We start from the raw sequence: 55097 nt of genomic DNA, 5'->3' as shown, positions 1-55097 counted from the left end.
TGCCTCCCCGTTGCGTGGGCGTCACGAGTGTTTTCCACCGGCTCACGGACCGCCCCGCGGAACTGTCAGGCGTCGGCGGACAGCCAGACCCGGAGGGGGCCGATCTCCTCGAAGCCGGCGGCGAGCGCGGGCGTCAGGTCGTCGCCCGACTCGTAGCCGACGACCGGGCCGCCGTCGTCGTCGGCCAGGCTCAGACAGCCGGCCCAGGCCTCGGCGGGGTCGGTTCCGTCGGCGGCGAAGAGGTTGGAGACGCCGGTCACCCGGCCGTTCCCGCTGAGCACCGCTCCCCCGGAGATCCGGCCGTCGGCGCCGTACCCCGCGACGACGCGGATCGCCGGCTCGTCGAGCAGCCCGGCGCGGAAGAGCGCGGCCTCGTCGGCGTCGCCGCCGCTCCAGGCCGTCGCCCACGCGGCGAGTTCCGCCGGGGTACGGACGGCCCGCCAGCGCGTCCCGTCCGGCGCGGCGGGGGCCGGACGTCCGGCGGGCCGGTGGATCCAACTCGCCTCGAAGAGCGGCCGGAAGCCCTCGCCGGTCAGGTCGAGGCGGGCGAAGGAGTCCTTGACCGAAGCGCCGGGGGCCCGGCGGTCGATGCCGCCGAGGACGTCCCGTACGGACGCGTCGGCCGTGAGCGTCACGGCGTCCGGAAAGTACGGCGGGGTGCGGCGCCCGTTCGTCCAGGCTCGCGGCCCGAAGGCGCCCGGACGGCCGTGGGCACGGCACATCGCCTCGCACCACTCCGCGTTGTCGAGAGCCGCCTCGGTGATCATCTGCGGATCGTACGGCTTACCCCCTTCTTCCCTCATTCTTTTATCTAGCGGAATATCTTTTCCATCATGCGAATGACTCCGACCGCCACGCCCCGGCTCTCCAGACGCGTCGCCGCCGAACTCGTGGGCACCGCCGCCCTCGTCACCGTCATCGTCGGCTCCGGCATCCGCGCCGAGGCCCTCAGCCGGGACGTGGGGGTGAGCCTGCTGGCCAACTCCCTCGCCTCCGCGATCGGCCTCGGCATCCTGATCGCGCTCCTCGGCCCCCTCTCCGGCGGCCACCTCAACCCCGCCGTCACCCTCTGCGAGTGGTGGGCCCGCCGGGGCGAGGAGGACGCCCCGGGCCCCGGCGAGGTCGCCGCCTACTGCGCCGCCCAGCTCGTCGGCGCGGTCACCGGCGCCCTGCTCGCCGAGACGATGTTCGGCCGGGCACCCGGCACCTGGTCCACCCAGATCCGCTCCGACCACCACCTCCTCCTCGGCGAGACCGTCGCCACCGCGGGCCTCGTCCTGCTCGTCCTCGGGCTGCGCCGCATCGGCCGGCTCGCGCTCGCCCCGCTGGCGGTGGCCGCCTACATCGCGGCGGCGATCTGGTTCACCTCGTCCGGTTCCTTCGCCAACCCGGCGGCCACCGTCGGCCGCGCGCTCTCCGACTCCTTCACCGGCATCGCGCCCGGCTCGCTGCCCGGGTTCGTCGGGGCGCAGCTCCTCGGGACGCTGCTCGGCGTCGCCCTCGCCGCCCTTCTCTACGGCGGCGGCGAACCGAACAGGCCCGATCCGCGTCGAACAGGGTGACGGGGCAGGCAAGATCCACGGAGGTTCGTCCATGCGACGCGTACGCGTACCCGCCCGGCTGAAACGGGTAGCGCCGCTGCCGCGCCCTGGCACTCTGCTGCCGCGTGCGGCCGTCCTGTTCCCCCGCACCCGTAGGGCCCGCCGCCGTACCGTCCAGGCCGTCATGCTGGGCACCGTCCTCGCCCTCGCGCCCGCCACCTGGATGCACGCCGTCGCCGACGGCCGCCTGCGGACCACCGCCGACGTCCCCGCACAGGACGTCGCCGTCGTCTTCGGCGCCGGGCTCTGGAAGGGCCGGCCGACGCCGTACCTCGCGCACCGGCTCGACACGGCCGCGGAGCTCTACCGCGCCGGGAAGGTCAGGGTCGTCCTCGTCACCGGCGACAACAGCCGGGTCGAGTACGACGAGCCCGACGCGATGCGCGCGTACCTCACCGGGCGCGGAGTGCCCGACCGTCACATCGTCAGCGACTACGCGGGTTTCGACACCTGGGACTCCTGCGTCCGCGCCAAGGAGATCTTCGGCGTCGACCGGGCCGTCCTCGTGACGCAGGACTTCCACATCAGGCGGGCCGTCGCCCTCTGCGGGGCGGCCGGCATCGACGCGTACGGGGTCAAGGTCGTCGAACCGCACGACTCCGTCTTCTACTACGGCGGGGTCCGGGAGCTCGCCGCCGCGGGCAAGGCGGCCCTGGACGCGACGCTGCGGCCGGACCCGCACTTCCTCGGGGAGCGCGAGGAGGGCGTGACGGAGGCGCTCGCCTCGGCGGGCTGACCCTCGGCTCGCCCCGCGGCCGCCCGGCCCTCACCCCCGGCCCGGCGCACGGCGGAGGAGAGTGCCCATCGCCCGTAATGCGGGGCGTCGCCTCCCGTAACACGGCTGACGCACGCTTTCCGCATGTCCGAGGCTGCCACCACCCCCACGCACTGCCCCTACTGCGCCCTCCAGTGCGGCATGGGGCTGCGCCCCGCGGACGGCTCCGTGGAGGTGGTCGACCGCCCCGACTTCCCCGTCAACCGGGGCGCGCTGTGCGGCAAGGGCCGTACCGCCCCGGCCGTACTCTCCTCCCGGGTCAGGCTGACCGGGCCCCTGGTCCGATGCCCTGACACGGGGATCCTGAAGTCGGCCACCTGGGAGGAGGCACTCTCCGCCGTCGCCGACGGACTGCACCGGACCCGCGTCGACCACGGACCCGATGCCGTGGGGGTCTTCGGCGGCGGCGGGCTCACCAACGAGAAGGCGTACACGCTGGGCAAGTTCGCCCGGCTCGTGCTCGGCACCTCGCAGATCGACTACAACGGACGCTTCTGCATGTCGTCCGCCGCAGCCGCGCACCAGCGGGCGTTCGGGCTCGACCGCGGGCTGCCCTTCCCGCTGGAGGACGTACCGCGCACCGGCTGCGTGATCCTCGTCGGCTCCAACCTGGCCGAGACCATGCCGCCGGCGCTGCGCTACCTCACCGAGCTGAAGGCGAACGGCGGGAAGCTGATCGTCGTCGACCCGCGCCGCACCCGCACGGCCGAGCAGGCCGACCTCCACCTCGCCCCGCGCCCCGGCACCGACCTCGCGCTCGCCCTCGGACTCCTCCATCTCGTGGTCGCCGAGGGGCGGGTGGACGAGGAGTTCGTCCGCGAGCGCACGGCGGGGTGGGAGGCGGCCCGCGCCGGGGCGATGGCGCACTGGCCGGAACTGGTCGAGCGCATCACGGGCGTACCGGTGCCGCTCCTGCGGGACGCCATGCGGATGTTCAGCGACGCGGAGAGCGGGATGGTCCTCACCGCGCGCGGCCCGGAACAGCAGTCGAAGGGCACGGACACGGTCGGCGCGTGGATCAACCTCTGCCTCGCGACGGGACGGGCCGGGCGGCCGCTGAGCGGGTACGGGTGCCTCACGGGACAGGGCAACGGCCAGGGCGGCCGCGAGCACGGCCAGAAGGCGGACCAGCTCCCCGGCTACCGGAAGCTGGACGACCCGGCGGCGCGAGCGCACGTGGCGGGGGTGTGGGGGGTGGACCCCGCGTCGCTGCCCGGGCCCGGCCGCAGCGCGTACGAGCTCCTGGACGCGCTCGGGGGCGAGGTGAGGTCGCTGCTCCTGATGGGATCCAACCCCGTGGTCTCGGCGCCGCGCGCCGCCCACATCGAGGGGCGGTTGCGCTCGCTCGACTTCCTGGCCGTCGCGGACGTGGTCCTGTCGGAGACGGCCGAGCTGGCGGACGTGGTGCTGCCGGTCGCCCAATGGGCGGAGGAGACGGGGACGACGACCAACCTGGAGGGCCGGGTGCTGCTGCGGCGGCGGGCGATCACCCCGCCGGACGGCGTCCGCACGGACCTGGAGGTCCTGCACGGCCTCGCGACGCTCCTCGGCTGGGAGAAGGGCTTCCCGACCGACCCGGAGGAGGTCTTCGACGAGCTCCGCCGTGCGTCGGCGGGCGGCCCGGCGGACTACTCCGGCATCAGCTACCGCCGTATCCGCGAGGAGGACGGCGTGTTCTGGCCCTGCCCGGAGCGCGCCGAGGGGGAGCCGCCCCATCCCGGGAGCCCCCGCCTCTTCCTCGACCGGTTCGCCACGCCCGACGGGCGGGCGCGGTTCGTGCCGGTGGTGCACCGGGGTCCCGACGAGGAGACCGATGCCGCGTATCCCGTCGTGCTGACCACCGGCCGGGTCGTCGCGCAGTACCAGTCCGGGGCACAGACCCGGCGCGTCGACGAGCTGAACGCCGCCGCGCCCGGGGCGTTCGTGGAGCTGCATCCGCGGCTCGCCGAACGGATCGGCGTGGCCGAGGGCGAGCGCGTCGCCGTCGTGTCGCGGCGCGGGCGGGCCGTCGCGCCCGCCCGGATCACCACGGCCATCCGGCCGGACACGGTCTTCATGCCGTTCCACTGGCCCGGCGAGGGCCGCGCCAACACCCTCACCAATCCCGCGCTCGACCCGGTCTCCCGGATGCCCGAGTTCAAGACGTGCGCGGTCCGGGTCGAGCCCGCCAGTCCCCGCCCCTGATGAGCGGTCCCAACGGCGTGCCCGGGGCAGCGAAGTAGACCCAGGCCCGGACGGCGGCCCCGTCCCGGACCCGTACCACCTCGCGCTCGGCCCGCTCGTACCCGGCGGGGAGCTCCACCCGGTCCAGTACCGCGAGGAGTTCGCGGTACTCCCCGGGCACGGCCGTCACCAGGTCCCCCGCGACCAGACCCTCGCCCGGCACCACGTAGGGGTAGCCGGGCCCGTCGTGGAGGAGCGCTCCGGTGAGCCGGGCCGGCTCCTCCCGGGCCGTGCGGCCCAGCAGCAACCGGTCGTGGTTGTACTCGCCCGGCCGCAGCGTCCCGTAGACGAAGAAGGGCAGCTCGGTCATCCCGCGGCGGGCCCGGTCGTCTCGGCCTCCAGCCACGCCAGGTAGGCCGCCGAGGCCCCGACCACGGCGGTGGCGAGAACCTCGGGCGTCTCGTAGTCGTGCGCGGCGAGGAGGTGGGCCTCCAGCTCCTCGTAGCGCCCCGCCGTCGTCTTGAAGAGCACCTGCCACTCCTCCTCGGTCTCGATCGCCTTCCGCCAGTGGTAGACGGAGGTGACCGGCCCGGAGATCTGCGCGCAGGCGGCGAGACGGGCCTCGACCGCCCCGCGGGCGAGCTCCTGTGCCTTGGCGGCGCTGTCGGTGGTGGTGAGCACGGTCCATGCGAGGGTCATGCCCTCACCGTACTCAGGCCGCCGTGGCGAACTGGGCCGCGTAGAGCCGCGCGTACGCGCCGTCCGCCGCCAACAGTTCCTCGTGGGTGCCCTGTTCGACGATCGAGCCGTTCTCCATCACCAGGATGACGTCCGCGTCCCTGACGGTGGAGAGCCGGTGCGCGATCACGAACGACGTACGGCCTTCCCGGAGCGAGGACATGGCCCGCTGGATGAGGACCTCGGTGCGGGTGTCGACGGAGCTGGTCGCCTCGTCGAGGACGAGGATCGCCGGCTCCGAGAGGAACGCCCTGGCGATGGTGACGAGCTGCTTCTCGCCCGCGCTGAGCCCGGCGCCGTCCTCGTCGAGGACGGTGTCGTAGCCCTCGGGCAGAGTCCGGATGAAGCGGTCGGCGTGGGTGGCCATGGCCGCCTCGACGACCCGTTCGCGCGAGACCTCGCCACCGGCTCCGTAGGCGATGTTCTCGGCGATGGTCCCGCCGAACAGCCAGGTGTCCTGGAGGACCATGCCGATGCCGGACCTGAGGGCCTCGCGGGTCATGGCCGAGACGTCCACACCGTCGAGGGTGATGCGGCCGCCCGTCACCTCGTAGAACCGCATCAGCAGATTGACCAGCGTCGTCTTGCCGGCGCCGGTCGGGCCGACGATCGCGACCGTCCGGCCCGGCTCCACGGTCAGGGACAGGTCCTCGATCAGCGGCTTGTCCGGCTCGTAGCGGAACGACACCTCCTCGAACGTGACCCGGCCGGCGACCGTCGCCGGGCGCGGGGCGTGCGCGGACAGGGGCTCGGGCGCGGGGGACTCCTCTTCCGCGTCCAGCAGGTCGAAGACCCGCTCGGCGGAGGCGACCCCGGACTGCAGCAGATTCGCCATGGCCGCGACCTGGTTGACGGGGCCGTTGAACTCGTACGAGTACTGGATGAACGCCTGGACGTCACCGATCGACAGCGTGCCGCTCGCCACCCGCAGCCCGCCGACGACCGCGATCAGGACGTAGTTGAGGTTGCCGACGAAGGTGAGGGCCGGCTGGATGAAGCCGGAGACGAACTGGGCGCGGAAGCTCGCCGCGTACAGCTCCTCGCCGAGTTCGTCGAAGCGCGCCACGGCCGCGTCGCGCCGCCCGAAGACGACGACCTCCGCGTGCCCGGTGATCGTCTCCTCGACATGGCTGTTGAGGCGGCCGGTGACGGCCCACTGCCGCACGAACTGCGGCTGGGCGCGCTTGCCGATCCGGGCCGCGACCACCACGGAGAGAGGGACGGTCGCGAGGGCGACGAGGGCGAGCAGCGGCGAGATCCAGCACATCATCACCAGCACGCCGACGATCGTGAGCAGGGCCCGGACCATCTGGCTGAACGCCTGCTGAAGGGTCTGGGTGATGTTGTCGATGTCGTTGGTGGTGCGGCTGAGCACCTCGCCGCGCGGCTGCCGGTCGACGTACGAGAGCGGCAGCCGGGCCAGCTTGCCCTGGGCCTCGGCCCGCAGCCGGTGCCCGGCCCGCTGGACGACGGTCGTGGCGAGGCGCTGCTGGATCCAGTTGAGCGCGGCGGCGCCGGCGACGGCCGCGAAGGCGCCGGCGAGCGCCCGGCCGACGGCGCGGAAGTCCACCCCGGCCGGGCTCGCGGCGCCGGAGACGACGAGGTCGGTGGCGTGGCCGAGGATCAGCGGGCTGAGGACGGCGAGGGCGACGCTCGCGGACACGGCGGCGATCACCCCGAGGAGCCGGGGGCGGTCGGGGGCCATGGTGCGCAGCAGGCGCAGGCCGGAGGAGCGGAAGTCCAGGGAGCGTTCGAGGGACGGGGTGCTGAGGCCGGGGCCGCGCTGCTGGACGGCCGGTCCCCGGCGTTCGGGGGCACTCACGCTGCTTCCTCCTCGGTGAGCTGGGAGAGGACGATCTCCCGGTAGGTGGCGTTGTCCCGCATGAGTTCCTCGTGGGTGCCGCTGCCGACGGCCCGGCCCTGGTCGAGGACGACGATCCGGTCGGCGTCGCGGATCGTGGAGACGCGCTGGGCGACGATGACGACGGTCGCGTCGGCGGTCTCCGCCGCGAGGGCCCCCCTCAGCAACACGTCGGTGCGGTTGTCGAGGGCGGAGAAGGAGTCGTCGAAGAGGTACACCCGCGGGGAGGCGACGAGGACCCGGGCGATGGCCAGGCGCTGGCGCTGGCCTCCGGAGAGGTTGGTGCCGCCCTGCGCGACCGGAGCGTCGAGGCCTTCGGGGAGCGTCCGCACGAAGTCGGCGGCCTGGGCGACCTCCAGGGCGTGCCACAACTCGTCGTCGGTCGCCCTGGGTCTGCCGTACCTCAGGTTGCTCGCGACCGTACCGGAGAAGAGGTACGGCCTCTGCGGGACGAGTCCGACGGTACGGGCGAGGAGTGCGGGGTCCATGTCGCGGACGTCGACGCCGCCGACCGTGACCCGGCCGCCGGTGGCGTCGAAGAGCCGGGGGACGAGCCCGAGGAGGGTGGTCTTGCCGCTGCCGGTGGAGCCGATGACGGCCGTGGTGCGACCGGGGCGGGCGGTGAGGCTGACGGAGCGCAGGACGGGTTCCTCGGCGCCGGGGTAGCTGAAGTCGGCGTCGTGGATGTCGAGCCGGCCGGCCTCGCGCAGTTCGCGGACGGGCGCGGCGGGCGGGGTGACGGACGGTTCGGTGGCGAGGATCTCCTGGATGCGTTCGGCGCTGACCTCGGCGCGGGGCATGTGCATCAGCAGGAAGAGGACCATCATCACCGACACCATGATCTGCAGCAGATAGCCGAGGAACGCGATCAGCGAACCGGCCTGCAGGACCCCGGACTCGATCCGGTGGGCGCCCGCCCAGATGACGGCGACGGTCGCCAGCTCCCAGACGATCAGCACGATGGGGAACATCAGGGCCTGGAGCCGGCCGACCCGCACTCCGACCGACCGCAGTTCGCCGTTGGCGGCGGCGAAGCGCCGCTGCTCGTGGCGGTCGCGGACGAAGGCGCGGACGACCCTGATGCCGGTGATCTGCTCGCGCATCACCCGGTTGACCCCGTCGACGCGTTCCTGCATCCCGCGGAAGAGCGGCCGCATGCGCAGGACGACGGTGCCGACGGCGCCCGCCATGAGCGGGACGAAGAGCAGGAGCAGCAGCGCGAGCGGAACGTCCTGGTCGAGGGCCATGACGATGCCGCCGACGCAGAGCAGGGGCGCCGCCACGAGCATCGTCAGGACGAGGACGGTGAACGTCTGCACCTGCTGGACGTCATTGGTGGTGCGGGTGATGAGGGAGGCGGTGCCGAAGCGGCTCATCTCCCGGGCGGAGAAGTCCTGGACGCGGCGGAAGGCGGCCGCGCGCAGGTCGCGGGCGACACCCATGGCGATCCTGGCGCCGTGGTAGACGGCGGCGGCCGCGGCCACGGCCTGGAGGAGGGTGACGGCTGCCATCAGGGCGCCGCCGGTGAGGACACGGGTGGTGTCGCCGCGCAGCACGCCGTTGTCGATGACGTCGGCGTTGAGGGTGGGGAGGGTCAGGGAGGCGACGGACTGGGCGAGCTGGAGTAGGACGACGAGGGCCAGGGTGCGTCGGTAGGGCCGGAGCCGACCCGCCACCAGTCGGAGCAGCATGGGTACCTCTCCCCCTCAGGCGCCGTAGGGGCGGGAGGACTTGGCGTCCCGCAGGGCGTGCGCCCACCAGGCGATCCGGTCGAGCATCGTCTTGGCGGCCGCGTCCGGTCCGGTGGGGTCCTTGTGACGCCCGTCCTCCTCGAAGTCGCCGTGGGCGTTGTGGAAGGAGACGGTGTCGCGGACGGTGACGGCGTGCATCTCGGCGAAGACCTGGCGCAGTTGCTCGACGGCACGCAGGCCGCCGGAGATCCCGCCGTAGGAGACGAAGCCGACGGGCTTGGCCTGCCACTCGGTGTAGTGCCAGTCGATGAGGGACTTCAGGGGGGCGGGGAAGGAGTGGTTGTACTCGGGGGTGAGGACGACGAACGCGTCGGCGGCGGCGAGGACCGGGGAGACCTTGGCGAGCTCGGCCGAGGCGGCGGCGTCGGGGCGGTGGGTGAGGGCGGGCAGCTCGACGTCGGCGAGGTCGACGACGTCGACGGTGTAGTCGGTGCGCTCGGCGAGGCGGGCGCGGAACCAGGCGGCGACGACGGGCGCGAACCGCCCCTCGCGGTTGCTGGCGACGACGAGGGCGAGCTTGAGCGGGGTGGAGTCCGCGTGGGTGATGTCCATGCCGGGAATCCTGATACCTCAAGTTTGGTTGAGGTCAAGCGTCGGTCTTCGGGACGCGTCGGCCTACGGTGGGAGGCATGACGACATCTCTCCCGCACATCGAGATCGACGGTGCCCCGGCGGGCGATCCCGCGCTCCTCGCCACCCTGTTGAGCGGCTTCGGCCACTTCACCGCCATGCAGGTGAGGGACGGGCGGGTCCGCGGTCTCGGCCTCCACGTCGACCGCCTGGACCGCTCCACCCGCGAGCTCTTCGGGCAGGGCGTCGACGGCGAGCGCGTCCGAGGCCTCCTGGCCGGCGCGCTGCGGACGGCGGGCCTCACCGACGCGACCGCGCGGGTGTACGTCTACGAGGGCGTCCGCCTCGTGACCGTCCTCCGGGCCCCGGCGGCCGCACCGCGAACCCCGCAGCGCCTGAGGTCCGTCGACTACTGGCGCCCCGCTCCCCACATCAAGCACCTGGGCGGCTTCGGCCAGTCGTACTACGGCGAGGCGGCCCGGCGCGAGGGCTACGACGACGCCCTCCTGGTCTCCCGGGACGGCGAGATCGCGGAGGGCGCGGTCACCAACATCGCCTTCTGGGACGGCACGTCGGTGATCTGGCCCTCCGCGCCCTGCCTCACAGGAGTCACGATGGCGCTCCTGGAGCAGCGCCTGGGCTCCGTACGACGCCGGGTGACGATGGCCGATCTCCCGGACATGCGGGCGGCGTTCGTGACGAACTCCCGCGGGGTCTCACCGGTGGGCGGGATCGACGCGCTCGCGTTCGCGGTGGACGAGGGGCTCATGGGGCGGGTGCACGAGGCGTACGGGTCGGTGCCGTGGGAGCGGCTGTAGGGAGCGACCACGGAAGAGCCCCTTCGCACCCAACACGGCCTGTCTGCAAGCTTGTTCGAGGCCGGGTGCCAGGTAGCATCGACGGTACGGGTGGGTGACATGGGGGTCCGGAGATGATCGCGAGGTACGTCGTCTCGCCGCGGGGCGGCCGTCGCTCCCACCCCGACATCACCTCCGCCCTGCGCGCCGCGGCCGCCCGGGGGAGGGCCGCCCAGATCGAGATCGCGCCCGGCCACTACGACGAGACGCTGTTCGTCCGGGGCGAGGTGCGGCTGTTCGCGCGTGACGGCGCGGGTTCCGTCGTGGTGAGCCGGCCGCGCGGGCCGGTGCTGGAGACCTCCGGAGCGGTGCACGTCGAAGGGCTCGTGCTGACCGGCGGTGACGCCGAGACGGACGCCGTCGCCTGCCAGGGCGGAACGCTCACCCTCGAACGGACCGAGATCCGGGTGCGGGGCGGCGTCGCCGTGCACGCGCGGCCGCACACCGCCGTCACCCTGCGGGACAGCACGGTCCTGCACGGTCGCACCGTCTTCACCGGGTCCTCGGGACTGGTCGAGCGGTGCCGGTTCACCGACGCCGCCGACAACGCGATCGCCGTGATCGAGGGGGCCCGGGTCGGTGTCCACGGCTGCCGGATCGAGGGCAGCCGGATCCACGGGGTGCGGGTCTGCGACGCGTACGGCGTGGTCACCGGTTGCGAGCTCACCGGCACCGGGCAGGCGGCGCTCATGGCGGACACCCGCGCCGAACTCACCGTGGCCGACTGCGCGATCACCGCCGTGCACGCGGAGGGGATCATGTTCATCGAGCAGTCCCGGGGCTCCGTGGACCGCACCCGCGTCACCGAGGCACGGCACGGGATCGGCGCGGCGAGCGGCGCGGACCCGGTGGTGCGCGGCTGTGTGCTCAGCGCGTGCCGGGACACCGGCATCAACGTGCAGACCTCGGCCCGGGGCAGGTTCGAGGACTGCGAGGTCGTGGGCGCGGGGAACGTCGCGGTGTTCTCGACCAAGGGCGGCGCGCCGGAGGTCCACGGCGGCCGCGTCCGCGGCGGCAACGTCGGCATCGCGGTCACCGAAGGCGCCCGGGGCCGCTTCACCGGCATCGCGATCGAGGATCTGACGGGAACGGCGCTGCGGGTCTTCGACGACGACTCCACGGCGGTGTTCGAGCGCGTCCGGGTGGACCGCTGCCCCACTGGTCTCGAGGCCCGGGGCAACGGAGGCACCACGGCCGAGGCCGTCGACACGGTGTTCCACGACTTCGCGCTGGCGGCTGTGGCCGTCGGAGGCCAGGCACGCGTCTCGCTCAAGGGCATCACGGCGGAGCGGGGGCTGCTGGGCTTCGGCGTCGGCGAGGAGGCCTCGCTGCGCGTCGCCGACAGCCGGGTCGGGGCGGTGACGAGTGGCGGGGCCGTGGTCCTGAACAGCGCGCGGCTCTTCGCGACGGACCTGACCGTCGCACGCTCCGAGTCCCTGGGCCTGTACGGCAGGGACTCGGCCTATCTGGACGTCACACGCGGCACGTTCAGGGAGTGCGCACACGTCGGCGCGGCCTTCGACGACGAGTGCGGCGGCCGGCTGGTGAACTGCTCCGTGAGCGGGCCGGGGGAGACGGCCGTGCGGCACAACGGGCGGGTCGACCTGACCGCGCTGGACACGACGCTGCCGGTCGTCCGCGTCGAGGAGCCGGTCGAGCTGCCGCCGCAGATCATCACCATCATCACCGGACCGGTCTTCAACGGCGACGTCAGCAACAGCCAGATCCTGTGGAACAACGAGAACGTCCACATCACCCCGCGGCACACGACAGAGGACGGTACCGGCACATGAGTGATCCGCAGCACGTGAACCGCTACGACGGCCCGGTGTTCAACGGCCCCGCCACGCAGAACCAGCTCGCCTGGAACAGCGAGAACGTCACCCAGAACCAGCAGGTCAACAGCGCGGTGGCGCCGGGCTACGAGGAGCTGGCCGCGCGGGTGACCGAGCTGCTGCGACAGCTGCCCGAGGCCGGCCTCGGCGACCGGGACCGTGAGGACGCGGAGGGTGCCGCCGGGGACGTCCTGGAGGCGATCACCGAACCGGCGCCCGAGGAGGGCAGGGTACGCCGCGCGCTCGCCACGCTGAGGGGAGTCCTGGCGCCCGTCGCGACGGGCGTCGCGGCGGGCACGACGGTGGGGGCCCAGGAGTGGGCCCGGGCGGCGATCGAGGGCCTGATCGTCTGAGGCCGACGCCGGGGCGGGCAGTCGTGTCACCCGTTCGACACGGGCCGTCAGCTGACTCTCCGTAACCCCTCCTGACCTGCGCAAACACCACCTGGGCAAGGCGCCGCACCGCACCGGACGGCGTAATTCTGACCCTCCCTCAGCAGGCGCGCGGCGCGTCGCGGCTCTTATCTCGGTCCTAGGAGGTAGGTCCCGGGAAGTCCCTCCCGGGCGGCCTCCCCGGCATGACCGCTCGCGCGCCCCGGAGGACCCCATGCGCACCACTGCCCGCCTGCTCACCGGTACCGCGTTGACGGTCGCCGCCGTCGGTGCCCTCGGCGCCCCTGCCTTCGCCGGGGAATCCGAGACGCTCGAGGTCTATCCGTCCTCCGCGACCCCGGGCACCACCGTCACCGTCAACACGCTCGCCTGCGGCAAGCACGGCCACGGTGTGGGAGACGCGCAGTCCCTCGGCGCGGGCGACTTCCAGCTGAACCCGAGCACGCACAAGGAGGTCGTGGTCGGCCAGTTCAAGGTCCCGCACCACACCAAGGCCGGTACGTACTGGATCAGCGTCGCCTGCGACAACGGCAGGACCGCGCGCGGTGAGCTCCGCGTCGAGCACAAGGTCCCGACCGGCCATGTGAGTACCGGTGTCGGGGGCAGCGTCGGCCCCGACACCACCCAGATCGCGGCGGGCGCGGCGGTGCTGGCCGCGGCTGCCGTCGGCGGTACGTGGCTCCTGCGCCGCCGGGCGAGCGGCGCGCAGGACGGCTGAGACGTACCGCACGTCCTGCCCCCGCCGCGCGCCCGCATGAGGCCCGGCGGGGGCAGGGCCACACCCGGGGTTCCGGTCCCCCACCCGGGGCCCTTCCCCCCGCACCACCCGAGAGGGCAGAACGTGAGCAACAGGAGCAAGGGCTGGGGCATAGCCGTCGCCGCGTGCGTCGGCATCTGGCTCGTGCAGAACGGGTCGGAGAACGTCACCCCGCCGGTCCCGTCCGCCGCCCAGGCCTTCGCCGCCGGTCCGAACGCGCACACCACAGCGGCCGCCGACCCGCTGCCGCCCTCCGCTCCGGTCCGGCTCCGCATCCCGGAGATCGATGTGGACACGCCCCTGATGGGGCTCGGCCTGGGACCCGACGGCGCCCTCGAGGTGCCGCCGGCCGATGACGGCAACCTGGCCGGCTGGTACGAGGGCGGCACCACGCCCGGCGCCGAAGGCACCGCGATCGTCGCCGGCCATGTCGACAACAAGCGGGGCCCCGCCGTCTTCTACGCCCTCGGCGCGCTCAAGAAGGGCAACCGGATCGAGGTGGACCGCCAGGACGGCCGGACCGCCGTCTTCACGATCGACGCCGTCGAGGTCTACCCGAACAAGGCGTTCCCCGACGCGAAGGTCTACGGCCGGGCGGACCGGGCCGAGCTGCGCGTGATCACCTGCGGCGGCGGCTTCACCGAGAAGAACGGCTACCAGGGCAACGTGGTCGCCTTCGGCCACCTCATCGGCGTGCGCTGACCCCGCTCAGGACCACTGGTCGAAGGCGAGCTTGGCGACCAGCGAGAAGACGACGACGAGCAGCACGCCGCGGACGAACTCGGCCCCCTTGCTCAGCGCCATCCTCGCCCCGACCATCCCGCCGGCCAGGTTGAACACGGCCATGACCGCCGCCAGCTGCCAGAGCACGCTGCCCTGGTAGGCGAACATCGCGAGCGCGCCCGCGTTGGTGCACACGTTGACGATCTTTGCCGTGGCGGAGGCGGTCACCAGGTCGAGATGGAGCACGGCGGTGAGCGCGAGGACCAGGAACGTGCCGGTGCCCGGCCCGAACAGCCCGTCGTAGAAACCGATGCCCCCGCCGACGAGCACGATCGCGGTGACGACGCGGGCCCGGCCGACGGGCCCCCTGGCCTCCGTCCGCGTCCCGAAGGAGGGCCGCAGCATCACGAAGGCCGCCACACCGACGAGCACGACCATGATCACGGGGCGCAGGACGTCGCTGCTGATCCCGGCCGCGAAGAAGGCGCCCGCCATCGACCCGGCGAGGGCCGCGAGCCCGATCCGTACGGCCGTCTTCACCTGCACCGGCGCCTTGCGCACGTAGGTGACGGCGGCCCCGGACGTGCCGACGATCGCGACGGCCTTGTTGGTACCGAGGATCTGCGCCGCCGGGACGTGCGGGAGCCCGAGCAGCAGGGCGGGCAGCAGCAGGAGCCCTCCCCCTCCGACCACGGCGTCGATCCAGCCGGCCACGAGCGCGGCGAGGCAGAGCACGATGAGCGTGGTCAGGGATATGTCAGGCATGCCCGCGAGCCTACGGAGGAGATGGGTGTGCAGTCCATCAATCCCCGGAGAGTTGAGCGACGTCTGAGGTTGTGCCGGCCGGCGACCGGTCGGGCGCGGGCGGCGCGGCCGGTTCGACGGCGGCCGTGAGGAAGGTGGCGGCGAGGGCGCCGGCGGCGAGGAGCCCGGCGGCGACCTGTCGTCTGGCGCGGTCGGCGGCGTGGACGCGCCGGGCGCGGTGCCGCATGCGGTGCTTGGCGCGGTGCTCAGTCATGGCTGAAGTCCTCGGAGTGGATGCGGCGGGCGGGAACCCCGGCCCGGACGAGTGAGGCGGTGGCGGCCCGGGCCATCGCGGGCGGGCCGCAGAGATAGACGTCGTGGGCGGCGAGGCCCGGAACCAGGTCGCGCAGGGCCTGCGGGGCGAGGGGGTCGAAGGAGCCGTCGGACGGGCCGAGGAGGTAGTGCAGGGCGGCTTCCCGTCCGCGTGCGATCCGTTCCAGCTCCTCGCGCAGGACGAGCCCCTCGGCGTCGGAGGCGCGGTAGAGCAGCGTCACGTCGCCCGGCCCGCCGGGCAGGGTCTCGAAGAGCGCACGCATCGGGGTGATGCCCACGCCCCCGGCGAGCAGCAGCACCTTCCGGCGCGTGCGGCGGTGGGCGGTGAGCGCGCCGAACGGTCCGGTGGCGAGCACGCGGGTGCCGGGGCGCAGTCGGCGGATCCGGCGGGTGTGGTCGCCGAGGGCCTTCACGGTGATCCGCAGGGTGTCGTCCCGGACCGGCGCGGAGAGCGAGAACGGGAGCGCGGTGCGCCAGAGCCGCCGGGACAGGAACCGCCAGCGGAAGAACTGGCCGGGTTCCGCGCACAGCCGCTCCAGGCCGGTGCCACGGATGGTCACGGAGACGACGTCCGGGCTCTCGTCGCGCACCTCGGTCACGCGGAGGGTGTGGCGGAGGGCCTGCCGGACGGGGACGACGATCCGGTACCAGACGAGGACGACGGCGACGGTCGCGTGCGCCATCGACCAGCCCCAGAGCGCGAGCACGCTTCCGGTGAGGTCGGGCCCGGCGAGCTGGTGCACGAAGCCGAGGGCGGCGGCGAGGTGGCTGAGCAGATGGACCGCCCGCCAGGTCTCGTGGCGCAGGCGCCGCCGGGCGGCCCGGGCGGAGGTCACCCCGACGGCGACGAGGAGCGCGGTACCGGCGGTGGCGGCGGCGAGCGCGGGGTAGGAGAGCAGCCCTCCGGCAGCGGTGACGAGATCGGTACGGGTGTGTACGGCGTACCCGCAGAGCGCGAGGAGCGCGTGGGCGCCCACGAGCCCGAGGACGTACCGGCCGCCGAAGGCGTGCCACCGGGCGAGCCGGTCGGCCCCGACGCCGTGCTCGACGGCGGGGACGCGGGCCATCAGGAAGAGCATGACGAGCACGCCGTATCCGGCGAGCAGCCCGGTGAGGTGGGCGCCACCGGCGAAGAAGGCGTCGAGCCGCGCCGAGGGCTGCGCCTGGACACCCCAGACGAGGGCCACTCCCCCGGCGCCGCCGACGAGGCCGTCGCGCAGCCGGTCGGGGGAGACGCGCGGCGGCACGGGGGGACGGGGTGCGAGGGTGCGGGGTGCGGGGGCACGGCGCGCGGGTGGGACGCGCCGGGCCGCGGGGTCACGAGGCGCGGGCGGGACGCGCGGGTCCGCGGGCGCGGGCCGCACACGCCCCTCGCGCTGCTCCAGGTAGGCGGCGAGCGCCGGATGGGTCGGTTCCTGAACCTCGGTGGTCACAGCACCGCACACTAGGGTCCGGCGGTATACGAGAACCCCAGGTCAGCCCCTCCCCCGCGATCCTTAAGGCCCTCTTGAGGACGCCCTGACCACCGGTTAAGCCTCACACCCGCGCGCCTCACAGTGCCCTTCCCCGGGAGCTGAGATCAGCGTTCCGTGCGGGAAACAGTCGGGATGCCGACGGGTAACACCCGCCCCGCACGCTTCGGTGCATGAGTACACGGATCGTGGTGGTCGGAGGCGGAACGGCGGGCGTCCGGCTCGCCCAGCGCCTGCCCGTCACCCTCCTCGGCGAAGAGCCGCACGCACCGTACAACCGGGTGCTGCTCGCGGACGTCCTCGCCGGGCGGTACGCGCCGGAGGTGATCGCGCTGCCCGCCCCCCTGGAGCCGGTGCGGCGCGGGGTGCGGGCGGTGCGGATCGACCGGGCCGCCCGGACCGTGGCGTGCGAGGACGGGACGGAGGTCGGCTACGACCGGCTGGTCCTGGCCACCGGCTCCAACCCGGTCCTTCCGCCGCTGCGCGGACTGCGCGGCGCGCGGCTGCCGTCGGGCGTCCACCCCTTCCGTACGCTCGACGACTGCCTGGAGCTGCGGGGCGTCGTCCGCCCCGGGGTCCGCGCGGTCGTCATCGGCGGCGGACTGCTCGGAGTCTCCGCCGCCCGCGCGCTGGCCGCGCTCGGCGCGGAGGTCGTGCTGACCCAGCAGGGCGAACGGCTCATGGAACGTCAGCTCGACGCGTCGGCATCGGAGTTGCTGCGGTCGCACGTGGAGGCCCTCGGCGTCGAGGTGCACACCGAGTGCCGGGTCAGCGGGCTGCGGCAGCGGGACGGAGCGGTCACGGCGGTCGAACTGGCCGACGGTTTCGTGCTCGACGCGCAGGTCGTGGTCCTCGCGTGCGGGGTGCGGCCGCGGACGGGTCTCGCCCGGGACGCGGGGCTCGGCGTGCGGACGGGTGTCGTCGTCGACGACCAGCTGCGGACCTCCGACCCGTACATCCACGCCATCGGCGACTGCGCCGAGCACGCCGGCCGCGTCTACGGCCTGGCGGGCCCGGCGCTGGAACAGGCGGACGCGCTCGCGGACGTCCTCGGTGCGGAGACGGCCGCCGCCGACGGCTCCCCGGCCGGGCCCGGCGCGGTCCGCCCCGCCTACACCGGCACCCGTGCCCTGACCCGGCTCACGCTGGGCGGGCCCGAGGCCCTCGACCTGGCCGCCTTCGGCGAGGCGACACCGCTGCCGGGGGACGACGTCGTCCAGCTGACCGACGCCACCCGGCGCGCCTACCGCAAGGTCGTCGTCCGCGGCGACCGGCTCGTCGGCGGCGTCCTGCTCGGCGATCTCGCCGCGGTCGGAACGCTCGCCCGGGCGTGGGAGGGCGACGAGGCCCTGCCCGACGCTCCCCTGCTTCATCTGCTCACCCATGACGGAGGCTCCTGAGATGCACACCCCCACCCTCGTCCTGGTCGGCCACGGCATGGTCGGCCAGCGGTTCCTGGAGGCGCTCGCGGACCGGGGCGTCACCGAGCGCGCGCGGGTCGTGGTCCTCTGCGAGGAGCCGCGCCCCGCCTACGACCGCGTCCAGCTGACCTCGTACTTCAGCGGCCGGACCCCCGACGACCTGTCGATGGTCGAGGACGGCTTCATGGCGAAGTACGGCATCGAGCTGTACGTCGGCGACCCGGCCGAGTCGGTCGACCGCGCGGCCCGCACGGTCACGGCCCGCTCCGGGCAGGTCTTCGCGTACGACACCCTCGTGCTGGCCACCGGCTCGTACCCCTTCGTGCCCCCCGTCCCGGGCAAGGACGCGCGCGGCTGTTTCGTCTACCGGACGATCGAGGACCTGTTCGCGATCGAGGAGTACGCGAAGACGGCGACGACCGGCGCGGTCGTCGGCGGCGGGCTGCTCGGCCTGGAGGCGGCGGGCGCGCTCAAGGGGCTCGGACTCGACACGCACGTCGTGGAGTTCGCGCCCCGGCTGATGCCGGTGCAGGTCGACGAGGGCGGTGGCGCTGCGCTGCTGCGCACGATCGAGCAGATGGGTCTCACCGTCCACACCGGCACGGGCACGCAGGAGGTCGTGACCGAGGACGGCGCGGTCACCGGGATGCGGCTCTCGGACGGCTCCGAGGTCGCCACGGACATGGTCGTCTTCTCCGCGGGTGTACGGCCCCGGGACCAGCTGGCGCGCGACTGCGGCCTGACGGTGGGCGAGCGCGGCGGCATCGCGGTGGACGACCGGTGCCGGACGTCCGACCCGTCCGTCTACGCGATCGGCGAGTGCGCGCTCGCCTCGGACGGCCGGGTGTACGGCCTGGTGGCGCCCGGCTACGAGATGGCGCTGACCGCGGCGGCGACGATCGCCGACGAGGCCGAGGAACGCTCCTTCACGGGCGCCGACATGTCGACGAAGCTGAAGCTCCTCGGTGTGGACGTGGCCTCCTTCGGGGACGCGCACGGCACGGCCGAGGGCTGCCTCGACGTCGTGTACTCCGACTCCCGCTCCGGGGTCTACAAGAAGCTCGTGGTCGACCGGGAGGGTGTGCTGCTCGGCGGTGTCCTGGTCGGCGACGCCGACTCGTACGGGATGCTGCGGCCGCTCACCGGCTCGGTGCCGCCCGTCTCCCCGGAGCAGCTGGTCCTCCCGGCGGGCGCCGGCGCTCCGGTCGCGCTGGGGCCCTCGGCCCTCCCCGACGACGCGGTCATCTGCTCGTGCCACAACGTCACCAAGCACGCGATCACCCAGTGCGCGACGCTGCCGGAGGTGAAGAAGTGCACCAAGGCGGGGACCGGCTGCGGCAGTTGCGTGAAGCTCATCGGCCAGCTGCTGCCGGAACCCGCGGACAAGGGGCTGTGCGGCTGCTTCGCGTACACCCGCAGTGAGCTGTACGAGATCACCCGCACCCTGCGGCTGACCTCCTTCGCCGAACTGCTCGACTCGCACGGCCGGCCGGAGGCGCGGGGCGGCGAGGGCTGCGAGGTCTGCAAGCCGACGGTCGGCTCGATCCTGGCCAGTCTCGCGCCGACGATCGGGGCGGGCGGCTACATCCTCGACGGCGAGCAGGCCTCCCTCCAGGACACCAACGACCACTTCCTCGCCAACCTGCAGCGCAACGGCTCGTACTCGGTCGTGCCGCGCATCCCGGGTGGCGAGATCACCCCGGAGAAGCTGATCGTGATCGGTGAGGTGGCCCGCGACTTCGGGCTGTACACCAAGATCACGGGAGGTCAGCGGATCGACCTGTTCGGCGCGCGGGTCGACCAACTGCCGGCGATCTGGACCCGGCTGGTCGACGCGGGCTTCGAGTCGGGGCACGCGTACGGCAAGTCACTGCGCACGGTGAAGTCCTGCGTGGGACAGACCTGGTGCCGCTACGGCGTCCAGGACTCGGTGAAGATGGCGATCCAGCTGGAGCTGCGCTACCGGGGTCTGCGTTCGCCGCACAAGCTCAAGTCGGCGGTCTCCGGCTGCGCGCGGGAGTGCGCGGAGGCGCAGTCGAAGGACTTCGGCGTCATCGCCACGGCGAACGGCTGGAACCTGTACGTCGGCGGCAACGGCGGCGCGACCCCGCGCCACGCGGACCTCCTGGCGCAGGACCTGTCGGACGCCGAACTGGTGCGGCTGATCGACCGCTTCCTGATGTTCTACATCCGTACCGCCGACCGTCTGGAGCGCACCTCGGTGTGGCTGGAGCGCCTGGAGGGCGGGCTCGGCCATCTGCGGGACGTGGTCGTCCACGACTCACTGGGGCTCTGCGACGAACTGGAGGCGCTGATGGCGGCCCATGTCGACGACTACCAGGACGAGTGGGCCGCGACCCTGGACGACCCGGAGCGGCTGCGCCGCTTCGTCTCCTTCGTGAACGCGCCCGACGCTCCGGACCCGTCGGTGCGGTTCGTCCCGGAGCGGGACCAGATCAAGCCGGACCTGACCGTCCTCACCATCGGAACTCTGGAAGGGGTCTGAAGCCCGATGAACCTCGAACTCTCCCACGATGCCGAGACCGACGCCTGGACGACGGTCTGCGAGACCTCCCGGCTGATCCCCGGCCGGGGTGTGGCCGCGCTCCTTCCCGACGGCCGGCAGGCGGCGCTCTTCCTGGACCGGGCGGGCCGGGCGTACGCGATCGAGAACCGCGACCCGTTCACCGGCGCCCAGGTGCTGTCCCGGGGCCTCCTCGGCTCGGCGGGCGGCCGTACCTTCGTGGCCTCGCCGCTCCTGAAGCAGCGCTTCGACCTGGAGACGGGGAGGTGCCTGGACGACGAGGGGGTGTCGGTGACGGTCTTCCCGGTCCGCACGGTCCGGGTCGAACCGGCCGTCGGAACCGACCTGGTGAGCGACGGCGGCGTATCGGCCTGAGGCGGTCCGACGTAGGCTGTGCGGTCCTACTCCGGAGTAAGAACGAGGGGGTCCGCATGGCCACGCCCGGCCGCAGCACCGGCAGCACCACCGGCACAGGCGCCGGCACCGGGACCCGCGCGGGCACCCGCACCAGGACCCGGGCCTGGAGCGCCCGCGACATCCCGGACCAGCGGGGCCGCACCGCCGTGGTCACCGGCGCCAACAGCGGCATCGGTCTGGTCACCGCCCGCGAACTGGCCCGCAGCGGCGCCCGGGTGGTGCTCGCCTGCCGCAGCGAGGCCCGGGGCACGGCGGCCGTCGACCAGGTGCGGGGCGAAGTGCGGGACGCGGAGGTGGAGTTCCGCCCGCTGGACCTCGCCAGCCTCTCCTCCGTACGGCAGTTCGCGGCCTCGCTCCCGTACGAGCGGCTCGATCTGCTCGTCAACAACGCGGGGGTGATGGCGCTGCCGTACGCCCGGACCGCGGACGGCTTCGAGACGCAGTTCGGCGTCAACCACCTGGGGCACTTCGCGCTCACCGGCCTGCTGCTGCCCCGGCTGCTCGACGCGCCCGCGGCCCGTGTCGTCACCGTCTCCAGCGGCATGCACGCGATATCCAGGCTGGACATGGGCGATCTCAACAGCGAGCGGAGGTACCGGCGCTGGATCGCGTACGGCCGCTCGAAGACGGCCAATCTGCTCTTCGTCCACGAGCTGGCCAGGCGCCTGAGGGCGGCGGGCTCGGGGATCGTGGCGGCGGCCGCCCACCCCGGGTACGCGGCGACCGATCTGCAGACGGCCGGGGCGCGGATGGAGGGCCGTACCGGCGCCGAGCGGATCATCGGGCTCGGCAACCGGATCCTCGCCCAGTCGGCCGAGGCCGGGGCGCTGCCGACGCTCTACGCGGCGACCGCGGACGGGGTGGCGGCCGACTCGTTCACCGGCCCGTCGTTCCTGATGGTGCGGGGTGCGCCCGGCGCCTCCTGGCGGGCGCGGTGGACCCTCGACGACGTCGCCGGCGAGCGGCTCTGGGTTGCCTCGGAGCAGCTCACCGGCGTGACGTACGACGCTCTGAAGGGGTGACCGGCGGGTGTGCCCGCCCGGTGATCAGCCCTCGATGGCGGCCTGGTCCATCCACATGACCTCCCAGTGGTGGCCGTCCGGGTCCGTGAAGGAGCGGCCGTACATCGTCCCGTAGTCCATGGGCTCCTTCGCCGGCGTACCACCGGCGGCGAGCGCGCCGTCCGCCAGCTCGTCGACCTTCTCGCGGCTCTCGGCGCTGAGCGCCAGGAGCACCTCGCTCGTCCTGGTCGCGTCGGCGATCTCCTTCCCGGGCGCGGTGAACTCCTTGAACTTGGGCTCCGTCAGCAGCATCGCGAAGATCGTGTCGCTGATGACCATGCAGGCGGCGGTGTCGTCGCTGAACTGCGGGTTGAAGGAGTAGCCGAGCTTGCCCCAGAAGGCCTTCGAGGCCTCGAGGTCCTTGACCGGCAGGTTGACGAAGATCATCTGGTTCATGGTGTCCGCTCTCTCATGTGGCCCGGGGTGTCTCGGGTGCCTCGTGTGCGCTTTCGAGAGTTAAGACGGCGGACCCCGTGAAAACTCATCGGCGCGCGGGAAGTTTTCTCCGGACGGGTCCAGCGTCGGGGCACGAGCCCCGCGGGCAGGAAGACCCGCGAGCAGGACGGTGAACGCCCCGGCCGGCCGCTGCACGGCCGCCTTCGCCGACGAGGACCTGCGCCGGCGGTGGCTCCCGGACGGCGAGCTGGAGGTACGCACCCACCGGCCGGGGAAGTCCGTGACGGCGGAGTGGGACGGCGGCACGAGCCGGATTGAGGTCTACCTGACCCCGATGGGCGACGCGAAGACACGGATCCGCCTCGGCCACACGAAACTCCCGGACGCGGACGCGGTGGGGGCCTGCAAGGCCTTCTGGCGCGAGCGGCTCGCCGAGCTCAAGACCGTGCTGGAGTCGGAGGCGTAACCCTTCCCGCGCCACGCCGTGCGCCGGGGTGCGCGCCACCGGACCCCACTGACATTCCGACCGACGCTTCCCCTTCACCGGTTGTTGATGCACCGTCAACTCGGTACCAACTCCGTACTCCTAGGTTCCGAAAGCGCGCGACCCCGCCGCCGACCGGTGCGGCGGGTTCACACACCACCCCCTCTGGAGTGAGACGTGGAGCGACGCAGTTTCCTGCGCGGAGCGGTCATCGGCACGTCGGCGGCCGCCTTCGGCGGCACCCTGATGCGCGGGGCGGCCTACGCGGCCCCCGCCCAGCCCGGCGCCGGCCCCTACGGGGCCCTCGGTCCGGCCGACGCCAACGGCATCCTGCTGCCGAGCGGATTCAGCAGCCGGGTCATCGCCCGGTCGGGACAGACCGTCCCCGGCACCTCGTACACCTGGCACAACGCCCCCGACGGCGGCGCCTGCTTCGCCGACGGAAGCGGCTGGATCTACGTCTCCAACTCGGAGATCAACCCCGGCGGCGGCGCGAGCGCGGTGAAGTTCGGCTCCACCGGCAACGTCACGGGCGCGTACCGCATCCTCTCCAACACCCGCACCAACTGCGCGGGCGGCAAGACCCCGTGGAACACCTGGCTCTCCTGCGAGGAGGTCAGCCTCGGGTACGTCTACGAGACCGACCCGTACGGCGTGAACGCGGCCGTCCGCCGCGCCGCGATGGGGCGCTTCAAGCACGAGGCCGCCGCGGCCGACCCCGTCCGCAAGGTCGTCTACCTGACCGAGGACGAGACCAGCGGCTGCTTCTACCGGTTCATACCCACCACCTGGGGCAACCTCTCCTCCGGGACGCTCCAGGTACTGGTGGCCGGCACCGCCGCCTCCGGCTCCTTCACCTGGCAGAACGTCCCGGACCCGGACGGCTCTCCGACCGCGACGCGCAGCCAGGTCTCCGGCTCGAAGAAGTTCAACGGCGGTGAGGGCTGCCACTACGCCAACGACACCGTCTGGTTCACCACCAAGGGCGACAACCGCCTCTGGCAGCTCAACCTCACCACGAACACCTACGAGCTCGCGTACGACGACTCGCTGGTGTCCGGCGGCGGCGCCCCGCTGACGGGCGTGGACAACGTCACCGGCTCCTCCTCCGGCGATCTGTTCATCGCCGAGGACGGCGGCAACATGGAGATCTGCATCATCACGCCGGACGACGTCGTCGCCCCGTTCCTGCGGATCAGCGGCCAGTCCGGCTCCGAGATCACCGGGCCCGCCTTCTCCCCCGACGGCAGGCGGCTGTACTTCTCCAGCCAGCGCGGCACCTCCGGCAGCTCCTCCGGCGGCATCACCTACGAGGTGACCGGCCCGTTCCGCGCGTAGAGGCGCTCGGCGGGGGCCGCCGACACGGCCCCCGCCACCCTTCGCCGGGCGCCGCCCAGCAGGGCGGCGCCCAGCGGCGTCAGGGTGTGCAGGACGGCGTTGCCGTGCCGCAGGGTGGCGACCAGGCCCGCCTCGCGCAGGACGCCCGCGTGCTGGCTGGCCGAGGCGAGCGACACCCCCGCCCGGCGGGCGAGTTCGCTGGTCGTGCCGCCGTCGCCGATCGCGTGCAGGACCGCCGAGCGCGTGTTGCCGACCAGCTTGGCGAGCGAGGAGCCGCCCGGCTCGTGCACGGTCGGCGCCTCGCAGTGCGTCGTCGGGTAGACGAGCACCGGCGGCAGCGTCGGGTCGCGCAGGACGACCGGGGTGCCGCGGCAGAAGTACGAGGGCTGCAGCAGCAGGCCCCTGCCGTCGAGGTGCAGGTCGCGCGTGACGGGATAGTCGGCCTCCAGGACCGGCGAGCGCCAGCGGAACATCGGCGGCAGCGAGGCGAGGAGCTCCTCGGCGCCCCCGTCGAGCAGGGCCCGGCCGCGCAGCGCGCGGTCGGCCTCGACCCGGGCGCGGATGTGCGGCCAGTACGGCTCGATCGCCACGCGGTGGTAGCTGCGCAGGGTCCCGATGAGCCGGCTGAACGGTTCGGCACCACCCTCGGCGAGAGCCCGCAGCGAGTGCGGCACCGTACGGCCGCCGGCCCGGTCCGCGCCGAGGAGGGCCAGCTCGGCCCCGAGCCGCTCCCGGGGGGTCTCGCGGAGCGCCTGAAGGGCCTCGTCGAGGCCGTGGAGGCCCTCGGGAGGGGTCAGGAAGTCGGGGAAGTAACCGCGACTCGGCACGAGGGCGGCGAGCAGTCGCGTCTCTCCGTTGAGTCGTGGACGCGTGTCGGAACGCCATTCTCCGTAGACGACCGGCCCGCGCCGGTCCCTAAGCCGATGAAAGCTGAGAATCGTTTCCCACAGAACGTCAGGCCGGGCCGCCATCCGCACCCCCGCCACATCGCTCGCGGTGAAATGAATCCGCAGCATTGAACCCCCACCTGTGCACTCGCAACCGCCCCCGTCGACGAGTATGCACATCATCACAGCACGTTACCAGGGTGTTTCAGCCACACTTGAAAAGCATCGCGGCGACCGGGGGCAAACGGAAAAGCTGTGGGGGTCGGGCAGGAAACCTTCAGGACCGAGGTGGCGTGGCGAAGACCGTGGGGGGCTTTGCACGCCCGGCGGCGGTCGGCGAGGGTTGCGGCTCACCTGCCCGGCATGGGTAATGGGCGCGGCCACCGGGTGGGGATCCGGGGGTCGCGCCCGTCCCGTTCTTTGCGGGACCAATCGTGGAAAGTTCAATACCGAAAGTTCAACGACCAATAATTCAATCGGCCTCGATTGAACACAAACTCACATCCGGCGAACATCCCGGGGCGGCTCCGGGGTGGACGAAATACGACGGGGCGGACACCTCCGCACAAGGTGTCCGCCCCATCTCTCTTGCGACCCGGAGCCGCCGCCCATCGGTTGAGGGTCGGGGACGAGCGGCGACTCCGGTGACCTTTGCTACTGAACGTCCGGTCAGCGGCCGTCCAGCAGGGCCGAGCCCGGGGGCTCAGCGGCTGTCGGAGCCCTTCGACTCCGCAGCGGCCCGGCCGGCCTCCAGGCGCGCCACCGGGATCCGGAACGGCGAGCAGGAGACGTAGTCGAGTCCGACCTCGTGGAAGAAGTGCACCGACTCCGGGTCGCCGCCGTGCTCACCGCAGACGCCGAGCTTGATGTCCGGGCGGGTGGCCCGGCCGGCCTGGACCGCGCTGCGGACCAGGGCGCCCACACCGTCCTTGTCGATGGTCTCGAAGGGCGAGACACCGAAGATGCCCTTCTCCAGGTACGCGGTGAAGAAGCTGGCCTCCACGTCGTCCCGGGAGAAGCCCCAGACCGTCTGCGTGAGGTCGTTGGTGCCGAAGGAGAAGAACTCGGCGGCCTCGGCGATCTGACCGGCGGTCACGGCGGCGCGCGGCAGCTCGATCATGGTGCCGAGCGCGAGCTTCAGCTCCACACCCGTCTTGGCCTGGACCTCGGCGATGACCTGCTCGGCCTCGTCGCGGACGATCTCCAGCTCCTGGACGGTACCGACGAGGGGGATCATGATCTCGGCGCGCGGGTCGCCCTTGGCCTCGATGCGCTGGGCCGCGGCCTCGGCGATCGCCCGGACCTGCATGGTGAACAGACCGGGGATGACCAGGCCGAGCCGGACACCGCGCAGACCCAGCATCGGGTTCTGCTCGTGCAGCCGGTGCACGGCCTGGAGCAGGCGCAGCTCGTTCTCGTGCGGCTCCTTGCGGGCCTCGGCGAGGGCGACGCGCACCGACAGCTCGGTGATGTCGGGCAGGAACTCGTGCAGCGGCGGGTCGAGCAGCCGGACCGTGACGGGCAGCCCGTCCATGGCCTCGAAGAGCTCGACGAAGTCCTTCTTCTGCAGCGGGAGCAGGGCCTCGAGGGCCTCGGTCCGCTCCTCGTCGGTGTCGGCGAGGATCAGCTTCTCGACCATCTCGCGGCGCTCGCCGAGGAACATGTGCTCCGTACGGCAGAGGCCGATGCCCTGGGCGCCGAAGCGGCGGGCGCGCGAGGCGTCCTCGGCGTTGTCGGCGTTGGCGCGGACGCGCAGCCGGCGGACGCGGTCGGCGTAGGCCATGATCCGGTGGACGGCGGCGACCAGCTCGTCGGCGTCGTCGGCGCCGGCGTGCATCCGGCCCTCGAAGTACTCGACGACCGGGGACGGTACGACGGGTACCTCACCGAGGTACACCTTGCCGGTGGAACCGTCGATGGAGACGACGTCGCCCTCCTCGACGACCACACCGGAGGAGGTGGTCATCCGGCGGCGCTTGGTGTCGACCTCGAGCTCCTCGGCGCCGCAGACGCAGGTCTTGCCCATGCCGCGGGCCACGACGGCCGCGTGCGAGGTCTTGCCGCCGCGCGAGGTCAGGATGCCCTCGGCGGCGATCATGCCGTCCAGGTCGTCCGGGTTGGTCTCACGGCGGATGAGGATGACCTTCTCGCCGGAGCGCGACCACTTGACGGCCGTGTACGAGTCGAAGACGGCCTTGCCCACGGCCGCGCCCGGGGAGGCGGCGATACCGCGGCCGATCTGCTCGACCTTGGCGTTCTCGTCGAACTTGGGGAACATCAGCTGCGCGAGCTGGGCGCCGTTGACGCGCTGGAGCGCCTCGGCCTCGTCGATCAGGCCCTGGTCGACCAGCTGGGTCGCGATCCGGAAGGCGGCACCGGCGGTGCGCTTGCCGACGCGGGTCTGCAGCATCCACAGCTGACCGCGCTCGATCGTGAACTCGATGTCGCAGAGATCCTTGTAGTGGGTCTCCAGGGTCTCCATGATCTGCATCAGCTGGTCGTACGACGCCTTGTCGATCGACTCGAGCTCGGCCAGCGGCACGGTGTTGCGGATACCGGCGACGACGTCCTCGCCCTGCGCGTTCTGCAGGTAGTCGCCGTAGACGCCCTGGTGGCCGGAGGCGGGGTCGCGGGTGAAGGCGACGCCGGTGCCGGAGTCCGGGCCGAGGTTGCCGAAGACCATGGAGCAGATGTTGACCGCGGTGCCGAGGTCGCCGGGAATGCGCTCCTGGCGGCGGTAGAGCTTGGCGCGGTCGGTGTTCCAGGAGTTGAAGACGGCCTCGATGGCGAGGTCCATCTGCTCGCGCGGGTCCTGCGGGAAGTCGCGGCCGGCCTCGGCCTTCACGATCTTCTTGAAGTGCTTGACGATCTTCTTCAGGTCGCCCGCGTCGAGGTCGGTGTCGACCGTGATCTTCTTGGCGGCCTTGGCCTCGTCGAGGGCCTCCTCGAAGAGCTCGCCGTCGACACCGAGGACGGTCTTGCCGAACATCTGGATGAGACGGCGGTACGAGTCCCAGGCGAAGCGCGCGTCGCCGGCCTGGGCGGTCAGGCCCTCGACGGACGCGTCGGAGAGGCCGATGTTCAGGACGGTGTCCATCATGCCGGGCATGGAGAACTTGGCGCCGGAGCGCACCGAGACGAGCAGCGGGTCGTCGGCCTGGCCGAGCTTCTTGCCCATCTTCTGCTCGAGGGCGTCCAGGTGGGCGGTGACCTCGTCACGGAGCTCGACCGGCTCGGAGCCGCTGTCGAGGTAGACCTTGCACGCCTCGGTGGTGATCGTGAAGCCGGGGGGAACCGGGAGGCCGAGGTTGGTCATCTCGGCGAGGTTCGCACCCTTGCCACCGAGCAGGTCCTTCAGGTCCCTGTTGCCCTCGGTGAAGTCGTACACGAACTTCTGATCTTTGTTTTCCGACACGTGTCTCGACTCCTCGAGGACTCGGTGGCTGCCCTGACGGCGAGGAACATACCCAGATCGAAGGCCCCTGTGGAGGTATGCCTACCGGTCACATGGTCTTAACCACCCGTCCGCCAGCGCATCGAAAGTAACTGACGAGTAGCTTCCGCTTTCAGGCTCCGAAGCCCCCTTGACTCAAACCCGAGGTTACCCGCTCACATGAGCGACTTCTTGAGCATCTGCGTTCAACTCTTGAACGCAAGAGGGGTGGCACCCAGTGCCACCCCTCCATAAGTGCAACGCCTCGTAATCTGCTCATCTGAGCAGCACCCCTATCAAGGGTGGCGAGGATCACGCCGAACTTCGGCCCGATTTTCCACGATCCGGACGACCAGGGGTCACCCCCCGGACGTGTCCAGTTCGGCCTCCTCGCTGACACCCGCGCAGTCGTAAGGGTCCTTCAACCAGCCGTCGGGCAGCACCACGCGGTTGTTGCCCGACGTGCGGCCGCGCGGGCCGTCCGCGCCCGTCGGCCACGGCTGGTCCAGATCCAGCTCGCTCAACTGAGCGCTCAGCTCGTCCAGGGACGAGGTGATCGCCAGCTTCTTACGCATCTCGGAACCGACCGAGAAGCCCTTCAGGTACCAGGCCACGTGCTTGCGGAAGTCGATGACACCGCGCGACTCGTCCCCGAGCCACTCGCCGAGCAGCCGCGCGTGCCGCACCATCGCGTCCGCGACCTCGCGCAGCCCCGGCTGGGCGTAGCCCCCGGTGCCCTCGAAGCCCGCCACCAGGTCCGCGAAGAGCCACGGCCGCCCCAGGCAGCCGCGCCCCACGACCACGCCGTCGCAGCCGGTCTCGCGCATCATCCGCAGCGCGTCGTCCGCGGACCAGATGTCGCCGTTGCCGAGCACCGGGATCTCCGGCACGTGCTCCTTGAGCCGCGCGATGGCGTCCCAGTCCGCCGTACCGCCGTAGTGCTGCGCCGCCGTCCGCCCGTGCAGGGCGATCGCCGTCACGCCCTCCTCGACCGCGATCCGGCCCGCGTCCAGGAAGGTGATGTGGTCGTCGTCGATGCCCTTGCGCATCTTCATCGTGACCGGCAGGTCACCCGCGTTGGAGACGGCCTCGTTCAGGATCGCGCGCAGCAGCGGCCGCTTGTACGGCAGGGCCGAGCCGCCGCCCTTACGGGTCACCTTGGGGACCGGGCAGCCGAAGTTCAGGTCGATGTGGTCGGCCAGGTCCTCGTCCGCGATCATCCGTACGGCCTTGCCGACCGTCACGGGGTCGACGCCGTAGAGCTGGATCGACCGAGGCTGCTCGCTCGCGTCGAAGCGGATGAGCTGCATGGTCTTCTCGTTGCGCTCCACCAGCGCCCGCGTCGTGATCATCTCGCTCACGAACAGGCCCTTGCCGCCGCTGTACTCACGGCAGAGGGTGCGGAAAGGGGCGTTGGTGATGCCGGCCATCGGGGCGAGCACCACCGGCGGCTGCACGAGGTGCGGCCCGATGGAGAGGGGGGAGAACGCGGTCATTCAGCCATTGTCGCGCACTGCGGCACTCCTTAGGCAGCCGTACGATCCGCACATGCCCGAGCTCACATCCGCGCCGCCCGGCCGGGACCGGAAACGGGTCATCCTGGCGATCTGCTGCATGAGCCTGCTGATCGTCAGCCTGGACAACACCGTGCTGAACGTCGCGCTCCCCGCCATGCAGCGTGACCTGCACGCTTCCGTGGCGGGCCTGCAGTGGACCATCGACGCCTACACGCTGGTCCTGGCCTCGCTGCTGATGTTCGCCGGCTCGACCGCGGACCGGATCGGCCGCCGCAAGGTCTTCCTGACCGGTCTCGTCTTCTTCACCCTCGGCTCGCTCCTCTGCTCGCTCGCCCCCAGCCTGGAGACCCTGGTGGTGTTCCGGATGATCCAGGCGGTCGGCGGCTCGATGCTCAACCCGGTCGCCATGTCGATCATCACCAACACCTTCACCGAGCCAGCGGCGCGCGCCCGGGCCATCGGGCTGTGGGGCGGGGTGGTCGGCGTCTCCATGGCGGCGGGTCCGGTGGTCGGAGGGCTGCTCGTCGACTCGGTGGGCTGGCGCGCCGTGTTCTGGATCAACCTGCCGGTCGGCCTCGCCGCGCTGCTGCTGACCCTGCGCTACGTCCCCGAGTCCAAGGCGCCCAGGCCCCGCCGCCCCGACCCGGTCGGCCAGGTGCTGGTCGCCGCCTTCCTCGGCTCGCTCACGTACGCGATCATCGAGAGCAGCCTCCCCTTCGCCGGCGTCGCGCTGGCCTCGCTCGCCGGGCTGCTGTTCTACGAGCCCCGGCGCCGGGAGCCCCTGATCGACCTGCGGTTCTTCCGGAGTGCTCCGTTCAGCGGCGCCACGATCATCGCCGTCTGCGCCTTCGCCGCCCTCGGCGGATTCCTCTTCCTGAACACGCTCTACCTCCAGAACGTGCGCGGGCTCTCCGCCCTGGAGGCAGGCATGTACATGCTGCCGATGGCGTCCATGACCCTGGTCTTCGCCCCGCTCTCCGGGCGGCTCGTCGGGGCGCGCGGACCGCGGCTGCCCCTGCTGCTCGCGGGGACGGCGATGGCGGCGGGCTGCCTGCCCTTCGCCGCCTTCGAGGCCGAGACGCACGATCCGATGCTCTTCGCCGGGTACGTGCTCTTCGGGATCGGCTTCGGCATGGTGAACGCTCCGATCACCAACACCGCCGTCTCGGGCATGCCCCTCTCCCAGGCGGGGGTGGCGTCGGCCGTCGCCTCCACCAGCCGGCAGATCGGCCAGACGCTCGGCGTCGCCGTCGTGGGAGCCGTCCTGGCCGCCGGGGTCGGCACGCTCTCGCGTACGGACGACTTCGTGGCGGCGAGCAGGGGCGGTTACTGGATCATGACCGGCTGCGGTCTCTGTGTCCTCGTGGTCGGCGCTCTGACCAGCGGGAAGTGGGCGATGGGGACGGCGGAGCGGACGGCGCGGCGACTGGAGGCGGAGGAGGCTCAGGCGCCTGCGGGCGCGACGTCCTCCGCCTCCTGAACCGCGAGCGCCAGAAGCCGGTCGAGCCCCGCGCGGGACTCCTGGTCGACCGGTACGTACGTCACCAGGCGCGGTCCGGAGGTCGGGCCGAGCCACACGTTGGTGTGCTCCAGGTGCAGGGTCCCGACACGGGCGTTACGGATGATCTTGGTGCGGCCGCCCTGGGCCACCACCTCGTGGCGCGCCCAGATCTCCCGGAACTCCGGCGAGGCGGCCTCCAGCCGCTGCAGCAGCGCCTTCCAGGCGGGCTCGGCGAGGTGCTCGGCCATGGAGGCCCTGAACTTGCCCGCCATCGCGCGCGTGACGTCCGGCAGCTCGGCGACGGCGGACCGCCACTCGTCGTTGGTGAAGGCCAGCCAGATGCAGTTCCGGTCCTCGCGCGGCAGCTCGTCGAGGTCGCAGAGCAGCCTGCCGTACGTGCGGTTGTAGGCCAGGATGTCGTACCGGCTGTTCTGGATGCAGGCGGGCAGCGGCTCCAGCTGGTCCAGCATCGCGCGAAGGGCGGGCGTGACGGTCGGGCAGGGCGCCTCCGGGTTCGGGTCGGCCTCGCCGCCGAGGGCGAAGAGGTGGGTGCGCTCGGTCGCGTCGAGCTGAAGGGCCCGGGCGAGGGCGTCGAGGACCTGAGGCGAGACGTGGATGTCCCGGGCCTGCTCCAGCCACGTGTACCAGGTGACGCCGACGGCGGAGAGGTGCGCGACCTCCTCGCGGCGCAGTCCGGGGGTGCGCCGGCGCCGACCGCGGGGCAGGCCCACCTGCTCGGGGGTGATCCGCTCGCGGCGGCTGCGCAGGAAGGCGGCGAGTTCGTGCCGCCGGACATCGGTCCGCGCCCCGGCCTCCGGGGCAGGCGTGACCCCGGCTGCCGGGGCTCGCGTGGTCCCGGCCTCGGTGCCTCGTGTGCGCGTGGTCCCCACGGCCATGGTCGTCATGCTCCCAGGGTGCCGGGGCTCTCAGCCCGTTGCCAGGTAGTGCTAGTACCAGGATAAAGACACTCTGGTACCAGGCTGAGTCTGGGCGGATCGTCGACAGCGTGCCTACTCCAGCCTCCACCACCGCCCCCGCCCGCGGGACCGGCTCCGCCGTCGGCCGCGCGGCCCCCGTCCTCGGCCCGCTCGGACTCTTCACCGTGCTCCTCGGCGCCGCGCTGCCGCTGATCGACTTCTTCATCGTCAACGTCGCCCTCCCCACCATCGACCACGATCTGGCGGCCGGTCCGGCGATGCTGGAACTGGTCGTGGCCGGCTACGGACTCAGCTACGCCGTACTGCTCGTCCTCGGCGGGCGGCTCGGCGACCTCTTCGGCCGCCGCCGGCTCTTCCTCGCCGGCATGGCCGCCTTCGGCGTGACCTCGCTCGCCTGCGGCCTGGCCCCGGACGCCTGGACGCTCGTCGGGGCGCGTGTGGCACAGGGTGCCTCGGCCGCACTGATGCTCCCGCAGGTCCTCGCGACCATTCACTCCTCGACGACGGGGGCGCGGCACGCGAGGGCGCTGAGCCTGTACGGCGCCACCGCCGGGCTCGCGATGGTGGCCGGTCAGATCCTGGGCGGGGTGCTCGTCGCGGCCGACCTCGCGGGCAGTGGCTGGCGGGCGATCTTCCTGGTCAACGTGCCGGTGGCGGTGGCCGGACTGCTGCTCGCCGTGCGGACCGTCCCGGAGACCCGCTCGGAGCACCCGGCACCGGTCGACGTCCCCGGCACCCTCCTCCTCGGCCTGGCGCTGCTCACGCTCCTCGCCCCCCTCACGGAGGGGAGGGCGGCGGGCCGGCCGCTGTGGACCTGGGTCGCGCTCGGGATCTTCCCGTTCGCCGCCGGGGCGTTCTGGTGGGTGGAGCTGCGGGCCGACCGGCGGGGCCGTACGCCGCTGGTACCGCCGAGCCTGCTCGGTCTGGTCTCGCTGCGCCGGGGACTCGCCCTGGTGCTGCCGTTCTCGATCGGCTTCGGCGGCTTCATGTTCGTGATCGCGGTGGCGCTCCAGCAGGGCCTGCGGATGAGCGCGGTGGTCTCGGGCCTCGCGCTGGTCCCGATGGCGGTGGCCTTCTTCGGCGCCTCCCTCGCGGGCCCTCGGCTGGTACGGCGCTGGGGCACCCGGGTCGTCACGGCGGGCGCCCTCGTCCAGGCCTTCGGCATCGGTCTGCTCGCCCTCGCGGCCTGGGGCTCCTGGCCCTCCCTCTCGGCCTGGAGCCTCCTGCCGGGCATGGCCGTGGCGGGACTGGGCCAGGGTCTCCAGCTCCCGGTCCTGTTCCGGGTCGTCCTCTCCGAGGTGCCGGCGGACCGGGCGGGCGTGGGCAGCGGCGTCATGGTCACCACCCAGCAGTCCGCCCTGGCCCTCGGCGTGGCCACGCTCGGCTCCCTGTTCCTGTCGCTGTCGGCGTCCGGCTCGATGGGGACGGCGCTGACGGTGACGCTCCTGATCCAGGTGGCGGCCGTGCTCCTGACCGCCCTGATGAGCCTGCGCCTGCCGCGCGCCGTGAGCTAGCCCGCGCCTCGGCGGGCACGCACGGGCGAGCTGCGCACCGGGCGACACGCACGTGGGCCCGGGTCACCTTCCGTGACCCGGGCCCACGTCGTCGTAGCGGCTGCGGCTACTCCTGGCCGCCCGCGGTGTCCGCGGCGTCCGCGGTGGCGGTCTCGGCGCCTTCGGCACCCAGCGCGCGCTCGCGCATCTTCCTCAGCAGGTCCTGCTTCTGGTCGACGGCGGCCCTGCGGTCGGCGCTGCTGTTCTGAACGGCGCCCTGCTGGTCGCCTCGGGACAGCTTCTTGCGCTGTCCGCCGACGCCGAGGAGGTTGTTACGGCCCTTGGCCATGGGGTTCTCCCATTGGTGAGAAGTGGTGAGGGGATCGTCCGGCGGGGGCGGGCCGCCGAGGCCCGCCGCGCTCTCACTCGTAGATCTGGAAGAACGAATACATGGCGTAGACGCTACCCGTCCCGCACATGCCAGACACCCGGTTTTCCGTCGCACCGCCCACGTGAATGACAAACATTGAAATCTGTCAGTCGTCATGCCATAGTTGTCATGCATCGCTCCCCCGACGTTCCGCGCCCCTCCCGAGGAGACCCCCATGACCTCCGCCCACACCCTCCCGACCAGCCGCCTCGGCGCCACCGGCCCCGAGGTCTCCGCCCTCGGCCTCGGCTGCATGGGCATGTCCGCGCTGTACGGCGAGAGCGACCGCGCCGAATCGATCGCGACGATCCACGCCGCGCTCGACGCCGGGATCACGCTCCTCGACACCGGCGACTTCTACGGAATGGGCCACAACGAGCTGCTGATCAACGAGGCCCTGCGCACGGCCCCCGCGGCCGCCCGTGAGAAGGCCCTGACCAGCGTGAAGTTCGGCGCCCTGCGCACGGTCGAGGGCGGCTTCACCGGCTATGACGGCCGCCCCGCCGCGGTGAAGAACTTCGCGGCGTACTCCCTGCAGCGCCTGGGCACCGACCACATCGACATCTACCGGATCGCCCGCGTCGACCCCGACGTGCCGATCGAGGAGACCCTCGGCGCGATCGCCGAGCTGGTCGAGGCCGGACACGTCCGCCACATCGGGCTCTCCGAGGTCGGCGCGGACACCCTGCGCCGCGCCGCGGCCGTCGCCCCGATCGCCGACCTCCAGATCGAGTACTCCCTGATCTCCCGGGGCATCGAGGAGAAGATCCTGCCGACCGCGCGCGAGCTGGGCATCGGCATCACGGCGTACGGCGTGCTGTCGCGCGGCCTGATCAGCGGCCACTTCACCCGTGACCGCGAACTGGCCCCGGGCGACTTCCGCGGAATGTCTCCCCGCTTCCAGGGCGCCAACCTCCACCGGAACCTGGACCTGGTGGAGCAGCTGCGGGCCATCGCCGAGGCCAAGGGTGTGACGGTCGCGCAGACCGCCATCGCCTGGGTCCTGGCACAGGGCGCCTCGCACGGCGCCGACATCGTCCCGCTGGTCGGCGCCCGTCGCCGGGACCGGCTCACGGAGGCCCTCGGCTCGCTGGACGTCACCCTGGACGCCGCCGACCTGGACGCGATCGAGCGGGCCGTTCCCGCGGGCGCGGCGGCCGGCGAGCGCTACCCGGCCGCCCAGATGGCCCACCTGGACAGTGAGCACTGACCTGCGCTTCGGCTGACAGGTACTGTCATCCCATGCCCACCGAGACCCTGACCGCAGAGCGCATCCTCGAAGCCACCGAGGAGGTCCTGCGGCGGTACGGCCCGGCGAAGGCGACGGTGGTGGACGTGGCCCGGCTCCTCGGCGTCAGCCACGGCAGCGTCTACCGCCACTTCCGCACGAAGGCGGCGCTGCGGGAGGCGGTGACGGCGCGCTGGCTCTCCCGTACGGAAGCCGCGCTGGCCGACCTGACCGGTTCCGCGGGCCGGCCCGCCCCGGAGAAGCTCCGCGCCTGGTTCGCCGAACTCTTCGACGCCAAGCGCCACAAGGCGGGCGACGACCCGGAGCTGTTCGCCACCTACGAGGTCCTGCTCGACGAGAACAGCGGAGTGGTCGAGGACCACCTCGGCGTCCTGGTGGCTCAGGTGCGCGAGATCGTCGAGGAGGGCGTCCGGGGCGCCGAGTTCACCGCCGCGGACACGGACAGCACGGCGCGCGCCCTCTTCGCGGCCACGGCCCGGTTCCACGACCCGGCCTACGCTCCGGAGTGGCAACGCCCCACGATCCAGGCGGAGTTCGACGCGGTGGTGGACCTCCTGCTGCGCGGTCTGCGCCCCTAGGGCGTGTCCTCCGGCAGGCGTTCCGCTCGATACGCCGAAGCCCCCGGTTCCAGTGGAACCGGGGGCTTCGGCGTAGGCGATCAGGCTGGTCAGCAGCCGAGCAGGCGGCTGCCCAGGTAGCCCTGGATCTGGTCGAGGGAGACGCGCTCCTGCTTCATGGTGTCGCGCTCGCGCACGGTCACCGCGTTGTCGTCCAGGGTGTCGAAGTCGACGGTGACGCAGAACGGCGTACCGATCTCGTCCTGGCGGCGGTAGCGGCGGCCGATGGCGCCGGCGTCGTCGAACTCGATGTTCCAGTTCTGCCGCAGGTCGGCGGCGAGGCCCTTGGCCTTCGGCGACAGCTGCGGGTTGCGGGAGAGCGGCAGGACGGCGACCTTGACCGGCGCGATGCGCGGGTCGAGGCGCATCACGGTGCGCTTCTCCATGACGCCCTTGGCGTTCGGGGCCTCGTCCTCGTTGTACGCGTCGAGCAGGAAGGCCAGCATGGTGCGGCCGACGCCCGCGGCGGGCTCGATGACGTACGGGGTCCAGCGCTCCTGGGTCTCCTGGTCGAAGTAGAACAGGTCGTTCCCGGACGCCTTGGAGTGCGCCTTCAGGTCGTAGTCGGTGCGGTTGGCGACACCCTCGAGCTCGCCCCACTCGCTGCCGCCGAACTGGAAGCGGTACTCGATGTCGGCGGTGCGCTTCGAGTAGTGGGAGAGCTTCTCCTTCGGGTGCTCGAACCAGCGCATGTTCTCCTCACGGAGACCCAGGCCCGTGTACCAGTTCCAGCGCTGCTCCATCCAGTACTCGTGCCACTGCTCGTCCTCGCCCGGCTTGACGAAGAACTCCATCTCCATCTGCTCGAACTCGCGGGTGCGGAAGATGAAGTTGCCCGGAGTGATCTCGTTCCGGAAGGACTTGCCCATCTGCGCGATGCCGAACGGGGGCTTCTTGCGCGAGGTCTGCTGGACCTGGCCGAAGTTGGTGAAGATGCCCTGCGCGGTCTCGGGACGGAGGTAGGCGACGGAGCCGGAGTCCTGCGTCGGGCCGAGGTGCGTGGAGAGCAGACCCGAGAACTGCTTGGGCTCGGTGAAGGTGCCCTTGTTGCCGCAGTTGGGGCAGTTCAGGTCGGTGAGGCCGTTCTCGGGGAGGCGGCCGTGCTTCTCCTCGTACGCCTCCTCCAGGTGGTCGGCGCGGTAGCGCTTGTGACAGGAGGTGCACTCGGTCAGCGGGTCGGTGAAGGTGGCGACGTGACCGGAGGCCTCCCAGACCTCGGTGGCCAGGATCACCGACGAGTCGATGCCGACGACGTCCTCGCGCGCGGTGACCATGTAACGCCACCACTGGCGCTTGATGTTCTCCTTGAGTTCGACACCCAGCGGTCCGTAGTCCCAGGCGGCACGCTGGCCGCCGTAGATCTCGCTGCACGGGTAGACGAAGCCACGGCGCTTGCTCAGGCTGACGATGGTGTCGATCTTGTCGGCGGCCACGGTGCTCTCTTCATTACGACGACGAAGTGCGAATGCCTCAGGTTACCGGCGCCCGCACCCCCCGTATCAAATCGGTTCGGCCTCGCTCATCGGGAAGCACAGGGAGGCCGGAACACGGGCGTCGACGGCGGCGATCAGATCGCCTCCCGACTTGTACCAGTCTGCCTGTATACCGATGACCGTGCGCCGGGGGCGCAGTGTGCGCACGGCGGCGAGCTCGTCCACCGGAGGGTCGGCGAGGGCGCGGCAGAGCAGGTTCACGAACCCGGCGAACTTCTCGGGCTCGCCGGAACCGCCCGGGGATGTCGTCCCAGTACAGAGGGATGCCGTTGATCTCCGTGCGCCGCATGGCCGCTCGTAGTGGGACGGGACACAGGTAAGGCAATTGACAACCGTTTCCAGTTTTGTTGAAAATGAGTGTCATGAACGTACGCCGTCTGATACCCACCACCGCCGTCGCCGGAGCCGTCGCGCTCGGTCTCGTCACCCTCTCCGCCTGCTCGGGGACGTCCGGCGCCGCCGACAAGGCGAACGGCAGGCTCAGCGTGGTGGCGTCGTTCTATCCCATGCAGTACCTGGCCGAGCAGATAGGCGGCGCGCACGTCTCCGTCGAGACGCTGACCGCGCCGGGCGTCGAGCCGCACGACCTCGAGCTCAAGCCGAGGCAGATCGGCGAGCTCGGCGATGCCGACTGCATCCTCTACCTCAAGGGCGTCCAGCCCGCCGTCGACGAGGCGATCAAGCAGGCGGGCGTGGAGCACACCGTCGACGCGGCCGGCCTCACGAAGCTCGAAGCGCACGGCACCGGTGGCCACGACCACGGCGCCGAGGAGCACGGCCACGAGGAGGAGGGCCACGACCACGGCCACGAGTCCGAGGCCGGCGCCGACCCGCACATCTGGCTCGACCCGGTGAAGTACGCCGAGGTCGCCAAGGGCGTCGGCGCCTCCCTGGCGAAGGCCGACCCGGACCACGCCGCCGACTACCGGAAGAACACCGACGCCCTGGTGAAGAAGCTCGGCGACCTGGACACGGCGTTCGAGACCGGCCTGAAGAACACGACCACCAGGACCTTCATCACCACCCACTCGGCGTTCGGCTACCTCGCCGAGCGCTACGGCCTGGACCAGGAGGGCATCACCGGCATCGACCCCGAGTCCGAGCCGAGCCCCGCCCGGATGCAGGAGCTCCAGACCATCGCGGAGAAGGAGAAGGTCTCCACCGTCTTCTTCGAGACGCTCGCCAGCGACAAGACCGCGAAGACCCTGGCCGAGGACACCGGCCTCACCACCGCCGTCCTGGACCCGCTGGAGGGAATCACGGACAGGTCCCAGGGCGATGACTACGTCGAGGTCATGCAGGCCAACCTCGCCGCGCTGAAGAAGGCCCTCGGCGCGAAGTGACCCACGCACAGCAGGAGGCACCCGTGAGCGCGCCCGTCACGCCCGTCATATCCGTCCGCGGAGCCACGGCGACCCTCGGCGCGCGCCCGGTCCTGCGCGGCGTCGACCTCGCCGTGCACCCCGGCGAGGTCGTCGCGCTGCTCGGCGCCAACGGCTCCGGAAAGTCCACCGCCGTCCGCGCGATCATCGGCCAGGTGCCGCTGACCGGCGGCACGATCTCCCTCTTCGGCACCGAGCAGAAGCGGTTCCGCGCCTGGGCCCGCGTCGGTTACGTCCCTCAGCGCACCACCGCCGCCTCCGGTGTCCCCGCCACGATCCGCGAGGTCGTCTCCTCCGGCCGGCTCTCCCGCCGCACCTTCGGCCGGCTGACCAAGGCCGACCGCGCCGCCGTCGACCGGGCCATCGACCTCGTCGGCCTCGCCGACCGGGCCAAGGACTCGGTGAGCGCCCTCTCCGGCGGCCAGCACCAGCGCGTCCTGATCGCCCGCGCGCTCGCCTCGCAGCCCGAGCTGCTGATCATGGACGAGCCGATGGCCGGCGTCGACCTCGCCAGCCAGGAGATCCTCGCCGCCACGTTGCGCGAACAGGTCGCGGACGGCACCAGCGTGCTGCTCGTGCTGCACGAACTGGGCCCCCTGGAGCCGCTGATCGACCGGGCCGTGGTCCTCCGCGACGGCTGTGTCGTCCACGACGGCCCGCCGCCGCAGGCCGTCGGCCAGCATGCCCTGCCCGGCCACGACCACGTCCATCCGCACGCGGCCGGCGAGCCGCTCCGTACGGGTCTGCTGACCTGAGGAAGCTGACCTGATCATGGAATTCCTCGAACCCGCCTTCATGCAGCGAGCGCTTCTCGCGGCCGTCCTCGTCGGCATCACCGCGCCCGCCGTCGGCATCTTCCTCGTGCAGCGCCGCCAGGCGCTGATGGGCGACGGCATCGGCCATGTCGCCATGACCGGCGTCGGTCTCGGCTTCCTCCTGAACAGCAGCCCGGTGTGGATGGCCACCCTGGTCGCCGTCGTCGGCGCCGTGCTGATGGAGCTGATCCGGACGTACGGGCGCACCCGCGGCGACCTCGCGCTCGCCCTGCTCTTCTACGGCGGCATGGCGGGCGGCGTCATGCTGATCCAGGTCGGCGGCGGCTCCAACGCCAATCTGCTCTCGTACCTGTTCGGCTCCTTGTCCACGGTGTCGTCCGAGGACGTCACCGCGATCGCCGTCCTCGCCGCCTTCGTCGTCCTGGTCACCGTCGGTCTGCGCCGCCAGCTCTTCGCCGTCAGCCAGGACGAGGAGTTCGCCCGCGTCACCGGCCTGCCGGTGCGCGCCCTGAACCTGCTCGTCGCGATCACGGCGGCGGTGACCGTCACGGTCGCGATGCGGGTCGTCGGCCTGCTGCTCGTCAGCGCGCTGATGGTGGTCCCGGTGGCGGCGGCGCAGCAGCTGTCCCGTTCGTTCCGCGCGACCTTCGTCCTCGCCATCGTGATCGGCACCGGTGTCACGCTGACGGGCACCGTGACCACGTACTACCAGGACCTGCCCCCGGGCTCGCTCATCGTGCTGCTCGCGATCGGCGTCTTCATCGTCCTGACGGCGCTCTCGGCGCCCCTGGCCAGGCGACGCGCGCGGGCCGCCGAGGCCGCGGCCTCGTCCTCGGCGGAGTGCGACATGGCCGTTCCCGGAACGCGGCGGCCGACGGAGGACGCCACGCTCTAGCAGCCTGGCAGAATGGCGGGGGCGACGACATCACTAGGAGGCCCCCGTGGCGACGGCAGGACCCCCCGTACGCGGCCGCTCGACCAAGCAGCGGGCCGCGGTGGCGGCGGCGCTCGACGAGGTGGACGAGTTCCGCAGCGCTCAGGAACTGCACGACATGCTCAAGCACCGTGGCGACTCCGTGGGCCTCACGACGGTGTACCGGACGCTGCAGACCCTCGCGGACGCCGGCGAGGTCGACGCGCTGCGCACCAGCGAGGGCGAGACGGTCTACCGCCGCTGCTCGACCGGTGACCACCACCACCATCTCGTCTGCCGCGTCTGCGGCAAGGCGGTCGAGGTGGAGGGCCCGGCGGTGGAGCAGTGGGCGGAGACGATCGCCTCCGAGCACGGGTTCGTGAACGTGGCGCACACGGTCGAAATCTTCGGTACCTGCGCGGAGTGCGCGGCCAAGTAGGCCCCGGGGCAGGAACACGCAGGCCCTCGGACCGTACGGAAGGGCCCGCACCGGATCACTCCGGTGCGGGCCCTTTCCGTCCGGCCGGAAGCGGTGCCGTACGCAACCGGGCCTCGGGCGGGTGTCAGACCCGCTTCACATGGCGCTCCAGGATGGCCCGCAACCGGTCGAGATCCTCGGGGGCGGACACGCCCTGCTTGGGCAGCGCGGCGACGCCGACACCCGCCCGGTCGGCCGAGAGCAGGACGAAGAGCGTGGGCGTCTCGACGTACAGGGGCAGCATCGCCCACCGGCTCGTGGTCTCGCTGACGCGCGTCGTCCAGGTCACCCCGTCGTCGTCCACGACGGCCCGGAACTCCCCCTGCGGCTCGACGAGCCCGTACATCTGACGTCCCGTCACCAGCGGTATCAGGGGTCCCAGCGTGAGGACCAGGGCGCCGAGACCGCCGAAGAGGAACACCTTCGACAGCTCCGGGTCCCCCGGCCCCGCCAGCTCCCACACCACGACCAGAGCGGCCAGGACTCCTCCGGTGGGCAGCAGCCACCGCAGCAGGCGCCCCATGGGCGAGTGGCGCAGCCTGACCCTGACCACCTCCGTGACCTCGGCCTTCGTCGGCACGTAGACCAGCTCGACCTTGCTCGGCCCCCGCACAGTCACTCCCCCCTCGTCCTGCTCAGCCCTTGTCCAGGACGGCCATGTCCGCCGCGTCCACGCCACCGAACCGGCGGTCGCGGGAGGCGTACTCCACGCAGGCGCGCCAGAGGTCACGGCGGTCGAAGTCCGGCCACAGGACGTCCTGGAAGATCATCTCCGCGTAGCTGCTCTGCCAGATCAGGTAGTTCGAGGTGCGCTGCTCACCGCTGGGGCGCAGGAACAGGTCGACGTCCGGCATGTCCGGGTAGTACAGGTACTTCTGGAAGGTCTTCTCGTTGACCTTCGCCGGGTCCAGCCTGCCCGCCGCCACATCCTCCGCGATCTTCTTCGCGGCGTCGGCGACCTCGGCGCGACCGCCGTAGTTCACGCAGAAGTAGAGGGTCATCGCGTCGTTGCCGACGGTCTGCTCCTGGGCGACCTGGAGCTCCTGGACGACCGACTTCCACATCTTCGGCATCCGGCCGACCCAGCGGATACGGATACCGAGCTCGTCCATCTCGTCACGGCGGCGCCGGATGACGTCCCGGTTGAAGTTCATGAGGAAGCGGACCTCCTCGGGGGAGCGCTTCCAGTTCTCCGTGGAGAAGGCGTAGAGGGAGAGGTTCTTGACGCCCATCTCCAGGCAGCCCTTGAGCACGTCGAGGACCACGCCCTCGCCGACCTTGTGGCCCTCGGTGCGCGGCAGGCCGCGCTCCTTGGCCCAGCGGCCGTTGCCGTCCATCACACAGGCCACGTGGTTGGGCACCAGCTCGGCGGGGAGCTTCGGCGGACGGGCACCGGAGGGGTGCGGCTCGGGGACCTTGTACTCCCGTCGCTGCCGTCCGAGGATTCCGCGTCGTGCGATGGCCATGGCGATGGATCTCCTAGCTCTTCTCTACATACCGCAGGGAACGCAGGCCGCGCTCCAGGTGCCAGTGCAGATAGGCGGACACCAGCCCGCTCCCCTCCCTGACGTGACGCGGCTCGCACGCGTCCGCAGTCGCCCAGTCGCCGGTGAGCAGCGCGCTGAGCAGGCCGATGGCCTCCGGAGAGGGTACGACGCTGCCGGGCACCCGGCAGTCGCCGCATATGACGCCGCCCGCCGCGACCGAGAAGAACCGGTTGGGCCCGGGCAGCCCGCACTTCGCGCAGTCCTCGAAGCTCGGCGCGTAGCCGTTGACGGCGAGGGAGCGGAGGAGGAAGGCGTCGAGGATCAGATGGGGCGCGTGTTCGCCCCGGGCGAGGGTGCGCAGCCCGCCGACGAGCAGCAGGTACTGCTGCACGGCCGGTTCGCCCTCGTTGTCCGTGAACCGCTCGGCCGTCTCCAGCATCGCCGTCCCCGCGGTGTAGCGGGCGTAGTCGGTGACGATCCCGCCGCCGTACGCGGCGATGGTCTCGCTCTGGGTGCAGAGCGGGAGCCCGCGCCCCACGAGATCACTCCCGCGGGCGAAGAACTGCACGTCGACGTGGGAGAAGGGTTCCAGCCTGGCGCCGAACTTCGACTTCGTCCGCCGCACTCCGCGCGCCACGGCGCGCACCCGTCCGTGACCGCGCGTGAGGAGCGTGATGATGCGGTCCGCTTCACCCAGCTTCTGGGTGCGCAGCACGATGCCGTCGTCGCGGAACAGACTCATGCGGCCCATTCTCCCGTACGGGAGAAGTGCCCCGTGGCCGCTCCCGCCCTTCCGTCACCGGCGCCACCGCCCCGCGCCAGGCGGGCGCGGGCGGCGGGCCGGCTCGCGGAGTCACGGCACCTCGCCCCGGCTGCGGGCGTTCGCGTGCGCGGTGGCGGCGCGCAGGCGCTCGGCGGAGGTGGCCTCGCGGACGCCCTCCGGCTCCGCGTCCCACTCGCGCCCGCCGCCGAGCGGCCGCAGCTGGACGTACGGGCCCTCGTGCCCCATGACCGTGCCCACACGACCGGTGCGGATCTCGACGACGTACGACCCGATGGGCAGTTTCATGACCGGCCCCTTCCTTCCCCCGGCAGTGCGGCGGGGTTCCTCGCGCAAATCCGCCACCGTCTCGCTCGCTTCTTCGACGGCCCCGATGTCGACCGCGTGACCTGTTCCTTCACCCACGCATCCCTTTCCGAATCCATTTCGCGCTTACCGCACCCGAGGTGGTGCGCAATCCGTAGAATCGGCAGATGCGCAGGTCCTGGAAGTGCCCGGTGAAGCCGGGGAGTCAGGCCATGGCCAAAGCGAGACGCGTACGGAGAATGCGGAACCCGTACCCGGTCGGGACGCGCTGAATCGACGGCGAGCTGCAAACCGTCACCCTTTTCGAACGGACGGATCGCAAACGCGCCGGCCCCCGGCCACCGGCGGGGTGCCGGGGGGGCCGGGGTGCACCGCTCATCCGGTGTCGGCCACCGCCGCGCGTCAGAGGCTGCGGGCGGTGATGTCGCCGCGGGAGGTGGTGGCACGGATGTCGAGTGCGACGGCGCCGTCGTTCTTGAGGGCGTTGTCGACGCGGCCGTAGTCGGTACCGGCGTCCAGGGCGGCCGAGACACCGGCGGCCGCGACGACCGAGATGTCGCCCGACTGGGTACGGAGCACGACCGTGCCACGCACGGCCTCGGCGATCTTGATGTCGCCCCGCGCGGTGCTGATCTCCGCGGAGCCGCCCAGCCGGCCGATCTCGACGTCGCCGTCGACCGCCGCGAGGCGGAGGCTCGCGGCCTCGTCGATCCTGATCCGGTGGTACGCGCCTTCGAAGGCGATGTCGCCGAGCCGCCCGACGCCCTGGAGTTCGCAGGCGTCGGCCCTGCCCTCGACGCCGGAGCCGGCGGGGAGCTGGACGGTCACCTCGACGGATCCGGCGTCGCCCAGGATCCGGCTCTCCGCGGCCGGGGCCTCGATCCGCAGGACGCCGTCCCCGCAGGAGACCTCGATCCGCGCCGCCGCCTTCACGTCGCGGCTTTTGGAGGGGTCGGCCGGGCGTACCTCGACGGTGGCGTCGGCGCGGTCGGCGGCGATGAGCCGAAGGCGTCCGGCGGGGATGTTCACGACGGCGGCGATCGGGGCGGTGGTGTCGAACTTCTGCATCATGCTCTCCTATGACTCGTCGCTGTTTCCGATAAAGGAAAGCTACGTTGCATTCACAGAGTCAGCAACACGCTTGTTGCACGGAATCGCCATCACGGCAGGTCAAAGTGGCATTTTCGTTGCAGTGTTCAGCGATTTAACGCAACGTCACACCGATGTCGCGTTGCAATGAATGACAGTGAACGCTCAATGGGCGCCGTGCCACAGGCCTTCACGGCGCTCTCCAGCCCCTTCTTTGAGGGGTCATAAGTTCGCCTTATGGGCTCATAGGCCGGGGGCGGGTACCGGCGCGCTTCAGGCGTTATTTAGGGTGACCTAAGTGACGACAGCCATCGTCGTCACGTCGTTTTGCGAAGGGAACCTGACATGCCCCGCCCTCTCCGGGTCGCGATCGTCGGCGCCGGCCCCGCCGGAATCTACGCCGCCGATGCGCTGCTGAAGTCCGAGGCCGCCGCCGAGCCGGGCGTGTCGATCGACATCTTCGAGCGGATGCCGGCCCCCTTCGGCCTCATCCGGTACGGCGTGGCGCCGGACCACCCGCGCATCAAGGGCATCATCACGGCCCTGCACCAGGTCCTCGACAAGCCGCAGGTCCGCCTCTTCGGCAACGTCGACTACGGCACCGACGTCCACCTGGACGACCTGCGCGCCTTCTACGACGCCGTCGTCTTCTCGACCGGCGCCATGGCCGACCGCGAGCTGAAGATCCCCGGCGTGGAGCTGGACGGCTCCTTCGGCGCCGCCGACTTCGCCTCCTGGTACGACGGTCACCCGGACGTCCCGCGCACCTGGGAGCTGGAGGCCGAGAAGGTCGCCGTCCTCGGCGTGGGCAACGTGGCCCTCGACATCGCCCGCATCCTCGCCAAGACCGCGGACGAGCTGCTGCCGACCGAGATCCCGCCGAACGTCTACGACGGCCTGAAGGCCAACAAGGCCGTGGAGATCCACGTCTTCGGCCGCCGCGGCCCGGCGCAGGCGAAGTTCAGCCCGATGGAGCTGCGCGAGCTGGACCACTCCCCCACCATCGAGGTCATCGTCAACCCCGAGGACATCGACTACGACGAGGGCTCCATCGCCGAGCGGCGCAAGAACAAGCAGACCGACATGGTCGCCAAGACCCTGGAGAACTGGGCGATCCGCGACATCGGCGACCGCCCGCACAAGCTGTTCCTCCACTTCTTCGAGTCGCCGGTCGAGATCCTCGGCGAGGACGGCAAGGTCGTCGGCCTCCGGACCGAGCGCACCGAGCTGGACGGCACGGGCAACGTCAAGGGGACCGGCCGGACCACGGACTGGGACGTCCAGTCCGTCTACCGCGCCGTCGGCTACCTCTCCGACGAACTGCCCAAGCTGCCCTGGGACACCGCCTCCGGCACCGTTCCGGACGAGGGCGGCCGCGTGATCGAGGAGGGCGGGGCCCACCTGGCGTCGACGTACGTCACCGGCTGGATCCGCCGCGGCCCGGTCGGCCTCATCGGCCACACCAAGGGCGACGCCAACGAGACGGTCGCGAACCTGCTCGACGACTTCGCCAACGGCCGCCTCCTCACCCCCGCGACCCCCGAGACCGACGCGGTCGTCGCCTTCCTTGAGGCCAAGGGCATCACGTACACGACGTGGGAGGGCTGGTACGCCCTCGACGCCGCCGAGAAGGCGCTGGGCGAGCCGCAGGGCCGCGAGCGCGTGAAGATCGTCGAGCGCGAGGACATGCTCCGCGCGAGCGGCGTCGAACTCGGCTGACGCCGGTCCTTCCGCGGCCCTCCATGACGTCGGTTCCCTCCCCCGCGGGAGGGAACGGCTAGAGCAGCGTCCTCGCCGTGGCGAGGAGCCGGGCCGTGTCGTCGGAGCAGAGCGCGAGCGCGTTCCCGACGGTGTGGAGCACATCCCGCTCCGCCGGGCTGTACGCCCCGTCCGCGAGCGCGATCCGGGCCCCCTGGAGCAGGATCGACTCGCGCCCGGGGGCGGCCAGATGCGGGGCGAGCGGCTCCAGGGCCTCGTGCAGTTCGATGGCCAGGGCCGCGCCGCCGCCGCCCGCGTCGGGCAGGAACCGGCCGGTGTCGGCGGCGAGCGCCTCGACGAGGTCGGTGAGCTGGACTCCGGTGCACTCGTCGAAGCCTGCCGCGCGGACCGCCGTGACCGCGGTGTCCACGGCCGTACGGGACGAGGTTCCGCCCGCGGCGAGGACGGCGAGGGCGACCGTGTGCACGCCGTCCCGCAGCATCGCGGCGAAGCGGCTCGTCGTCGGATGGTCGAGCGCCTCGGTGCCGAAGTGGGTGTGGCACGCGGTGCATTCGACGACCGGCCCGGCGAGGCCGCGGGGCAGCAGCGGGACGCCCAGGACGGCGAACCGGCGGCGTCCCGTCCGCCTGCGGTAGTTACGGTCGCCGCCGCATTCCTCGCAGAAGAACTCGCCGTCCCCGACGGTGTTCCAGGAGGTACGAACGCCGCAGAGGATCACTTTTCGTCCGCGTGACTCTCGGGCAGACCGCACGCCGCACCTCCCTTGACGAACCGGCGACTTTGCCGACGTGGGGAGTGATGTTAACCACATCCATGATGCGGCGTCAGCACCTCGTCGACAGATCGCCATCGACTTGGCCGAGACACGACACCGCCGCGAGAGGGGCTCGGAGCCGCCGCTCCAGCCCGAAAGGGGCCCGTCCGTATGGACGGGCCCCTTTCGGGCACTTCACCGTGTCAACCGGAAAGGGTGACGGACCGCCCGGCCCGCAGAGGCGCTCCCCCGCTCGGGGAGACGCGCCCCGGCTCGGGAGGCACCCCGTCCCGGGGCCGGATCAGCGCGCCGAGCGGTTGACCGCCGAGATGACGGCCTTCAGCGAGGCGCGGGTGGTGTTGGCGTCGATGCCGATGCCCCACAGGACCTTGCCGTCGATGGCGCACTCGATGTACGAGGCGGCCTGCGCGGAGGCGCCCTCGCTCATCGTGTGCTCCTGGTAGTCCAGCAGCCGCGCGTCCACGCCGATCGACTGCAGCGCGGCGAAGAAGGCGGAGATCGGACCGTTGCCGGAGCCGGTCAGGACGGTGTCGGTGCCGTCGACGACCGCCTCGACGGTCAGCGTGTCCGTGCCGTCCGTGTCCGAGGTGGTCTGGCCGGAGCGCAGCTGGATACGGCCCCAGGCGTTGTCCGGGTTGGGCAGGTACTCGTCCTGGAAGACCGACCAGATGGCGGCCGGCGTGACCTCGCCGCCCTCGGAGTCCGTCATCTGCTGGATGATCTTCGAGAACTCGATCTGCATCCGGCGCGGCAGGTCCAGCTTGTGGTCGTTCTTCAGGACGTACGCGATACCGCCCTTGCCGGACTGCGAGTTGACCCGGATGACGGCCTCGTAGGAGCGGCCGACGTCCTTCGGGTCGATGGGCAGGTACGGGACCGCCCACTCGATGTCGTCCACGGTCTTGCCCTGGGCGGCCGCGTCGGCCTCCATGGCGTCGAAGCCCTTCTTGATGGCGTCCTGGTGGGAGCCGGAGAAGGCGGTGTAGACCAGGTCGCCCGCGTAGGGGTGGCGCGGGTGGACCTCCATCTGGTTGCAGTACTCGCTGGTGCGGCGGATCTCGTCGATCTGCGAGAAGTCGATCTCCGGGTCGACGCCCTGGCTGAACAGGTTCATGCCCAGGGTGACCAGGTCCACGTTGCCGGTGCGCTCGCCCTGCCCGAACAGGCAGCCCTCGATGCGGTCGGCGCCGGCCATGATGGCCAGCTCGGCCGCCGCCACGGCCGTACCGCGGTCGTTGTGCGGGTGGACGGACAGGCAGACGTACTCCCGGCGGCTCAGGTTCCGGGACATCCACTCGAACCGGTCCGCGTGGGTGGAGGGCGTCGAACGCTCCACGGTGGCGGGCAGGTTCAGGATGATCTCGCGGCCCTCCTCGGGCTGCCAGACGTCACAGACCGCCTCGCAGACCTCCAGGGCGAAGTCCAGCTCGGTGTCGGTGAAGATCTCCGGGCTGTACTGGTAGCCGAAGACCGTGTCGTCGCCCAGCAGCTTGTCGGCGTACTCCATGACCAGCCGCGTGCCGTCGACGGCGATCTGCTTGATGTCCTCCTTCGAGCCGCGGAAGACGACCCGGCGGAAGGTGGGCGCGGTGGCGTTGTACAGGTGGACGGTGGCGCGCTTGGCGCCCACCAGAGACTCCACGGTCCGCTCGATCAGGTCCTCGCGGGCCTGGGTCAGGACGGAGATGGTGACGTCGTCCGGGATCGCGCCCTCTTCGATGATGGAGCGTACGAAGTTGAAGTCGGTCTCGCCGGAGGACGGGAAGCCGACCTCGATCTCCTTGTAGCCCATGCGCACCAGCAGGTCGAACATCTCGCGCTTGCGGGCGGGGCTCATGGGGTCGATCAGCGCCTGGTTGCCGTCGCGCAGGTCGGTCGACAGCCAGCGGGGAGCCTTGGTGATGCGCTGCTCGGGCCAGGTGCGATCGGGGATGTGGACGGCTTCGTACCGCCCGTACTTGTGGATCGGCATGCCGGACGGCTTCTGCGTCCGGGTGGCGTTGGTGATGGGCGTCGGACGGCCAACGGGCTGAGACATTGCGTAGGGCTCCTCGGGTCCTTCCGGGGGGACGGCCGACTGTCGAACGCAACACCAGGTCCCGCGGGGAGGGGGTCGGCCTACGACTACAGGCCCTCGCCGCGGCAGCTAAGGAGAAGCAGCCCGAAACGCATGATGTGCCGCAGCCTAGCTCAGGTCCGCGGAGCGCGGACGTCCTGTTCAGTATGCGGGACGGCCGAGCCGACAATACGAAAGGGTGACGAATCACTCCATTTCGCGGATCATGGTCGCCCCTAGTGACAGTGACGTGACCCAGTGCCACATTGCAGGCATGACCTCCCACGCGTACGTCCCCGTCCACCCGGTCTTCTGCACGATCGTGCCGCCGCACCTGCTGGAGCACCTGGCGGCCTCGGAGAACCCGGCCGTCGCGGCGGCCGCCCGGCGCACACTGGTCGCCGACGCGATGAACCGGACCAGCCGCGTCCTCTCCCAGCCGGCCGTGACCCGGTCGGCGGGCCCCACGGAACCGGCGGAGCCCGCCCGACCGCGCCGCACGGTGTACGACGCGCGGAACGGCACGGAGCTGCCGGGTGCCGTGGTCCGTGAGGAGGGCCAGGAGGCCACCGCCGACGCCACCGTCAACCGCGCGTACGCCGGGCTCGGCGCCACCTTCGACCTCTTCCTGAAGGGCTTCGGCCGGGACTCCGTCGACGGAGCGGGGCTGCCGCTCCTGGCGACCGTCCACTACGACCGGAACTACGGCAACGCCTTCTGGAACGGCGAGCAGATGGTGTTCGGCGACGGCGACGACGAGATCTTCCTCGACTTCACGCTCCCCGTGGACGTGATCGGCCACGAGCTGGCGCACGGCTTCACGCAGTACACGGCGAACCTGGAGTACTTCAGCCAGTCGGGCGCGCTCAACGAGTCCGTCTCGGACGTCTTCGGTTCGCTGGTGAAGCAGTACACGCTCGGTCAGAGCGCGCAGGACGCGGACTGGCTGATCGGCGAGGGCCTCTTCCACCCGGACGTGGAGGGGACGGCGCTGCGCTCGATGAAGGCACCCGGCACGGCGTACGACGACGACGTCCTCGGCAAGGACCCCCAGCCGGGCCACATGGACGACTACGTCCGCACGAGCCGCGACAACGGCGGGGTGCACATCAACTCGGGCATCCCGAACCACGCCTTCTACCTCGCGGCCACCGAGCTGGGCGGCAACGCATGGGAGCGGGCGGGGCAGATCTGGTACGACGTGATGACCGGCGGGACGCTCACCCCCGAGACGCGGTTCTCCGAGTTCGCGGCGGCGACGGTGGCGGCGGCGCGGGCGCGGTACGGGGAGGGCGAGGAGATCCAGGCCGTGCTGAAGGCCTGGGGAGCCGTCGGCGTGCCGACGGACTGATAGACCAGGGGCATGCGTATTCGAGTGCGGCGCACCGGCGGCTTCGCGGGCATCGAGCGGTCGGCCGAGGTGGACACCTCCGGCCGGCCGGACGCCGGGGACTGGCACACACTGGCCGTCACCGTCCTCCGGGAGGGGGACGGCGACGTCCGGGGCGTGCCGGACGGCTTCTCGTACGAGATCACGGTCGACGACGAGACGGTCCGCTGCTGCGACCCGCGCCTGACGGAGTCGCAGCGCGCCCTGATCACGAAGGTCCTGAAGGAGGGCGCCTGACCGTGCCCGGCCCCGAGACCGACGCCGGGCCCCGAGACGGACCCCGAGGCCGACCCCGGGGCCGGCCCGCGGGGCGGCCTAGAAGCCGAGCTTGCGGAGCTGCTTGGGGTCGCGCTGCCAGTCCTTCGCGACCTTCACGTGGAGGTCGAGGAAGACCGGGGTCCCGAGCAGCGCCTCGATGTGCTTGCGGGACTTCATCCCGACCTCCTTCAGGCGGCTGCCCTTCGGGCCGATGATGATCCCCTTCTGGCTGGGGCGCTCGATGTAGACGTTCGCGTGGATGTCGAGCAGCGGCTTGTCCGCCGGGCGGTCCTCACGCGGGATCATCTCCTCGACCACGACCGCGATCGAGTGCGGCAGCTCGTCCCGTACGCCTTCCAGCGCGGCCTCGCGGATCAGCTCCGCGACCATCACCTGCTCCGGCTCGTCCGTGAGGTCGCCCTCGGGGTAGAGCGGCGGGGACTCCGGCAGGAGCGGGATCAGCAGGTCGGCGACCAGCTGGACCTGCTTGTCGCCCACCGCGGAGACGGGGACGATCTGCTGCCACTCGAAGCCCAGCTCCTTGCCGAGCTGGTCGACGGCGATGAGCTGCTCGGCGAGCGTCTTGGAGTCGACCAGGTCGGTCTTGGTGACGATCGCGACCTTCGGGGTCTTCTTGATCCCCGCGAGCTCCTTGGCGATGAAACGGTCGCCGGGGCCGAGCTTCTGGTCGGCGGGCAGGCAGAAGCCGATCACGTCGACCTCGGCCCACGTCGTGCGCACGACGTCGTTCAGGCGCTCGCCGAGGAGCGTGCGCGGCTTGTGGAGGCCGGGCGTGTCCACCAGGATCAGCTGCGCGTCCGGGCGGTGCACGATGCCGCGCACGGTGTGCCGGGTGGTCTGCGGCCGGTTGGAGGTGATCGCCACCTTCTGGCCGACCAGAGCGTTCGTGAGAGTGGACTTGCCCGCGTTGGGGCGGCCGACGAAGCAGGCGAAGCCGGCCCGGTGGACGGCTTCGGATTCTTGGTTACGAGCGCTCATGGGGGCCATTCTCCCCGATGCGGGACGTCGTCACGTACTCAGTGCCCGCCGGAGCCCCTGCGGCGCCGACCCGCAGCCCGATCAGCGCCGCCGTTCCCCCGGCGAGCACGGTGGCCGCGGCGAGCCAGGGCAGCGCGAGGAAGGAGGCGCGCCCGGACTCCCGTACGTCCTTCGCGGTGGCCGTGAGCGTCACCTCGCCCCAGTCGAACTGCGGCGACCCCGTCCACCGCTCGGTGAGCCGGATCTTCTGGCGGGGCAGCAGCTCCGAGGGGATCTTCGCCAGGTCGCGGGCGAGCAGGGTGCGGCCGAAGACGCCCTCGGCGCGCAGGGCGACCCGGGGGTTGAGGGTGACGTTGCCGCGGTTGTGGAGCGTGTACGAGATGAGGGCGGTGCTCGTACCGGCGCCGGGGACGAGCGGCCGGTCCTGGTCGAGGGTGACGTCCTCGACCGCGAGGGCGGGGACGGTGGGGCCGTTGACCCGGAGGTAGACCCTGGCTCCGACGGCCCGCTGGACGCCGACCGCGACCGAGCCCTTCCCGCCGGGCTCCACGCGCTCGTCGAGGGCGACGACGGCCCCGGGGTGGTCTCCGGGCTCCGCGTCCTCGGGGACGGTCAGGGTGTACGGCACGGTGACGGAGGAGCGGGCCGGGACGGTGACACGGGTGCGGGCGGGTGCGATCCAGGCACCGGCGCCGGTCTGCTTCTCCCGGCTGGTACGGATGGCGAAGCCGCCGTCGCGTTCGGTGTTGTAGGCGTCGGCGCCGTAGAGCCGGAAGGTGCGGGGGGTGCCGGTCCTGTTGGCGACGGTGACCTCGTCGGTGACGGTCGTGCCGGGGTCCGCGGAGAGGTAGAAGTACGGCCGGCTGCCGAGCTGGGAGGCGGACGGGTAGACGGCCCACTCCCCGTTGTCGGCGGCTGGGGCGGACGGGGCGCCGAGCAGCACGAGCGCCGCCGCGACGAGGAGGACGTACAGCCTGGTGCGCACGGTGCGGCCCCTCCCGGGGTTCAGAGCGGGATTCCGGCGCAGGGGCCGGAGCGGGATTCCGGCGCAGGGGCCGGAGCGGGATTCCGGCGCAGGGGCCGGAGCGGGATTCCGGCGCAGGGGCCGGAGCGGGGTGGTGAGCGGGTTCGGAGCGGGCCGACCGGGTGCGCGCCCGGCCCGCTGGGTTCGTGCCGGGGATCAGCTGAGCGTGAGCGTCAGGACGCCCGCGTACGAGCCGGGCGCGGTGAACGCCGGGACGTCGAGGGAGACCTTGGCGTCGACGGTGAACTCACCGCCTGTGAGGGTGCCGTTCGGCGTCGAGGCGAGGGTCGCCCCGCCGCTGCCGACCGTGCCCGCCGAGCCGGGGACGCAGGTGCTCGGGCTGCCGGCCTTGGTGGTGCAGGCCGGGGTCCAGCTGAGGGCGCCGGCGCCGATGGAGCCGCCGGGTCCGGTGAAGTCGGTGACCTTGCCGGTCAGGGACCAGCCCGCGGGGCCGCCGCGGAAGTCCTTGACCGTCACCGTCTTCAGATCGCCGGTGGCCGCGCCGCCCTGACCGAAGTCGACGGACGACAGCTGGACGGCGTCACCGGCCTGGGTCATCGACAGCTGCCCCGCCGCGACGGACGCCGTGAGCTTCTGGCTGTTCGGCGGCTGCGGGGTGTCGTCGATGACGGTGTACGCGGCCGGTCCGGCACCCTTCTCCGGGTCCCAGGCCGCGCCCTCGTACGCCACGACCCCGGTCGTCGCCTTGTCGTCGACCTTCAGACGGGCGACGAACCCGCCCGTGCTGTCGGTCGTGACGGTCATCCTGTCGGCGGTCTCCGCCGCGCCGGACCGGCCGACGACGGTGACCTCGGCGAGCGGTGTGAACTTGGCGCCGGTCACGGTGACCCGGGCGCCGGGTGCGCCGGAGGCCGCGTCGAGAGCGATGTTGCGCTCGTTGGCTCCCGGCTGCGCGCTCGCGACGACCGTCTCGGAGACGGGGGCGGGCGGGTTCAGGACGGTACAGGGGGTGTCCAGCTCCATGATGTAGCTGGTGTGGATGTTGTAGTCGCCGGGCGAGAGATTGATCGAGCCGGGCGCGGTGACCGTGAACGTACCGGTCATCGAGAACGCCGGGAAGGCGCCCTTGCCGGGGACCGGCGGGTTCTTCTTGGGCCCGGTGACGGTGACCGCGCCGGACTGTGCGCCGCCGAGGACGACCTTGCCGCTCGGGGTCATGATGTCGGCCGGAAGGGCGAGGTCGACGGGGTTGGACGCGGCCGGCTTGGTGACGGTGTAGGTGACCGTGACGGTGTCGCCGACCTTGGGCGTGGGCTTGTCGACCGTGATCTCCGCCGTCGTGGTGCCCTCGATCGGCGGGATGCCGGCGATCGGCGGCGGGACGCAGCGGGTCGTGAAGTCCACCGCCTGGGACGCGGGAAGCGCTCCGGCCGGTGGGGCCAGCGCGCCGGCGACGCCGAACGCGAGGGCGGTGGCCCCGAGGGCGGCGGTCCAGCGCCGTCTTCGGGGCGGGTTTCTCAGAGCCATGTGTGCCCCCTCCTGAGGGATGAGAGGGCGCCATTGACGGCCGCGCGTGAGGAGAAGTCAATGGAATCGAAATGCACCGACTGATGGCCCATCAGATGCTGTCAAGATCGACGTTTTGCCTGGTCAGGCGCGTGTGCAACACAGGTACCGGCGCCGCTCGAGGCGACGCCGGCGAGTGGTGCGACAGGGGCCGTCAGAAGACGAACGGCCCGGGCGACTGCGAGGTGACCGCGTCACAGTTCACGGTCACGCCGAAGATCGTCATGGTGAGCGCGGTGCCGGCGAAGTACGAGTTGAGACTGTCGCCGGCGGCCACGGTCCCGCCGAGCGGACCGATCGTGACGGACTGGTTCGCCCCCAGGGCCGGGTTCTTGGTGCCGCTGAACACGCGGGTTCCGCCACCGC

Annotated in this window: 54 protein-coding genes (1 of these 54 running past the window's edge); 26 read left to right on the top strand and 28 right to left on the bottom strand. The window is 71.8% G+C overall.

Features of this window, described 5'->3' with window-relative positions:
• Positions 1-65: 65 nt before the first annotated feature.
• The gene (locus ACZ3IJ_RS23230) at positions 66-767 is read right to left on the bottom strand and encodes a hypothetical protein (protein WP_467471052.1); all 702 of its coding nucleotides are present in this window, start codon (positions 765-767) and stop codon (positions 66-68) included.
• 66 nt (positions 768-833) lie between these two features.
• On the opposite strand from ACZ3IJ_RS23230, the gene ACZ3IJ_RS23225 reads away from it, so the two are divergent.
• The 3 genes from ACZ3IJ_RS23225 to ACZ3IJ_RS23215 all read left to right on the top strand — a co-directional run bounded on the left by ACZ3IJ_RS23225 (position 834) and on the right by ACZ3IJ_RS23215 (position 4560).
• Positions 834-1562, top strand: coding sequence for an aquaporin (locus ACZ3IJ_RS23225; RefSeq protein ID WP_467471049.1), 729 nt, complete (start codon positions 834-836; stop codon positions 1560-1562).
• A gap of 31 nt (positions 1563-1593) precedes the next feature.
• Positions 1594-2337 (top strand): SanA/YdcF family protein, encoded by a 744-nt coding sequence (locus ACZ3IJ_RS23220; protein ID WP_467471047.1) that lies wholly within the window; start codon positions 1594-1596, stop codon positions 2335-2337.
• Positions 2338-2460: 123 nt separating this feature from the next.
• Entirely contained in the window at positions 2461-4560 is a 2100-nt protein-coding gene (locus tag ACZ3IJ_RS23215) for a molybdopterin oxidoreductase family protein (RefSeq protein WP_467471044.1), read from the top strand.
• Here the strand turns inward: ACZ3IJ_RS23215 and ACZ3IJ_RS23210 are convergent.
• The 5 genes from ACZ3IJ_RS23210 to ACZ3IJ_RS23190 are packed head-to-tail and all read right to left on the bottom strand — an operon-like array spanning position 4514 to position 9441.
• Positions 4514-4909 carry a gamma-glutamylcyclotransferase family protein gene (locus ACZ3IJ_RS23210; RefSeq protein WP_467471392.1) on the bottom strand — a complete coding sequence of 132 codons (396 nt, stop codon included), beginning with the start codon at positions 4907-4909 and terminating at the stop codon, positions 4514-4516. The genes ACZ3IJ_RS23215 and ACZ3IJ_RS23210 overlap by 47 nt on opposite strands.
• Complete coding sequence (cutA, locus tag ACZ3IJ_RS23205) at positions 4906-5238, bottom strand: divalent-cation tolerance protein CutA (protein WP_467471042.1); 333 nt, start codon at positions 5236-5238, stop codon at positions 4906-4908. The genes ACZ3IJ_RS23210 and cutA overlap by 4 nt, the downstream gene beginning before the upstream one ends.
• Positions 5239-5251: 13 nt before the next feature.
• Complete coding sequence (locus ACZ3IJ_RS23200; RefSeq protein WP_467471040.1) at positions 5252-7099, bottom strand: ABC transporter ATP-binding protein; 1848 nt, start codon at positions 7097-7099, stop codon at positions 5252-5254.
• Positions 7096-8829 carry an ABC transporter ATP-binding protein gene (locus ACZ3IJ_RS23195; RefSeq protein ID WP_467471038.1) on the bottom strand — a complete coding sequence of 578 codons (1734 nt, stop codon included), beginning with the start codon at positions 8827-8829 and terminating at the stop codon, positions 7096-7098. Before ACZ3IJ_RS23195 ends, ACZ3IJ_RS23200 begins: the two co-directional genes overlap by 4 nt.
• A gap of 15 nt (positions 8830-8844) precedes the next feature.
• A complete protein-coding gene (locus ACZ3IJ_RS23190; protein WP_467471036.1) occupies positions 8845-9441 on the bottom strand; it encodes an NADPH-dependent FMN reductase in 597 nt (198 codons plus the stop codon).
• Between the two features lie 77 nt (positions 9442-9518).
• Between ACZ3IJ_RS23190 and ACZ3IJ_RS23185 the strand changes: the two genes are divergently transcribed.
• The 5 genes from ACZ3IJ_RS23185 to ACZ3IJ_RS23165 all read left to right on the top strand — a co-directional run bounded on the left by ACZ3IJ_RS23185 (position 9519) and on the right by ACZ3IJ_RS23165 (position 14002).
• Positions 9519-10277 (top strand): aminotransferase class IV, encoded by a 759-nt coding sequence (locus tag ACZ3IJ_RS23185; protein WP_467471034.1) that lies wholly within the window; start codon positions 9519-9521, stop codon positions 10275-10277.
• A gap of 113 nt (positions 10278-10390) precedes the next feature.
• The gene (locus ACZ3IJ_RS23180) at positions 10391-12109 is read left to right on the top strand and encodes a right-handed parallel beta-helix repeat-containing protein (protein ID WP_467471032.1); all 1719 of its coding nucleotides are present in this window, start codon (positions 10391-10393) and stop codon (positions 12107-12109) included.
• Positions 12106-12504 carry a hypothetical protein gene (locus ACZ3IJ_RS23175; RefSeq protein ID WP_467471030.1) on the top strand — a complete coding sequence of 133 codons (399 nt, stop codon included), beginning with the start codon at positions 12106-12108 and terminating at the stop codon, positions 12502-12504. Before ACZ3IJ_RS23180 ends, ACZ3IJ_RS23175 begins: the two co-directional genes overlap by 4 nt.
• 253 nt (positions 12505-12757) lie before the next feature.
• Complete coding sequence (locus ACZ3IJ_RS23170; protein ID WP_391797432.1) at positions 12758-13261, top strand: hypothetical protein; 504 nt, start codon at positions 12758-12760, stop codon at positions 13259-13261.
• A 123-nt stretch (positions 13262-13384) separates the two neighbouring features.
• On the top strand, positions 13385-14002 hold the full coding sequence (locus ACZ3IJ_RS23165) for a class F sortase (protein WP_467471028.1): 618 nt from the start codon (positions 13385-13387) through the stop codon (positions 14000-14002).
• A 6-nt stretch (positions 14003-14008) separates the two neighbouring features.
• On the opposite strand, the gene ACZ3IJ_RS23160 is transcribed toward ACZ3IJ_RS23165, so the two are convergent.
• The 3 genes from ACZ3IJ_RS23160 to ACZ3IJ_RS23150 are packed head-to-tail and all read right to left on the bottom strand — an operon-like array spanning position 14009 to position 16347.
• On the bottom strand, positions 14009-14788 hold the full coding sequence (locus ACZ3IJ_RS23160) for a TSUP family transporter (protein ID WP_467471026.1): 780 nt from the start codon (positions 14786-14788) through the stop codon (positions 14009-14011).
• A gap of 37 nt (positions 14789-14825) precedes the next feature.
• The gene (locus tag ACZ3IJ_RS23155; protein WP_467471024.1) at positions 14826-15041 is read right to left on the bottom strand and encodes a hypothetical protein; all 216 of its coding nucleotides are present in this window, start codon (positions 15039-15041) and stop codon (positions 14826-14828) included.
• Positions 15034-16347, bottom strand: coding sequence for a ferredoxin reductase family protein (locus ACZ3IJ_RS23150; RefSeq protein ID WP_467471390.1), 1314 nt, complete (start codon positions 16345-16347; stop codon positions 15034-15036). The genes ACZ3IJ_RS23155 and ACZ3IJ_RS23150 overlap by 8 nt, the downstream gene beginning before the upstream one ends.
• 398 nt (positions 16348-16745) lie before the next feature.
• Here ACZ3IJ_RS23150 and ACZ3IJ_RS23145 point away from each other — a divergent pair, with 398 nt between their 5' ends.
• From ACZ3IJ_RS23145 to ACZ3IJ_RS23130, 4 genes are read left to right on the top strand one after another with little or no spacing between them, the layout of a single operon-like run.
• Positions 16746-17972 (top strand): NAD(P)/FAD-dependent oxidoreductase, encoded by a 1227-nt coding sequence (locus tag ACZ3IJ_RS23145; RefSeq protein ID WP_467471022.1) that lies wholly within the window; start codon positions 16746-16748, stop codon positions 17970-17972.
• 1 nt (position 17973) lies between these two features.
• Positions 17974-20499 carry a nitrite reductase large subunit NirB gene (gene nirB, locus ACZ3IJ_RS23140; RefSeq protein WP_467471020.1) on the top strand — a complete coding sequence of 842 codons (2526 nt, stop codon included), beginning with the start codon at positions 17974-17976 and terminating at the stop codon, positions 20497-20499.
• Positions 20500-20505: 6 nt separating this feature from the next.
• On the top strand, positions 20506-20892 hold the full coding sequence (nirD, locus tag ACZ3IJ_RS23135; protein WP_467471018.1) for a nitrite reductase small subunit NirD: 387 nt from the start codon (positions 20506-20508) through the stop codon (positions 20890-20892).
• Between the two features lie 56 nt (positions 20893-20948).
• The gene (locus ACZ3IJ_RS23130; RefSeq protein WP_467471016.1) at positions 20949-21956 is read left to right on the top strand and encodes an oxidoreductase; all 1008 of its coding nucleotides are present in this window, start codon (positions 20949-20951) and stop codon (positions 21954-21956) included.
• Between the two features lie 24 nt (positions 21957-21980).
• Here ACZ3IJ_RS23130 and ACZ3IJ_RS23125 read toward each other — a convergent pair whose 3' ends face one another.
• Complete coding sequence (locus tag ACZ3IJ_RS23125; protein ID WP_467471014.1) at positions 21981-22391, bottom strand: VOC family protein; 411 nt, start codon at positions 22389-22391, stop codon at positions 21981-21983.
• A gap of 169 nt (positions 22392-22560) precedes the next feature.
• Between ACZ3IJ_RS23125 and ACZ3IJ_RS23120 the strand changes: the two genes are divergently transcribed.
• Positions 22561-22857 carry an SRPBCC domain-containing protein gene (locus ACZ3IJ_RS23120; protein WP_467471012.1) on the top strand — a complete coding sequence of 99 codons (297 nt, stop codon included), beginning with the start codon at positions 22561-22563 and terminating at the stop codon, positions 22855-22857.
• Positions 22858-23052: 195 nt separating this feature from the next.
• A complete protein-coding gene (locus ACZ3IJ_RS23115; protein ID WP_467471010.1) occupies positions 23053-24213 on the top strand; it encodes a PhoX family protein in 1161 nt (386 codons plus the stop codon).
• Here the strand turns inward: ACZ3IJ_RS23115 and ACZ3IJ_RS23110 are convergent.
• The 3 genes from ACZ3IJ_RS23110 to dusB all read right to left on the bottom strand — a co-directional run bounded on the left by ACZ3IJ_RS23110 (position 24183) and on the right by dusB (position 30029).
• Complete coding sequence (locus ACZ3IJ_RS23110; RefSeq protein WP_467471008.1) at positions 24183-25229, bottom strand: ArsR/SmtB family transcription factor; 1047 nt, start codon at positions 25227-25229, stop codon at positions 24183-24185. The two genes, ACZ3IJ_RS23115 and ACZ3IJ_RS23110, sit on opposite strands and share 31 nt — an antisense overlap.
• Before the next feature lie 574 nt (positions 25230-25803).
• Positions 25804-28515, bottom strand: coding sequence for a pyruvate, phosphate dikinase (gene ppdK, locus ACZ3IJ_RS23105; protein WP_467471006.1), 2712 nt, complete (start codon positions 28513-28515; stop codon positions 25804-25806).
• Positions 28516-28892: 377 nt separating this feature from the next.
• Positions 28893-30029 (bottom strand): tRNA dihydrouridine synthase DusB, encoded by a 1137-nt coding sequence (dusB, locus tag ACZ3IJ_RS23100; protein WP_467471004.1) that lies wholly within the window; start codon positions 30027-30029, stop codon positions 28893-28895.
• Between the two features lie 52 nt (positions 30030-30081).
• Between dusB and ACZ3IJ_RS23095 the strand changes: the two genes are divergently transcribed.
• Positions 30082-31530: an MFS transporter gene (locus tag ACZ3IJ_RS23095; RefSeq protein WP_467471002.1), complete on the top strand. Its 1449-nt coding sequence runs from the start codon at positions 30082-30084 to the stop codon at positions 31528-31530.
• Here ACZ3IJ_RS23095 and ACZ3IJ_RS23090 read toward each other — a convergent pair.
• Complete coding sequence (locus tag ACZ3IJ_RS23090) at positions 31494-32456, bottom strand: helix-turn-helix transcriptional regulator (RefSeq protein ID WP_467471000.1); 963 nt, start codon at positions 32454-32456, stop codon at positions 31494-31496. The two genes, ACZ3IJ_RS23095 and ACZ3IJ_RS23090, sit on opposite strands and share 37 nt — an antisense overlap.
• Positions 32457-32557: 101 nt before the next feature.
• On the opposite strand from ACZ3IJ_RS23090, the gene ACZ3IJ_RS23085 reads away from it, so the two are divergent.
• Entirely contained in the window at positions 32558-34003 is a 1446-nt protein-coding gene (locus ACZ3IJ_RS23085) for an MFS transporter (protein ID WP_467470998.1), read from the top strand.
• Between the two features lie 106 nt (positions 34004-34109).
• Here the strand turns inward: ACZ3IJ_RS23085 and ACZ3IJ_RS23080 are convergent, their stop codons facing one another.
• Complete coding sequence (locus ACZ3IJ_RS23080) at positions 34110-34331, bottom strand: DUF6243 family protein (protein ID WP_467470996.1); 222 nt, start codon at positions 34329-34331, stop codon at positions 34110-34112.
• A gap of 256 nt (positions 34332-34587) precedes the next feature.
• On the opposite strand from ACZ3IJ_RS23080, the gene ACZ3IJ_RS23075 reads away from it, so the two are divergent.
• Together ACZ3IJ_RS23075 and ACZ3IJ_RS23070 are read left to right on the top strand one after the other, a co-directional pair.
• Positions 34588-35622, top strand: a complete 1035-nt coding sequence (locus ACZ3IJ_RS23075; protein WP_467470994.1) for an aldo/keto reductase — start codon at positions 34588-34590, stop codon at positions 35620-35622.
• A 32-nt stretch (positions 35623-35654) separates the two neighbouring features.
• Positions 35655-36239 (top strand): TetR/AcrR family transcriptional regulator, encoded by a 585-nt coding sequence (locus ACZ3IJ_RS23070; RefSeq protein ID WP_467470992.1) that lies wholly within the window; start codon positions 35655-35657, stop codon positions 36237-36239.
• 89 nt (positions 36240-36328) lie between these two features.
• Here ACZ3IJ_RS23070 and ACZ3IJ_RS23065 read toward each other — a convergent pair whose 3' ends face one another.
• A complete protein-coding gene (locus tag ACZ3IJ_RS23065; protein ID WP_361679966.1) occupies positions 36329-37711 on the bottom strand; it encodes a glycine--tRNA ligase in 1383 nt (460 codons plus the stop codon).
• 66 nt (positions 37712-37777) lie between these two features.
• Positions 37778-37972: a hypothetical protein gene (locus ACZ3IJ_RS23060; protein ID WP_467470990.1), complete on the bottom strand. Its 195-nt coding sequence runs from the start codon at positions 37970-37972 to the stop codon at positions 37778-37780.
• 161 nt (positions 37973-38133) lie between these two features.
• Between ACZ3IJ_RS23060 and ACZ3IJ_RS23055 the strand changes: the two genes are divergently transcribed.
• Genes ACZ3IJ_RS23055 through ACZ3IJ_RS23040 form a run of 4 tightly spaced genes read left to right on the top strand, consistent with a single transcriptional unit; the run spans position 38134 to position 41281 of the window.
• The gene (locus ACZ3IJ_RS23055) at positions 38134-39114 is read left to right on the top strand and encodes a metal ABC transporter substrate-binding protein (protein WP_467470988.1); all 981 of its coding nucleotides are present in this window, start codon (positions 38134-38136) and stop codon (positions 39112-39114) included.
• A 23-nt stretch (positions 39115-39137) separates the two neighbouring features.
• Entirely contained in the window at positions 39138-39908 is a 771-nt protein-coding gene (locus ACZ3IJ_RS23050) for a metal ABC transporter ATP-binding protein (protein WP_467470986.1), read from the top strand.
• A 16-nt stretch (positions 39909-39924) separates the two neighbouring features.
• Positions 39925-40824 (top strand): metal ABC transporter permease, encoded by a 900-nt coding sequence (locus ACZ3IJ_RS23045; protein WP_467470984.1) that lies wholly within the window; start codon positions 39925-39927, stop codon positions 40822-40824.
• Between the two features lie 46 nt (positions 40825-40870).
• Positions 40871-41281 carry a Fur family transcriptional regulator gene (locus tag ACZ3IJ_RS23040; protein WP_352187933.1) on the top strand — a complete coding sequence of 137 codons (411 nt, stop codon included), beginning with the start codon at positions 40871-40873 and terminating at the stop codon, positions 41279-41281.
• 124 nt (positions 41282-41405) lie between these two features.
• Here ACZ3IJ_RS23040 and ACZ3IJ_RS23035 read toward each other — a convergent pair whose 3' ends face one another.
• The 5 genes from ACZ3IJ_RS23035 to ACZ3IJ_RS23015 form a co-directional block, all read right to left on the bottom strand.
• A complete protein-coding gene (locus ACZ3IJ_RS23035; protein ID WP_467470982.1) occupies positions 41406-41933 on the bottom strand; it encodes a YcxB family protein in 528 nt (175 codons plus the stop codon).
• A gap of 22 nt (positions 41934-41955) precedes the next feature.
• Positions 41956-42780 (bottom strand): isoprenyl transferase, encoded by an 825-nt coding sequence (locus tag ACZ3IJ_RS23030; RefSeq protein WP_361594176.1) that lies wholly within the window; start codon positions 42778-42780, stop codon positions 41956-41958.
• Between the two features lie 19 nt (positions 42781-42799).
• Positions 42800-43549: a DNA repair protein RecO gene (gene recO / locus ACZ3IJ_RS23025; RefSeq protein WP_391797409.1), complete on the bottom strand. Its 750-nt coding sequence runs from the start codon at positions 43547-43549 to the stop codon at positions 42800-42802.
• Positions 43550-43660: 111 nt separating this feature from the next.
• Positions 43661-43876: a hypothetical protein gene (locus ACZ3IJ_RS23020; protein WP_361848371.1), complete on the bottom strand. Its 216-nt coding sequence runs from the start codon at positions 43874-43876 to the stop codon at positions 43661-43663.
• 420 nt (positions 43877-44296) lie between these two features.
• Positions 44297-44962, bottom strand: coding sequence for a DUF4097 family beta strand repeat-containing protein (locus ACZ3IJ_RS23015; protein ID WP_467471387.1), 666 nt, complete (start codon positions 44960-44962; stop codon positions 44297-44299).
• A 1-nt stretch (position 44963) separates the two neighbouring features.
• Between ACZ3IJ_RS23015 and ACZ3IJ_RS23010 the strand changes: the two genes are divergently transcribed.
• Positions 44964-45134, top strand: a complete 171-nt coding sequence (locus ACZ3IJ_RS23010) for a hypothetical protein (protein ID WP_467470978.1) — start codon at positions 44964-44966, stop codon at positions 45132-45134.
• A 194-nt stretch (positions 45135-45328) separates the two neighbouring features.
• Entirely contained in the window at positions 45329-46702 is a 1374-nt protein-coding gene (locus tag ACZ3IJ_RS23005) for an FAD-dependent oxidoreductase (RefSeq protein WP_467470976.1), read from the top strand.
• A 58-nt stretch (positions 46703-46760) separates the two neighbouring features.
• Here the strand turns inward: ACZ3IJ_RS23005 and ACZ3IJ_RS23000 are convergent, their stop codons facing one another.
• Positions 46761-47453: a TerB family tellurite resistance protein gene (locus tag ACZ3IJ_RS23000; RefSeq protein ID WP_467470974.1), complete on the bottom strand. Its 693-nt coding sequence runs from the start codon at positions 47451-47453 to the stop codon at positions 46761-46763.
• Positions 47454-47757: 304 nt separating this feature from the next.
• Positions 47758-49515, bottom strand: a complete 1758-nt coding sequence (gene leuA / locus ACZ3IJ_RS22995) for a 2-isopropylmalate synthase (protein ID WP_467470972.1) — start codon at positions 49513-49515, stop codon at positions 47758-47760.
• A 292-nt stretch (positions 49516-49807) separates the two neighbouring features.
• Between leuA and ACZ3IJ_RS22990 the strand changes: the two genes are divergently transcribed.
• Positions 49808-50884: a M4 family metallopeptidase gene (locus ACZ3IJ_RS22990; protein WP_467470970.1), complete on the top strand. Its 1077-nt coding sequence runs from the start codon at positions 49808-49810 to the stop codon at positions 50882-50884.
• A gap of 12 nt (positions 50885-50896) precedes the next feature.
• Complete coding sequence (locus ACZ3IJ_RS22985) at positions 50897-51160, top strand: protealysin inhibitor emfourin (protein WP_467470968.1); 264 nt, start codon at positions 50897-50899, stop codon at positions 51158-51160.
• Positions 51161-51238: 78 nt separating this feature from the next.
• On the opposite strand, the gene era is transcribed toward ACZ3IJ_RS22985, so the two are convergent.
• The 4 genes from era to ACZ3IJ_RS22965 all read right to left on the bottom strand — a co-directional run.
• Entirely contained in the window at positions 51239-52189 is a 951-nt protein-coding gene (era, locus tag ACZ3IJ_RS22980) for a GTPase Era (protein ID WP_467470966.1), read from the bottom strand.
• Entirely contained in the window at positions 52167-53165 is a 999-nt protein-coding gene (locus tag ACZ3IJ_RS22975; RefSeq protein WP_467470964.1) for a DUF916 domain-containing protein, read from the bottom strand. The genes era and ACZ3IJ_RS22975 overlap by 23 nt, the downstream gene beginning before the upstream one ends.
• Positions 53166-53360: 195 nt before the next feature.
• On the bottom strand, positions 53361-54692 hold the full coding sequence (locus ACZ3IJ_RS22970; RefSeq protein WP_467470962.1) for a WxL domain-containing protein: 1332 nt from the start codon (positions 54690-54692) through the stop codon (positions 53361-53363).
• Positions 54693-54885: 193 nt separating this feature from the next.
• Positions 54886-55097: the 3' end of a hypothetical protein gene (locus ACZ3IJ_RS22965; protein ID WP_467470960.1), read on the bottom strand. It continues 262 nt past the right edge of the window; the window shows 212 of its 474 coding nt (coding positions 263-474); its start codon lies beyond the right edge, outside the window — the gene reads right to left on this strand; the stop codon is at positions 54886-54888.

This window comes from Streptomyces sp. NPDC013317, from assembly GCF_055563155.1.
Note: the sequence above shows the minus strand (reverse complement) of the source record. Positions and strands in the feature narration are given on the sequence as shown.

Excerpts from the sequence above, each read along its gene's own strand:
- ACZ3IJ_RS23070 (WP_467470992.1), top strand. The coding sequence starts at position 35,655 with ATGCCCACCGAGACCCTGACCGCAGAGCGCATCCTCGAAGCCACCGAG.
- ACZ3IJ_RS23180 (WP_467471032.1), top strand. The coding sequence starts at position 10,391 with ATGATCGCGAGGTACGTCGTCTCGCCGCGGGGCGGCCGTCGCTCCCAC.
- ACZ3IJ_RS22990 (WP_467470970.1), top strand. The coding sequence starts at position 49,808 with ATGACCTCCCACGCGTACGTCCCCGTCCACCCGGTCTTCTGCACGATC.
- recO (WP_391797409.1), bottom strand. The coding sequence starts at position 43,549 with ATGAGTCTGTTCCGCGACGACGGCATCGTGCTGCGCACCCAGAAGCTG.
- ACZ3IJ_RS23145 (WP_467471022.1), top strand. The coding sequence starts at position 16,746 with ATGAGTACACGGATCGTGGTGGTCGGAGGCGGAACGGCGGGCGTCCGG.
- ACZ3IJ_RS22970 (WP_467470962.1), bottom strand. The coding sequence starts at position 54,692 with ATGGCTCTGAGAAACCCGCCCCGAAGACGGCGCTGGACCGCCGCCCTC.
- ACZ3IJ_RS23185 (WP_467471034.1), top strand. The coding sequence starts at position 9,519 with ATGACGACATCTCTCCCGCACATCGAGATCGACGGTGCCCCGGCGGGC.
- ACZ3IJ_RS23020 (WP_361848371.1), bottom strand. The coding sequence starts at position 43,876 with ATGAAACTGCCCATCGGGTCGTACGTCGTCGAGATCCGCACCGGTCGT.
- ACZ3IJ_RS23090 (WP_467471000.1), bottom strand. The coding sequence starts at position 32,456 with ATGACGACCATGGCCGTGGGGACCACGCGCACACGAGGCACCGAGGCC.
- nirD (WP_467471018.1), top strand. The coding sequence starts at position 20,506 with ATGAACCTCGAACTCTCCCACGATGCCGAGACCGACGCCTGGACGACG.
- ACZ3IJ_RS23080 (WP_467470996.1), bottom strand. The coding sequence starts at position 34,331 with ATGGCCAAGGGCCGTAACAACCTCCTCGGCGTCGGCGGACAGCGCAAG.
- dusB (WP_467471004.1), bottom strand. The coding sequence starts at position 30,029 with ATGACCGCGTTCTCCCCCCTCTCCATCGGGCCGCACCTCGTGCAGCCG.
- ACZ3IJ_RS23010 (WP_467470978.1), top strand. The coding sequence starts at position 44,964 with ATGCTCTCCTATGACTCGTCGCTGTTTCCGATAAAGGAAAGCTACGTT.
- nirB (WP_467471020.1), top strand. The coding sequence starts at position 17,974 with ATGCACACCCCCACCCTCGTCCTGGTCGGCCACGGCATGGTCGGCCAG.
- ACZ3IJ_RS23195 (WP_467471038.1), bottom strand. The coding sequence starts at position 8,829 with ATGCTGCTCCGACTGGTGGCGGGTCGGCTCCGGCCCTACCGACGCACC.
- leuA (WP_467470972.1), bottom strand. The coding sequence starts at position 49,515 with ATGTCTCAGCCCGTTGGCCGTCCGACGCCCATCACCAACGCCACCCGG.
- ACZ3IJ_RS23005 (WP_467470976.1), top strand. The coding sequence starts at position 45,329 with ATGCCCCGCCCTCTCCGGGTCGCGATCGTCGGCGCCGGCCCCGCCGGA.
- ACZ3IJ_RS23075 (WP_467470994.1), top strand. The coding sequence starts at position 34,588 with ATGACCTCCGCCCACACCCTCCCGACCAGCCGCCTCGGCGCCACCGGC.
- ACZ3IJ_RS23015 (WP_467471387.1), bottom strand. The coding sequence starts at position 44,962 with ATGCAGAAGTTCGACACCACCGCCCCGATCGCCGCCGTCGTGAACATC.
- ACZ3IJ_RS22985 (WP_467470968.1), top strand. The coding sequence starts at position 50,897 with ATGCGTATTCGAGTGCGGCGCACCGGCGGCTTCGCGGGCATCGAGCGG.
- ACZ3IJ_RS23045 (WP_467470984.1), top strand. The coding sequence starts at position 39,925 with ATGGAATTCCTCGAACCCGCCTTCATGCAGCGAGCGCTTCTCGCGGCC.
- ACZ3IJ_RS23160 (WP_467471026.1), bottom strand. The coding sequence starts at position 14,788 with ATGCCTGACATATCCCTGACCACGCTCATCGTGCTCTGCCTCGCCGCG.
- ACZ3IJ_RS23155 (WP_467471024.1), bottom strand. The coding sequence starts at position 15,041 with ATGACTGAGCACCGCGCCAAGCACCGCATGCGGCACCGCGCCCGGCGC.
- ACZ3IJ_RS23230 (WP_467471052.1), bottom strand. The coding sequence starts at position 767 with ATGATCACCGAGGCGGCTCTCGACAACGCGGAGTGGTGCGAGGCGATG.
- ACZ3IJ_RS23215 (WP_467471044.1), top strand. The coding sequence starts at position 2,461 with ATGTCCGAGGCTGCCACCACCCCCACGCACTGCCCCTACTGCGCCCTC.
- ACZ3IJ_RS23095 (WP_467471002.1), top strand. The coding sequence starts at position 30,082 with ATGCCCGAGCTCACATCCGCGCCGCCCGGCCGGGACCGGAAACGGGTC.
- cutA (WP_467471042.1), bottom strand. The coding sequence starts at position 5,238 with ATGACCCTCGCATGGACCGTGCTCACCACCACCGACAGCGCCGCCAAG.
- ACZ3IJ_RS23055 (WP_467470988.1), top strand. The coding sequence starts at position 38,134 with ATGAACGTACGCCGTCTGATACCCACCACCGCCGTCGCCGGAGCCGTC.
- ACZ3IJ_RS23210 (WP_467471392.1), bottom strand. The coding sequence starts at position 4,909 with ATGACCGAGCTGCCCTTCTTCGTCTACGGGACGCTGCGGCCGGGCGAG.
- era (WP_467470966.1), bottom strand. The coding sequence starts at position 52,189 with ATGGCCCCCATGAGCGCTCGTAACCAAGAATCCGAAGCCGTCCACCGG.
- ACZ3IJ_RS23125 (WP_467471014.1), bottom strand. The coding sequence starts at position 22,391 with ATGAACCAGATGATCTTCGTCAACCTGCCGGTCAAGGACCTCGAGGCC.
- ACZ3IJ_RS23220 (WP_467471047.1), top strand. The coding sequence starts at position 1,594 with ATGCGACGCGTACGCGTACCCGCCCGGCTGAAACGGGTAGCGCCGCTG.
- ACZ3IJ_RS23110 (WP_467471008.1), bottom strand. The coding sequence starts at position 25,229 with ATGCTGCGGATTCATTTCACCGCGAGCGATGTGGCGGGGGTGCGGATG.
- ACZ3IJ_RS23170 (WP_391797432.1), top strand. The coding sequence starts at position 12,758 with ATGCGCACCACTGCCCGCCTGCTCACCGGTACCGCGTTGACGGTCGCC.
- ACZ3IJ_RS23175 (WP_467471030.1), top strand. The coding sequence starts at position 12,106 with ATGAGTGATCCGCAGCACGTGAACCGCTACGACGGCCCGGTGTTCAAC.
- ACZ3IJ_RS23130 (WP_467471016.1), top strand. The coding sequence starts at position 20,949 with ATGGCCACGCCCGGCCGCAGCACCGGCAGCACCACCGGCACAGGCGCC.
- ACZ3IJ_RS23225 (WP_467471049.1), top strand. The coding sequence starts at position 834 with ATGCGAATGACTCCGACCGCCACGCCCCGGCTCTCCAGACGCGTCGCC.
- ACZ3IJ_RS23190 (WP_467471036.1), bottom strand. The coding sequence starts at position 9,441 with ATGGACATCACCCACGCGGACTCCACCCCGCTCAAGCTCGCCCTCGTC.